Below are 53,172 nucleotides of genomic sequence, written 5' to 3'. Positions count from 1 at the left end.
GGTATCGAGCTCGACGCCTTCACCGCCGGGATCATCGCGCTGACAAATCTGGCCGCCTGCTTCATCTGCGAGATCGTCGTCGCCGGCATCCGCTCGGTACCGACCGGCCAGGTCGAGGCGGCGCTGGCATCAGGCCTGTCGCGCTGGCAGCGCATGCGCCAGGTGGTGCTGCCGCAGGCGATGCGCATCGTGCTGCCGCCGCTGGTCGGGCAATATGTGCTGCTGATCAAGGATTCTTCCGTCGTCTCCGCCATCGGTCTCACCGACCTGACCCGCGTCGGCTGGCTGGTGGTGCAGCGTGTGCCGAACGGCCTCTTGGTCTTCTTCCTCGTCGGCGTCGGCTATTTCATCGTCTGCTATCCACTGATCATGCTCGCCCGCCGGCTCGAACGCCGTATGGGTGCGGCGCATGGCGAGGTACAGCTGTGACAGCGAACCCAAAGGGCCCAAAAGATATGACCAAAGCGGGAATGATCGACTTTCGCGGCGTCAACAAATGGTTCGGCTCGCTCAACGTTCTGAAGGACATTACGCTAAGCGTCGAGCCGCGCGAAGTGGTGGTCGTCTGCGGTCCGAGCGGCTCCGGCAAGAGCACCCTGATCCGCTGCGTCAACGGCCTGGAGGCGATCAAGGACGGCGACCTCGTCGTCGACGGCCAGCGCCTCGGCGACCCGGCCACCAACATGACGCAGTTGCGCACCGAGATCGGCTTCGTCTTCCAGTCGTTCAACCTCTACCCACACAAGACCGCGCTCGAGAACGTGACGCTGGCCCCCATCCATGTCCGCAAGATTCCCCGCGCGGAAGCCGAAAAGGCCGGCCGCGAGTTGCTGGCCAAAGTCGGGCTGGCCGACAAAGTTGATGCCTACCCGGCGCAGCTCTCCGGCGGCCAGCAGCAGCGCGTGGCGATCGCGCGCTGCCTCGGCATGCGGCCCAAGATCATGCTGTTCGACGAACCGACCTCCGCGCTCGACCCCGAGATGATTTCCGAAGTGCTCGACGTCATGGTGGCGGTCGCCGAGGAAGGCATGACCATGATGGTGGTGACGCACGAGATGGGCTTCGCCCGCAAGGTCGCCCAGCGCGTGGTGTTCATGGACGCCGGCGCCATCGTCGAAAGCGGCACGCCCGAGGAGTTCTTCTCCCACCCCAAGACCGACCGCAGCCGCGCTTTCCTGAGCAAGATTCTGCGGCACTAAGCGCACTGACACTCCGGTCAATCTACGCGTGTCCTTGGGTAGCGAACACACTTCGCCCGTCACAGATGTCGTTCAACGTCCATTCGTTTGATGCAGGATGCGGATAACATCCAGGGTCGTTTCGGATTGACGGAAGAAAACGAAATGCTGGCCGACTGGGTATTTGAAATAGCCCTCGCGCACATCGGTGCGGCGGCCGGTTTTAACGCCGCGGGCTAAGGCTTCGACAGCACCGATCAAATCGTGGTGATACCGATCCGCTTGTTCCAGCGACCAGTGCTTGAACGTGTAGAGCCAGATATCTTCCAAATCAGCTTCGGCGAGATGTGAGAGTCGATATTGGCGGCTCTCATTTGGCATGCTTGGCCCGCATCTTCCTCAGGAATGCAGTGCTATCGAAGGCAACGGGTGCGCCAGATTCCTCACCGGCAATGAGCGCGTTTTGCAAGGCACGGACCTTGGCCTCATGCTCTTCGAGCAACCGCAGGCCCGCACGCACGACGTCACTCGCCGAACCGTAACGGCCTGTCTGAACCTGCGTATCGATAAAGCCGGCGAAATGGTCGCCAAGGGAAACAGAGGTATTTCGGGGCATGAGCATCCATCCTAGGGTATGATGCCATCGTATACCAAAACTTGGTACATATCCATAGTTCTGACCCAGAAGGGTAAGATGCCAAGTCGTCCTGCCAGCGCGCATGTCATGATCTGGTCGCCTCTCCCGGACTGCCGCCCATCACAAACGCAGCCCGCCGGCCGCCACGCCGTCTGAGCAGTGCGATGGCGAGGAAAGCGATCACGCCGCTCGCCGCGACCACCACCAGCACCCACAGCGAATTGGCGACGGATGTCCGAGCCATCATGAAGGCGAGCGCGAACGGCGCGAAGGCCGAGGTGAACTGACGGGCAGCGCTCGCCCATCCGAGCCGCGCGCCATAGCCTTCGCGGCCGAAGAGTTCGAGCGGCAAGGTGCCGCCGATGATGCTGGTGAGGCCGGAACCGAGGCCGAACAGAAACACGAACACGAAGGCGCCGGGCAGCCAAGGCGTGGTCAGCAACAGCGCGCACAGCCCGGCTGTGAGCAGCGACGCTGCAATGACGGCAAGATGCGTCTGCTGAAGCCGCGCGCCAAACAGCATGTTGATCAGCCGGCTGGCGACCTGCGCCGGCCCGAACAGGGTCGAGACGAAGAGGCCGGCGGTGCCGAGCCCAAGGGCCGCTGTCAGCGGCACCATGTGGATGAGGATCGCCGACAGCACGAAACCCTCGGTGGCGAACCCCGCCAGCATGAGCAGGAATGCGGCCCGGCCACGCCGCGGATCGAGCGGCGCGCCCGCTTCCGGGGCCGGCCCGCGCTCTTGCGGCGCAGCCGTTGCGTGACGACGCGACAGGCGCATCAGCCAGGCGTGGATCGGCAGGCAGAGCCCGAGATTGAGCGCCGCGAACAAAAGATAGACCTCGCGCCATGTGAGCTGCGCATGCAGCGCCGAGGTCAGCGGCCAGAACAGGGTCGAGGCGAACCCGGCGATGAGCGTCAGGTGGGTGATGCTGCGTTGCGGCCGGGGAACCCCGATCTGCACGATCGCCACGAAGGCGGCGCTGTAGAGGACGAAGCTGGAGGCCAGTTCCATCGCCAGCAAGGCCAGAACGAAACTCACGCGGCCGGGCGAGAGGGCGCACAGCGCCAGTGCTATGGCCGCCGCGACCGAGCCGACGGTCATGATGCGGCCGGCGCCGAAGCGGTCGGCCCACCGCCCGGCCGTCGGCGCGAACAGGCTGCCGGCAAACAGCGAGGCGGACAGGGCGCCGAACACCCAGCCTTCCCTAAGGCCGAATTCGCGGGCCATTGCCGGCGCCAGGATCGAGAAGCTGTAATAGAGCGTGCCGTAGCCGACGATCTGGGTCAGCCCGAGCGCCCAGATCGCCTTGCGCAGGACAGATCGGTCAGGCATCGCTGGCTGCCATCGTCTCTCGCGCCTCGATGCCGGCCGGCGCGGTTGCACAGCCGCAGCCCGACGCGCCGTTTGCCTTGGCGTCCGCATCCCTGACGCAGCAGGCATCGACATTGGCGGGCGCGGGCCCGCCGCAGCAGCCGGCGCTTTTCGACACCGTCACGACGCCGGTGGCGCTGCACACGCCGGTTTCCGGCAGCACCAGCCGCACCTCGCGAGCTGCGGCATGGTCTCCGGCAATATCGGCGACCACCGAGCGGACCTGTTCGTAGCCGGTCGCCATCAGGAAGGTCGGGGCGCGGCCATAGGATTTCGAGCCGACGATGGTGAAGCCGGGCTCGGGATGGGCGAGTTCCCTGATGCCATGCGCGGGAACCGTGCCGCATGAGTGAAAATTCGGATCGATCAGCGGCGCCAACGCCGGCGGCGCCTCGACGGCGGGATCGAGCGCGATGCGGATTTCGCCAAGGAACGACAGATCGGGCCGGAAGCCGGTGGTGACGACGATGCGGTCGACGGCCAGGCTGAACGGCTTGCCGGCCAGGCTGGCGTCAGCGACGAGCTCCTCGCCCTGCGTTGCGATGCGGTTGACGGCGAAAGGCGCCAGCATGTTCAGCCGGCCGTCCGCCATGGCCTGCTTGGCGGCCAGCCCGAGCGCGCCGCGTTCCGGCAACTGGTCGTTCAGCCCGCCGCCGAGCAATCTCTCGACGCTGGCGTGGCGCAGCGCCCAGAAGATCTCGGTGCCGGGCGCTGCATCCCGCAGTTCCATCAGCGCCAGGGCGACGTTGATGGCTGAGTGCCCGCCGCCGATGACCAGGATGCGCTTGCCCGCATAATCTTTTCTCGCCTTGCCGATTACGTCGGGAATGCCATAGGCGATGCGCACTGAAGCCGCGCCTTCGCCGGGGACCGGCAGACCGTCGACGCCGATCGGGTTTGGCCGCCACCATGTTCCGGACGCGTCGATGACAGCGCGCGCGAAAACGCGGTGTTCGCCGCCGGCATCGCGATAGCGGATTACGAACGGAGCGTCCTTGCGGCCTTCATTGGCGACCTTGTCATGGCCCTGACGGGTGATCGCGGTGACCTCGGCGCCAAGCTTCAGATTGGCGGCGATCGCGGGAAGCCGGCCAAGCGGCGCCAGATAGTCGCGTACGATCTCGCCGCCGGTCGGCAGGCCTTGGCTGTCCGGCGCCGTCCAGCCGGAGCTGTCGAGCAGCGCCCGCGCCGCCGCATCGATGTTGTATTCCCACGGGGAAAACACCCGCACATGGCCCCATTCGAGCAGGGCGGCACCAACGCTTTCGCCGCGCTCCAGGATGAGCGGACGGATGCCGCGCTCGACCAGATGCGCTGCGGCGGCCAGCCCGACCGGGCCGGCACCGATCACCGCGACGGGAAGATCTGTCATCATGTCCATAGGTTCGATCCTTCCGGTATCTTCGAATTATAAGTCGAAAAAAATCAAGCCAGCGCTTTGGCAACCGCAGGCGTGCAGGCGGCATCGGCGCAGCACTCGTCGGCGAGATAGCCGATCAGCGCATTCATGCCGGGATAATTGGCGCGGCAGATCAGCGTCGTCGCCTGCCGCTCCTGCGTCACGAGACCGGTGTCGACCAGCCGCTTGAGGTGATGCGACAGCGTCGAGGACGGAATGTCGAGCTTGCCCTGCACACTGCCAACGGCAAGCCCGCCGTCGCCGGCGCGCACCAGGATGCGATAGAGCTGAAGCCGCGTCGGGTTGCCGAGCGCTTCGAGTTGGGCGGCTGCTTTTTCGAGTTTCATGGAAATAAGCTAAGCGACACTTTTCCCGTCGTCAAGCAAATTTCGAAAAATATGGAAATAGCGTCAGACCGCACGCTTGCCCGAGGCGTCGATGACCACCTCGCCGTCCTCCTTGGTGAACGCGCCGATCTCCGGGTTGGGCAGGATGTCCAGCACCTTTTCCGACGGCCGCGCCAACACGACGCCGAGCGGGCTGACCACGATCGGCCGGTTGATCAGGATCGGATGCGCCAGCATGAAATCGAGGATCTCGTCGTCGGACCATTTCAAGTCGGCAAGGCCGAGTTCGGCATAGGGCGTGTCCTTCTCGCGCAGCAGATCGCGCGGTGTCATCTCCATCGCCACGATCAGTTCGGCCAGCCTTTCGCGCGACGGCGGCGTCTTCAGATATTCGATCACCTCCGGCTCCTCGCCCGACTGCCGGATGATGGCCAGCGTGTTGCGCGACGTGCCGCAGGCCGGATTGTGATAGATGGTGATGTTCATTTCGAGGCCTTCATCTGTCTGATCGGTTTCGGTTCGGCAAGCAGCCAGCCCGCCAGGGCCAGGGCCAGCAGCGCTCCCAGCAATTCGGCGGCTATGAAACTCGGCAGGTCGATTGGGCGGATGCCAGAAAACGTGTCGGAAAAGGCACGGGCGATGGCGACAGCCGGATTGGCGAATGAGGTCGAGGCCGTGAACCAGTAGGCGGCCGTTATGTAGAGCCCCACCAGCCAGGGGATCGCGTCGGAGCGGAAGCGCAGGCCCGCCAGGATGGTGAAAACGAGACCGAATGCGGCGACTGCCTCCGCGAGCCATTGCCCGGTCCCGGTCCGCACCGTCGCGGAGGCCTGCAGGATCGGCAGTTCGAACATGGCGTGCGCCAAAAACGTCCCGGCGATCCCGCCCACGATTTGGGCTATGGCATAGGCGAGCGCCGCATTCGCCTCGATCTCCCGGCGCAACGCGAACACCAGCGTGACGGCTGGATTGAAATGCGCCCCCGAGATCGGCCCCAGTATCGTGATCAGCACGACGAGGATCGCCCCCGTCGGCAGCGTGTTGCCGAGCAGTGATACCGCGACGTCGTGCGTCAGCCGGGCAGCCATGATGCCGGAGCCGACCACGGTGGCGACCAGCAGCGCGGTTCCCAGCGCTTCCGCGACGATGCGGCGTGGCAAGTCATCCGCAACGAGGTTCGGCCGGCCTTCGGCAGGTTGCGGCCGATCGCGCGCAGGCGCTTGTGGATCGCTCATCGGCGGTTGCTCCCCTAGCAGTCACAGGTCACGGCATTGATTACGGGACGGCAGAGTTCCGGCGCGCCGTTGCAGCAATCTTCCATCAGATAGGCCAGAAGGTCGCGCAAGCCGGTCATGTCGGCGACGTAGCGGACGATCCGGCCGTTGCGTTCGGGACGGATCAGCCCGGCATGGGCGAGCACCTTCAGGTGCGCCGACATGGTGTTCTGGACCGTGTCCAGCCTTGCCGCGATCTCGCCCGCCGGAATACCTTGCGGACCGGCGCGCACGAGCAGCCGGAAGACATCCAGCCGCGTCTCCTGGCCAAGTGCGGCCAGCGCGTTCAAAGTGCCTTTCTTATCCATATATCCGAATCCTTGGATTTATAGATTTCCAGATATCGACTTCGCTGTGATCTGTAAAGCGTGTCCGCACGCCGTCAGGTGACCGCCAGCACCTTTCCTGTATCGTGCTGGCGCACGAAGTCCACGCGGGCACCGTCCCAGTGATAGCTGTAATGTCGGCCCTGCACCGGAATGGTGATGACGTCTGGCCAGAAGATGCCGATGCAGCCGCCGCCCGGCATGCGCACGCTGTTCCACACCAGCCCGTCGCTGCCTGCCGCCCGCAGCGCACGCCCTTCCGCCTGCGAGGCGGAATAGTCGTCCGGGTCGAGCACATCAGGCACCGCGTTAACGTCATCGAGGTCGCGGTCGACGCTGCCGATCAGCACGCGGAAATCCGCCGTCCAGCCCGGATCCTCATGGGTGGCGCGCATGAATTTCTGGTGGTGATGGATGGTCTCGGCCAGCGCCACGTCCTCGCTGTCACCGGCATAGTAGATGCCGTAGCTGCCATCCGAGAAGCGTCCGGGCCGCAGCGTCGAACAATGCACGAAGGGCGCCATCACGAAGCTGGCGCCGGGCCCGGAGACCCGCCTCGCGGCGGCCACCTTGCCGAGGTCGCCAATCTCGAACCTTATGCGCGGGTTGGTCTTCGCCTCGACCGAGGCCAGCGCCTCCCAGTCGCGCGGGTCTGCAATGTCCTCGAAGAGGTCTATCGGCGGATGGATGGAGCGGATGATGCGGAAGGTCTGGTGCCAGTCGACGCGGCGACGGACCGCAAGCCCACTCACCATGCACCACGCTCCGCATCGAGCCATTCGCGCATCGCGGCAAGATCGGAAATTTCGCCGCGCAGCATCAGGTCGAGGGCCGACTGGCCGCCGAAAGTGGCATTGGGCTTGCGGATCCAGGCATAGCCGCGTGCCGGGTCCGTGAACAAATAGCGCAGGCCCTTGTGGATGCCCATCAGGTGCGCCATGCGGGTGCGCAGGTCACGGTCGATCCTGCCGACGCCGCCTTCCTTCCAGCGTGCCCCAGTCTTCCAACGTGCCCAGGTCCGGGCCGATATGCCACCGAGCAGGATGCAGGCCTCCAGGTCGGTCAGATTCCAGGCCTTGAACAAATTGACTGTAGTGCGCGCCAGCGCACCCGCCTCTTCATCCGAGATGGCGCTGCCAACCGTGGCCGGTGTCGTGACAATGGACTGAAGCTGCATTTTTTGCTCACCCTGCTATTGGCAGATATATAGCACGTATTTGCCAATTGGCAAGGATGAGATCAGGGTCGTGGCGTGGCAAGGCTGCGGTTCCTCGCCCCACGGAGTGCAGCGCCGGCTTCCGACAAATGGGCAGTGCGCGGGCAGATCGCCGCGCCCTATCGTGCCTACTCGGCCGCCTCATACCCGGCGATGCCCTTGATCTCGAGGAAATCCTCAAGCCCGTATTCGGCATATTCGCGGCCATTGCCCGACTGCTTGTAGCCGCCGAACGGCAGGCCGGCGTCCCACTGGGGATAGTTGATGTAGACATTGCCGGTGCGCATGCGCGCCGCCACTTCGCGCGCCTTCTTCATGTCCTTGGCCTGGATGTAGGAGGCGAGACCGTAGACGGTGTCGTTGGCGGTCTCGATCACCTCGTCGACGCTGTCATAGGGCATGATCGCCAGCACCGGCCCAAAAATCTCCTCGCGGGCGATGCGCATGTCGTGGGTGACGTCGGCGAACACCGTCGGACGGACATAATAGCCGCGGTTGAGTTCGGCCGGACGGCCGGGGCCACCCGCCACCAGCGTCGCACCCCCGTCGATGCCGGCCTGGATCAGGTCCTGTATCTTGTCGAACTGGATCTGGCTCACCACCGGTCGAGCTTGGTGCCTGCTGCATCGGCGGGGCCGACGGTGAACTTTTCCGCTGCCACCTTGGCATAACCGGCAGCCTCATCGTGGCGGTCGCGCGGTACGAACATGCGCGTCGGCGCGTTGCAGGACTGGCCGCTGTTGCTGAAGCAGCCGGCGACGCCCTTGCTGACGGCGTTTGCAAGGTCGACATCCCCGAACAGGATATTGGCCGACTTGCCGCCAAGCTCCTGATGCACGCGCTTGACCGTGTCGGCTGCGGCCTTGGCCACCAGGATGCCGGCGCGGGTCGAACCGGTGAACGACATCATGTCGATGTCGGGATGGCTGGACAGCGCCTGACCAACGCCCGGGCCGTCGCCATTGACGAGGTTGAACACGCCCTTCGGCACGCCAGCCTCGTCCAGAATCTCGGCGAAGATGATGGCGTCGAGCGGCGCGATCTCGGATGGCTTCAGCACCATGGTGCAGCCGGCGGCGAGTGCGGGACCGACCTTGCAGGTGATCTGGTTGAGCGGCCAGTTCCACGGCGTGATCAGACCGACGACGCCGATCGGTTCCTTGATCACCAGATGGTTGCCCTTGACGTGTCGAAATTCGAACGTCTTCAGCACGTCCGCCATCTTCTGCAAATGCGCAAGGCCGATGCCGACCTGGCTGTCCAACGCCATCTGGCGCGGCGCACCCATTTCGCGCGACACTGCAACCGCCAGATCGCCGCTACGCTTCTTGTAGATCGCGATGATGCGGTTCAGGAGTTCTAGCCGCTCGCCGACCTCTGTAAATCCGAATGTGTTGAAAGCACGCCTGGCGGCGGCGACCGCCTTGTCGACATCGGCTTTGCAGCCGAGCGATATCTGCGCGAAGGCATCCTCGCTCGATGGATCGATGACGTCCAATGTGTTGGGCACAACAGGATCAACCCACGCACCATCGATATAGAACTGCAGATTGTGTGACACGATTTTCTCCTTGGCCGCATGGTCGCGCCGGGCGTAATATCTGGCTAGAGATAACGATGCACAAACGCCGCTGTCAAACGCAACCCGGAAGTGGTTGAGCCAGTGCGGCAGTGATTGAGCCAGGGGGCCAGTTCGGACCGTCCGCGTCACCCGGCCAGCCGCTTGCTCATATAAACCGTCACGCCGTTCATGAACGGCTCTTCGCGGTCGATCGTATAGCCATGCTTTTTGTAGAGCGATACGTTCGCCTCGAACGCGCCATTGGTCAGCAGGCGAAGCTCGAGGCGGCCCGCTTCGATCGCCTTTTGCTCGGCCCGCTCGAGCAGCAGCCGGCCGATCCCCCTGCCCTGCGCATCCGGTGCGACGCAGACATTCTCGATCCAGATATGATCGTCGGTCAGCATGGTTTCAATCATTCCCACGATCTGATCGCCCTCGACGGCGAGATCGAACGAATGCTCGGCAACGACCTTGTCGTAGTCGGCGCGCATCGGCAGCGGCTCGCGGCCGATCACCGGCACCCATTTGGCATAGGCGGCGCGCACGATGTCCCTGATCGCGGTGGCATCCGCCGGCTCGGCCGGCCGAAGCCGGATGGAAGAAACGATGGTCATGAAAGTGCTCCAGAATATGAAAACCCCGCCGACCTGTTTGAGGCGGGCGGGGCTGGAAACGAACGAACCGGGTCTATCGTGCCGGTCTTCGTCGTCGTGCAATCAGCTCGCCGCTCCGCATCGTGCAGGGACGGCGTCGCTTGTCGTTGGTGGGCGCAAAGACGAACATGGCGTCAAGCTGGAGCATGCAGCGGGGCGCTGTCAAGACGGCTGCTCAATCGGTAATGTCTCATGTCATGGAATCGCTGCAGGCCGCGCGGTAACGGCAATTGATCGATGGACAAACATGATCGGGACGCTGAACAAGGCGGTGCGGATGGCTGCCATCCTGAACCTGGCCTATTTCGGAATCGAGTTTGCCGTAGCCGTCTGGATCGGGTCGGTATCGCTGTTCGCCGACAGCATCGATTTTCTGGAGGATGCATCCATCAACCTCCTGATCATGGTCGCGCTGGGCTGGACCATCCGCAACAGAGCGCGGCTCGGAATGGCGCTGGCGGGAATACTTCTGATCCCGGCTTTGGCGACCTTGTGGACGGCCTGGGAGAAATTCAACATTCCAATCCCCCCAGCGCCCGTTCCGCTGACGCTTACCGCGGCTGGCGCGATCCTCGTCAACCTGTCGTGCGCGCTCATGCTCGCTCGCTATCGCCATCACAGCGGCAGCCTTACCCGTGCAGCCTTCCTGTCGGCGCGCAACGATGTCCTGGCGAATGTCGCAATCATTGCCGCCGGCCTGGTCACGGCATTTGTGTGGAACTCGGCTTGGCCCGATATCGTCATCGGCCTCGCAATTGCCGTCATGAATGCGGATGCCGCCCGCGAAGTCTTCACGGCCGCGAGACGCGAGCTCTCGGAAAGCCAAATTTCAAGCTGAGACGCTCCCGCCGATCCGGGGCGTAGAGCGCGCGCACGCTCGCTGCGACATCGGCCTCGACCTATGCTGTGCTCCATGCCTGGAAAAGCCCGTCGCATGAATCTGTTCGAACGCGATGCGCTTTAGGAGTCGGCTGACGGCTGACGGTCGCCCCTCTCGGCACCAACAGCGCAATCCATCTGGATTGAATCTGCCGTCGTTCTATCTTCTTGTTCGAGCATGAGCTTTTCCAAAGACGCAAGCACCGGAGCAATGCCGTGACCGACACCGACCTCGCCGACGCCTATCGAGGCTACATCGAGTGCCTCAACAATCAGGATTGGGCGCGGCTGCATCGCTTCGTCCATGACGAGGTCCACTACAATGGCGACCGCGTCGGGCTCTCGGGTTATCGCAAGATGCTGGAGCGGGATTTTTCCGAGATTCCGGACCTCTATTTCGACATCCAGCTGCTGATCTCGGATACGCCCTTCGTAGCCAGCCGGCTCCAATTCAACTGCACGCCGATCGGAACCTTCCTTGGCCTGCCCGTCAACGGCAGAAAGGTCTCTTTCAGCGAGAACGTCTTCTATGAATTTCTGGACGACAGGATCAGGCACGTCTGGTCGGTCATCGACAAGACGGCCATCGAAGCGCAGCTTTGACCAGGATCGGACCTCCCCGTCAGGCCAAGCCAGCCGGCCTCTTCAGCCCCACTTCGCGCTCGAGATGTCTCCAGGTGGCGTCCTCGAAAGCCTGCGGCCATTCGATGCCCCAGCGGGCGGCCAATTTGCGGGCACGCGGCACGAAGGCGTTGGCGCAGGCCAGATGCGCCGCGATGATTGACTGCCGTGTCGGCGCCACTGGAGGAATGGTCGCCAGCAGGCCGAGCTGCTCTTCGGACAGCCGGCGGCTCCATGCCAGCATGCCGCCCTTGTCCGCCCGCTCGACCTCTTCGCTCAACAGGTTGAACAGCATCATGCGCAGCAGCTCGACACCGGCGACGCTGAGCAGGTATTCCTGACGGCCGGCCGCGACGGAGAGCAGGCCGAAGACGCGGAAAAACTCGTTGATGAGATAGGCGACATATCCCTTGTTGGGGCCGGGCCACGCGATCGTAACCGGCAAACTGTCGTACAGGCCATCCCGGTCGATCAAAGGTTTCAGCGTATCCCTGCCTCGCTTCTTCAGGGCTTCCGCGTCGGTCGAGATGAGGTCGATGCGCTGCCATTGATCGGTAATGGCGTTGAACAGGCGCGTGTCCTTGCCCGTCTCGTTCCAGAACACGATCGGCGCGATCGCTTCGAGACGCTGCCGCCATGCCGCGTTGAACGCGGCCTGATCGTCGCGCGCGACGATGGCGATCAGGTCGATGTCGCTGTAGCGGTCGGCCTGCCCCTTGCCGAAGCTGCCGCCGACAAACAGCGCCATCACGCTCGGGTCGTTTTCGAGGGCGCGGCCGATCTTCCCGATGAACTCATCTTGCCACACGATGCGGTCTCCATCTCGCCGGTTCGAGACTATGTCGCATTGGCCAGACTTGGAAAGACGCCAGTCGTTCATAAAAATCGATCGTTCTAACGAGAATAATTCGTTGGAAAGATTGTTTCAGGAATGGCATTCCTCCGACATACCCGCCCGGAGCATTGCATTGTCTTCCTTTACCCACATCGCGAACGATATTCCGAAAAGCCTGATTTCCGCCGAACTCGCCCTGGGACGAAAATCCCTCGATTGGAACGGCGTCGTCCCCGGAATCGTCTTGGTCGCGATGATCACGGGCGTCGCCTTCTCGGCCCGCAATGTCTCCGGCTTCGCTTTGTTCAGCCCGATGATCCTCGCGGTGGTCGCCGGCATGGTCTATTCCAACGTGCTCGGCACGCCCGCCCACGCCAAGGCCGGCATCGCGTTTTCGCAGCGCCGGCTCTTGCGCTTCGCCATCGTGCTGCTCGGCTTCCAGCTGACGCTTGGCCAAGTGGTGTCGATCGGCGCCGGCGGCATCGGCATCGTCGCTGCCACGCTCGGCGCCACCTTCGTCTTCACCGCCACGCTCGGCCGGCTGATCGGCGTCGACGCCAAGCTGGCGCAGCTGATTGCCGCCGGCACCTCGATCTGCGGCGCCTCGGCCATCGTCGCCACCAACATCGTCACCGATGCGCGCGACGAGGACGTCACCTACGCCGTCGCCTCGATCACTTTGTTCGGCACCGTCGCCATGCTCGGCTTCCCGCTCATGGCGCCCATGCTCGGCCTCGACCAGCATGCTTTCGGCCTGTGGGCAGGCGCCTCCATCCATGAGGTGGCGCAAGTCATCGGCGCCGGCTTCCAGAACGGCACCCAGTCCGGCGAGATCGCCACCGTCGCCAAGCTGACCCGCGTCGCCATGCTGGCACCGATGGTCGTCGCGCTCGGCCTGATGGCCCGCCGCAAAAGCAGCGATCAGTCGGCAGCCCGGCCGCCCATGCCGTGGTTCGTCGCCGCCTTCGTCGCCGTCGTGGCGCTGAACAGTCTGGTCACGGTGCCGGCCGAGGTGAAATCGGCAATGGCGCTCGCCACCACCATCATGCTGACCATGGGGCTGGCCGCGATGGGCCTGCAGGCCGACATTTCGCAGTTGCGCTCACGCGGCCTGCGCCCGCTGGCGCTCGCCTTCTCGGCCTTCCTGTTCATCGGCTGCTTCAGCCTGCTGCTGGTGAAATTCGCGTAGAGCGACGCTTAATCGGCGAGTTTGGAAATCAAATCATATCGGTTACGGTCCGCGCATCAGCACGCGAGCCCGCAACCGACCCATGCCGTTAATTCCCCTGCCCTTCGTCGTCGCCTTGTTGCTGTTCATCCTGCTTTGGGTAGTCGCCAGGCGCGGGGATGAGTCAACACCGAACCTGCCGTTTCTCGGCCTGATCCTGCTCGCCGCGGTGCAATCGGTGTTCACCGGACTACGCTGGGGGTATGGCATAAGCGAAGTGGGCTATATCGCGCCCGTGTCCGCCGCGATCATGCCGTCGCTGCTCTATGCCGGCGTCTCGAAGCTCGTCCGCGCCAGCGACCGCCGATGGCTGGCCCTGCTGACGCTCCATGCAACGCCAGCCATCATCGTCTTCCTGCTGGTGAGTCTTTGGCGCGACGCGGTCGACGTGGCGCTGATATCGATCGATTTTATCTACGCCGCCGCCATTCTCTGGCTGCTCCGGTCCGGCGCCGACGACCTTCGCCTGGCGCCTTTCGATGGTGCGGTCCCGGCCTACCGCGCCATCATCGCCGCGGCGATGGTCCTTTGCCTGTCGGGTGTGGTCGATGTGCTGGTTTCCCTCGAAATGGCGTCCGGGCACGGCGCCCGAGCGGCGATGGTGATCGGCGTCGCTAATCTTTTCATGCTCGTCCTTGTTGGTGTGGCGGCGGCGGCGGCCAGCCAAAGTCGTGTCCCGCGCAACGCCGCCGAGCCCGCCGATGTCTCGTCCCCGCCCGATGCCGGCGAAGACGCCAAGACGATCGCCAGGGTCAACGAACTGATGCAGGAGAAAAAGCTCTATCGCGACGTCAATCTCAACCTCAACCGCCTTGCCCGGCGCGCCGGAATTCCGGCGCGGCAGATTTCGGCGACGATCAACCGGGCCACAGCCAGGAACGTCTCGCAATATGTCAACCAGTACCGCATCGCCGAGGCCTGCCGGCTGCTTACCGAGACCGATCAGTCCGTGACCGAGATCATGCTTGCGGTCGGATTCCAGACCAAGTCGAACTTCAACCGCGAGTTCCGCCGCGTGACGGACATCACCCCGCTCGCCTGGCGGGACCGGAACGCGCAATCGCCCTCGCTAGCGAGCGCTGTGGGCGGCTAGCGGCGCTATTTCCCACGGGATGGTACTCAATTGCGATAAAGCACGTCCTCGATCGCGATCGAGGACGCAGGCTTCGCTCCGATCCTGATATTCGGGGCATCGACACAGCAACCGAACAAAAGCGCCAACCGGCCCCGGAGCTGAAGACTCCGGGCTCTCCAGCCATGGCGAACGCGTTCGACAACGGAGACCTCAATGAAATTCTGGACCATGCTCTGCGCCATCATCGTCTCGACAATGCTGATGCAACATCCGGCCAACGCCGGCGACACTGTCGGCGTTCGTCAGTTGTCCGCCGCGTCCACGGAGCGCGGCATCGATCTTGATGTGACGGTCTGGTACCCGGCCCAACCTGGCGGCGAAACGGTTTCGCTCGGCGACAGCAATCTTTTCGTCGGCACGTCAGCCATGCGCGATGCGCCAATAACAGACGCAAAGTTTCCGCTCATCCTGCTGTCACACGGCGCAGGTCTGGCGGGAAACCCGCAAGCCATGAGCTGGATCGCGACGCCCTTGGCCAGGCAGGGATTCGTCGTCGCAGCTCCGACGCATCCGGGAAATACGGGGAAAAACAGATCCGCCGCCGAGACGATGAAGCTCTGGTTGCGGCCTGCCGATCTCACGGCAACCTTGACCGCAGTGGAAAAGGAAGCGTTTTTCAGGGATCACCTTGAACAAGGCAAAGTTGGCGCCCTTGGCCTTTCCATGGGCGGCAACACGGCTCTGGCGATAGCCGGCGCCCGCGTCGACCCGAAATTGCTCGCGGCCTATTGCGATACGGACCTGCTCAATGCTTCGCTTTGCGAGTGGGTCAGGCAAAGTGGAGTCGATCTCCATGCCATGGATTTGCAGCCGGCCGGCCGTGATAACCGGGATGGGCGCATTCGCTTCGCCATGGCGATCGACCCCGCTCCAACCGATATCTTCGACGTCAAAAGCTTTGCCGGCATCAGCATTCCGGTCGATATCGTCAATCTTGGCCGTCCGGGAAAGATCCCCGCTACCGCAGATGCCTCCGGAATCGCAAAAGCGATGTCAAAGGCGAGCTATGCGACGGTTGAGGATGCCAGCCATTACAGCATGTTCGCCGAATGCAAACCCGGCGCTCCCGGCATCATCGCATCCGAACAGATCGGCGACCCAGTGTGCGACGATGGCGAAGGACGATCGCGCAGCGAGATTCACGCGCAGCTGATCGATATGGCGGCCGCAGCTTTCACGCGCGCGCTGAAGACCGATCCGTAGATGCGCCTGACACAGGGCCGACGCACAACTGCCGGCCTGCCCACTCGGGTGCGGAGATGTCCGGCAGGGCAGAGGGGCGCCGCAGACTCCACGGCTGGTGCTCGATCTTGTACCGAGCCGCTCAGTCCTCGAACGAACTCGCCGCGGCATAGATCGCCGCCAGCGTCTCGATGCCCGCCTGGTCGGCCTTGTCGAAGCGGGCCGGCAGCGGGCTGTCGAGATCGAGCACGCCGAAGACGCCTTCATCGTCCTCGAGCAGCACGACCAGTTCCGAGCGCGAGTCGGCATCGCAGGCGATGTGGCCGGGGAAATCATGCACATCCTTGATCAGCATCGAGGTGCCGAGTTCGACCGCGGTTCCGCACACACCCTTGCCGACGGCGATGCGCACGCAAGCCGGCTTGCCCTGGAATGGCCCGAGCACCATTTCCTCGTCCGACTGCAGGAAATAGAAGCCGGCCCAGTTGAGGTCCGGCACCATCTGGAAGATCAGCGCGGCGGTGTTGGCGGCGTTCGCGATCGAATCGCGCTCGCCCTCGAGCAGCGCCTTCAATTGCTTGGCGAGGTCGCGGTAGAACGCGGCCTTGTCCGAGGTGTCGATGGCCTTGGCCGCAAACATGAACTTGCCTCCGTATCGATAGTCGCGGGCCCGTCTCGATCGCTTGCCAAAGGCCGGAAAGCTCCGCACCAAACGACCACCGGAGCAGTCTAGCGTGAATCCCGTTCCCTCCGAAAGCCGCAAGATCAGGATTGCGCCCGGCGCTGGGCTGAGCGGGAAGGCCGCCACGCGGGAACTTTTGCCGCCATGAACCTGTCTTGAAAATCATCACGGCCCCCGATCGGGGGCCGTGAATCCCGTCTCAAGCAGAATGGACAGGCCGGCTGACTTAGTAGCCGCCCATGCCGCCGCCGCCACCCGCAGGTGCGGCATCCTTGGCCGGGATGTCGGTGATCATCGCTTCGGCAGTGATCAAAAGCGCGGCGATCGACCCTGCATCCTGCAGCGCGGTGCGCACCACTTTCGCCGGATCGACGATGCCCGCCTTGATCATGTCGACATAGACCTCGTTCTGGGCGTCAAAACCCTGATTGTGGTCCTTGCTGTCGGAGAGCTTGCCGACGACGATCGAGCCCTCGACGCCGGAATTCTCGGCGATCTGGCGGATCGGCGCTTCGAGCGCCCGCAGCACGATCGAGATGCCAGCGGTGACATCGGCATTGGCGCCATTCAAGCCGGCCAGTGCCGACCTGGCACGCAGCAATGCCACGCCGCCGCCCGGCACGATGCCTTCTTCAACCGCCGCGCGGGTGGCATTCAGCGCATCGTCGATGCGGTCCTTCTTTTCCTTGACTTCCGATTCGGTGACACCGCCGACGCGGATGACGGCAACGCCGCCGGCGAGCTTGGCCAGCCGCTCCTGCAGCTTTTCCTTGTCGTAATCGGAGGTCGTCTCCTCGATCTGGCCCTTGATCTGGGCGACGCGCGCCTGGATGGTCGCCTTGGTGCCGGCGCCGTCGATAATCGTGGTGGTGTCCTTCTCGATCAGCACGCGCTTGGCGCGGCCGAGCATTTCGATGGTGACGTTTTCGAGCTTGATGCCGAGATCTTCGGAGATCATCTGGCCTGATGTCAGCACGGCGATGTCTTCCAGCATCGCCTTGCGGCGATCGCCGAAGCCCGGCGCCTTGACGGCCGCGACCTTGAGGCCGCCGCGCAATTTGTTGACGACCAGCGTGGCAAGAGCCTCGCCCTCGACGTCTTCGGAGATGATCAGCAGCGGCCTGCCGCTCTGCACCACCGCTTCGAGGATCGGCAGCATGGCCTGCAGATTGCCGAGCTTCTTCTCGTGGATGAGGATGTAGGGCTCTTCCAGCTCGACGCGCATCTTGTCGGCATTGGTGACGAAATAGGGACTGAGATAACCACGGTCGAACTGCATGCCCTCGACGACGTCGAGCTCGGTCTCCGCGGTCTTGGCTTCCTCGACGGTGATGACGCCGTCATTGCCGACCTTGTCCATCGCCTTGGCGATCATCTCGCCGACGCTGGCATCGCCATTGGCGGCGATGGTGCCGACCTGTGAGATCTCGGCCGACGACTTGACCTTCTTGGCCCGCGCCTGGATTTCCTTGACCACGGCGGAAACCGCCTGGTCGATGCCGCGCTTGAGGTCCATCGGGTTCATGCCGGCGGCGACCAGCTTGGCGCCTTCGCGCAGGATCGAGGCGGCCAGCACCGTTGCGGTGGTGGTGCCGTCACCGGCGAGGTCGTTGGTCTTCGAGGCCACTTCGCGCACCATTTGCGCACCCATGTTCTCGAACTTGTCGGCAAGCTCGATTTCCTTGGCGACGGTGACGCCGTCCTTGGTGATGCGCGGCGCGCCATAGGCCTTGTCGATGATGACGTTGCGGCCCTTGGGACCGAGCGTGACCTTCACAGCATTGTTGAGGATCTCGACGCCGCGCAGCATGCGGTCACGCGCATCGGTGGAGAATTTGATTTCCTTGGCAGACATGATTTTTATCCAGTTCGTTCGGAGAAAATGGGATCAGGCGGCCTTCTTGGCAGCCACGGTCTTGTCGGTGACGCCCGTCTCGCTCTTGTCGATGACGCCAGTCTCGCTCTTCTCGATGACGCCCATAATGTCGGCTTCCTTCATGATCAGAAGGTCCTCGCCGTCGATCTTGACCTCGGTGCCCGACCATTTGCCGAACAGGATGAAGTCGCCGGCCTTGACGTCGAGCGCAACAAGCACGCCATTTTCGTCGCGTGCGCCAGGCCCGACGGCGATGACTTCTCCTTCCTGCGGCTTTTCCTTGGCATTGTCGGGAATGATGATACCGCCCTTGGATTTGATATCGCCTTCGGCGCGACGAATGACGACGCGGTCGTGGAGTGGCCGAAATTTCATGGGAACTTTCTTTCTGGGGCCGGCACAGGCGGCCACGCCCCTCTTCTATAAACGCGTTGGCACTCGATAGATAGGAGTGCCAAAAATTATTCGCGACCGAAATTAAATAATCAAAAGTATTATTTCGGCAGCCGGTTTCGTGATATCGCCGATTGGTCAAATATTTCAAAAGATTGAATTTTGCCGATCGAGTGCCTATTTATCGGACAAGTTCACTTTCACGATTTCAGGCATAAGGGAGATTTTTACGATGGCCGAAGGCAATCAGACGATCATGGAAAAAGCTGAAGCCCGCTTTGTCGACAAGCAGAAGAAGACAGCGGAGAAAAACAAGGCAACCGCCGAATACATATCCGAAGCGAGGGCCCGGGAGATCAAGACGGCAAGGCTCAGGGAGTTGCGGCTGGCCAAGGAAGAGGCCGACCGCGTCGCCGAGGCCCTCAATCCGACGCCGAAAAAGAAGCGGGTGACCAAGAAAGCCTAAGCAATTCCGCAGCGGTTTTCCGACCGGAATTGCGCCAGAACAAGGGAGCAAGACATGAGTCTCACCTTCCCCAACCGCAGCCGCAGCTATGACGAAGCCGGCCGGCGTATCCGTTTCGTCGGACATGACGGCATGTTCCAGATCTCCTTCTCGGTCGCCGCCGACGCCATGGCCAAGATGCGGCCGGGAACTGCTGCCGATGAAGCCGGCTATCTCGCCACATTCGACACCGAGAGCAGCGCCATCCGCGAGGTGGCATCGAAGGCCTACGACCGCACCCACAAGAGCATGTATGTGCTGACGGCAGCCGATTTCGGTTGATCAGCCGAGGTCCATCTTCTCGACCATCGTGCCTTTTCAAAATGGTCGAGGCGGTGGGTTCTGATCCACCATTCGGCTTCCATCAAGAGTTCGGGGTCGTCGTTCCTGTTGGCGAAAAACGCATAGAACGACACGCCGACGCCGGACCCTTTTTCGGAAATCTTGCGGTCGCAGACCTCCAGTATCTTTTGCTTCAGACTGGCTCTCACGAGTATCCCTTGATTTGCTGTGCGCAGGCTTCTTGCGGCGGCGAAATGCTGTCCAGACGCAATGGCCGATGTGGGATCAGGATTTGCGCTCGGCCCGTTCGCGGCGTTTGACGTCGCGGACATTCATCTGCACGACCATATCCTCGGCCTCACGCGGGCCCATCCCGACCATCACCTTTTGCCGGACCACTGCAGGCTGGCCGGTGAAGACGTCGATAATGCTCCAGCTTTGTGGAAGCTCCATGCGCAGTGTGTAGCGGTTGGCCATCCCGTTCAGCCCTGCATCATGAAAAACACGGCGCCCAGGATCAGCACCGTCCAGGCGATGACCGACAGTTTCAGCACCATGCCGCCATGCGCGGCCAGAAACTCCCGCAGGCGCGACACGACACCTGTCGACCGGACCGGCGCCGCGGCGAAGGCGACAGGGGCCTTAAGGCCCAGTTTTCCAAAGACAGGCAGCAGCGACGGTTCACGCACGAAAATAACCTCGAATATCGGGAAGAGCGGAGCAAGGACGCTCACGCCCCTTCCATAGCACTCTTTTCGCGATCGCCCTGCATGCCAAATTGAAAATAGGCGCCACCGATTTGCACTGGTAAAAGACGTGACGGGCGACAGCTTCCGACGGCCGCCGCAACCGGAACATGCCCGGTTGGCGGCGCCCTTCATCATGCATATTCCAAACACGCAAGGAGCAGCGCGGGGTTCGTAAACGGATGGGGCGAATTCCAAACCTGAAGCCATTGCCTGTCCAGGCCATTTTTCCGCTTGAACGACCATCAGATCTGGCTTAGCCTTGGTTTGAGAAAAGGTTTTTCCAAACATTTCCGATCGGGCTTGGCCGTGTGCCGGGCCTCGCTCGGACCAGTAAGAGAAAACCTTTTCCCAGCTAAGGATTCTCTGCGCGATGGCATCGGACGATCTGCCTGTCCCGGTCTTTTCCAAGCCAGTCACCTTGCGTGACGTGGCGGCGCAGGCTGGCGTCAGCGTCGCCACCGCCTCGAAGGCGCTCAACGACCAGGGGCGGATGACCGCCGAGACGCGCGAACGCATCCGCGAGACGGCCCGCCGGCTCGGCTTCCGGCCCAACAGCCTGGCGCAGAGCCTGCTCAGGCGGCGCAGCTTCACCGTCGGCCTGCTTACCAACGATACCTATGGCCGCTTCTCGCTGCCGCTGATGTCGGGCATTTCGGACGCGCTGGTCGACAATGGCGTCTCGGTGTTCCTGTGCAATGTCGAGGAGGATCCGCGGCTGGGCCAGATGCATGTCGACGCCATGCTCGACAAGCGCGTCGACGGCATCATCGCCACTGGCAAGCGCATCGACCGCCATCTGCCCGTCGACCTCGGCAATCTGCGCGTCCCGGTGATCTATGCCTTCACGCAGCCCGATCCCGACGCGATCGCCTTCGTCTCGGACGACGCCGACGGCGCCAGGCTGGCGGTCGAGCATCTGTTCTGGCTGGGCTGGAAGCGCATCGCCCATGTCACAGGACCGGCGAGCTTTGCCGTGGTGCATGCGCGGGCGCAGGCTTACCGCGACGTGCTGATCGAAAACGGCCTGCCGGTCACCGAGCCGCTGCTCGGCTCCTGGTCAGAAGCCTGGGGCCATCAGGCGGTAGCGCAACTGTTCGACCGCAAAAGCGAAAGGCCGGACGCCGTCTTCTGCGGCAACGACCAGATCGCTCGCGGCGTCATCGATGCCTTGCGCGAGCGGGGCCTTGGCGTTCCCGGCGATGTCGGTGTCATCGGTTTCGACAATTGGGAGATCGTGGCCGAGGCGACGCGCCCACCGCTGACCTCAGTCGACATGAACCTGGTCGCACTTGGGCGCGAGGCGGGGCTGACATTGCTTTCGCTGGTCGGCGGTAAGCCCGCCGCACCGGGCATTCGAAAACTGCCGTGCCGGCTGGTGGTGCGGCAGTCATGCGGCCATCCGCTGGATGGCTGAAGACGAAGCGCCGCGTGATCGGCGCCAAGCCGCGAACCGCGGCCAACCCTGGAGGAGGAAAACATGAGGAACCTGATTGCCAAACTGGCCCTGGCCGCTGCCGTTCTGGGTAGCGGTCTCGGCACTGCCGCCGCCGAGACGGCCAATATCTGGGTGCGCGCCGACGGCTCGAATTTCATGCCGAGGATCGTCGACGCCTACAACAAGGCGCACACCAACCAGGTTAAGCTGGACATCATCCCCAATGCCGAGATCATCCCGAAATATGGCGCAGCGGCTGCCGGCGGCACTGCACCGGACGCGCTGTCGCTCGACCTGATCTACACGCCGTCCTTCGCCGCTGCCGGCCAGTTGGAGGATATCACCGACTGGGCCAAGTCCCTGCCCTATTTCGCCAGCCTGTCGCCGGCGCATGTGAAGACCGGCACCTACAAGGACCACATTTACGGCCTGCCCTTCTCCGCCGACGCCTCGGTGCTGATCTGGAACAAGAAACTGTTCAAGCAGGCCGGCCTCGACCCTGAAAAAGGCCCGGCGAACTGGGCCGAGATCGCGGCCGACGCCGAGAAGGTCAACGCGCTCGGCGGCAACATCAAGGGCTTCTACTTCTCCGGCAATTGCGGCGGCTGCAACATCTTCACCTTCACGCCGCTGATCTGGGCGTCGGGCGGCGACATCCTCTCGGAGGACGGCTCGAAGGCGACGCTCGACAGTCCTCAATTGCGCGGCGCCATCGATCTCTACCGCTCGATGGTCAAGAAGGACCTGGTACCGGCAGGCGCGCAGACCGACACCGGCGCCAACTTCTTTGCCGCCTTCGCTGCCGGCAATATCGGCATCTCGCCGTCCGGCGCCTTCGCCATCGGCGCGCTCAACACCCAGTATCCCGATATCGACTACGGCGTCACCTTCCTGCCGGGTAAGGATAGCGGCTGGTCGTCCTTTGCCGGCGGCGACAATTTCGTCGTCACCAAGGGCACCACCAAGCTGCCCGTGGTGAAGGAGTTCCTCGATTTCGCCTACTCGCTCGAGGGCCAGACGATCCTCGCCAAATACGGCAGCCTGCCGGTGCGCGGCGACATCGCCAAGGAAGCGCTGAAGGATCTCGATCCGCGTTACCAGATCGCCGCCGAAGCCATGGCCAAGGGCCGCACGCCCTATTCGGTGGTGTTCAACGACCTGATCAACTCCGCCAACGGGCCGTGGACACAGATGATCAACGAGGTCTTCTTCGGCGACGACGTCGACGGCGCCATCGCCAACGCGCAGGAGACGATGCAGTCGATCATCGACCAGGCGCCGCAGAAATAAGCGGCGTCTGCCGGCCGCCCGCTCGTCTCCCTGGGCGGGTGGCCGCCCCAGCTCCCCTTGAGGGGAGGATGACATCGCATCCGTCAATGCAGGCTATTCGACATGGAAGCTTTGAGACATCCGCTCGGCCTACCCAGCTTGGGTTCCTCGCCCCCACGTGAGTGGGGGAGAGGTGGCTCGGCGAAGCCGAGACGGAGAGGGGGACTGCGCCCTACGAAGGCCCCCTCTCCGGCCGCTTCGCGGCCACCTCTCCCCCGCCTCTGGCGGGGGCGAGGAACCCAAGCTGGAATTCCCTCCTCACAAGGGGAACGGAAAGCAAGAGCAGAACAGCCATGACCTCCATCACAGTAGCAACCACCGCACCACCACGCATCGGCAAGCGCACCGGTCGCCGGCAGTGGATCGGCCTGCTCTATGTCGCGCCGGCTGTCGCGCTGGTTGTCGTCTTCTTCCTGATACCGCTCGGCATGACGGCTTGGATGTCGCTGCACAACTGGCCGCTGATGGGCGAGCACAGCTTTATCGGCTTCGGCAACTATGTCGCCATCCTGCGCGATACCAGGTTCTGGAACGCGCTGCGCTTCACCGCCTACTACACCGTGATCGTCACCATCGCGATCTTCGTGGTGGCGTTTCCGCTGGCGCTGTTCGTCGAACGGCCGCGGCCGCTGACCAATCTCTACCGGACCATGTTCTTCATGCCGGCGGTTGTCGGATTCGCCTCGGCCAGCCTGCTTTGGTCGTGGCTTTTGAACGTCGATTCCGGCCTGTTCAGCCCGGCCGCCTATGACCTTGGCCTGATCGACAGGAAGTTCAACCTGCTGGCCACCTTCCAGCCGGCCTTCTGGTCGATCATCGCCATGGTCGTCTGGAAGGTCGCCGGCTTCACCATGATCATTCTGATGGCCGGCCTGCAATCGATCCCGCAGGACCTGCAGGAGGCCGCCGTCATCGACGGCGCCGGGCCGTTCGCCAGGTTCAGGGCGATCACCCTGCCGCTGATGCGCCGCACGCTGGCGCTGGCGCTGATCCTGTCGGTCGCCGGCTCGATCCTCGCCTTCGACCAGTTCTACATCATCCTGCGCGGTGGCCCGCGCAACCAGACGCTGACGGCGGTCTACTGGATCTTCAACCAGTCCTTCGTGTCGTTCAAGCTCGGCTATGGTGCAGCACTCTCGATGGTGCTGCTCGTCGTCCTGGTGGCGCTCAGCCTCGTCCAGTTGTGGCTGCTGCGCAAGCCAGAAGGGCTCGACTGATGGCGCAGGCCGCTTCCCGCAACCGCCGGCTCCTGGCCCGTATCGGCGAGCATTCGACCGGCATCATCGCCTCGGTGCTGTTTGCGGCACCGATCGTCTGGGCGGTGCTGTCAGCGTTCAAGCCGGCGGCTGAAGCGCGCCTGCCGCCGCTGCCGCCCTGGCCGACATCAGGCTTTTCGCTGGAGAACTATGCCACGCTCAACAGCTTCGGCGACGGGCTCTGGGTCTCGGCGCAGAACAGCATCTACGTTTCGGTGATGACCGTGCTGCTGTCGGTCGCCGTCAGTGTGCTGGCCGGCTACGGTTTTTCGCGGTTCCGGTTTCCGTTCAAGGACCTTTTCTTCATCCTCATCCTGTCGACTATCATGATCCCGTTCCAGTCGATCCTGACGCCGATCTTCCTGGTGCTGACCAAGCTTGGCCTACACAACACGCTGACCGGCCTGGTCGGCGTCTATGTGACGCTGCAGCTGCCGTTCTCGATCTTCATGATGCGCAACGCCTTCGACGCGGTGCCGCGCGAGATCGAGGAAGCCGCGCGCATGGACGGCGCCGGCAATCTCGCCATGCTTGTGAAGGTGATGCTGCCGCTGGTCTGGCCGGGCGTCGTCACCATCGCGCTGTTTGCCTTCCTCGGCGCCTGGAACGAATTCCTCGCCGCGCTGGTGCTGATGACCGACCAGTCCAAGTTCACGCTGCCGGTGATGATGACCGCGCTGCAGTCGGGCCGCTTCGGCGCCATCGACTGGGGTGCGGTGCAGGCGGGCGTCACCGTCATGATGGTGCCCTGCCTCATCCTGTTCCTGGTCCTGCAGCGCTTCTACATCCGCGGCCTGATGGCCGGGGCCATCAAATAGACAGACTGAATGGAGTGAGTACATGACAGCATCGCCATCCGCAAAAACCGGAAAACCAAAGCTCGCCTTCCGCCCGCTGCCGGTGCCGCAGGTCGACGTGCACGGCTTCTGGGGCGACCGCGCCGACGCGGTGGCCACGCGCACCGCCGATATCCTCTACGACCGCTGCGTGGAGGCCCGCATGCTGGAGCAGATCGACCCGGACCGGCCCTCGCCAGGCGTCGTCATCCCGTTCCACTCGCCCTCGCCCGACGAAGCCGACCGCCAGGGCGCGGAATTCACGGGGTCGACAGTGACCACGCAAATGTTCTGGGATTCCGATCTCGGCAAGACGATCGAGACGGCGGCCTATTCGCTCTACCGGCGCAAGAACCCCGAACTGGAGAAGAAGATCGATGCCGTCATCGACATGTACGGCAAGCTGCAGCAGGACGACGGCTATCTCTCAAGCTGGTACCAGCGCATCCAGCCTGGCAAGCGCTGGACCAATCTGCGCGACTGCCATGAGCTCTATTGCGCCGGCCACCTGATCGAGGGCGCGGTCGCCTATTACCAGGCGACGGGAAAACGCAAGCTGCTCGACATCATGTGCCGCTATGCCGACCATATCGCGTCGGTGCTCGGCCCCGAACCCGGTAAGAAGAAGGGCTATTGCGGCCACGAGGAGATCGAACTGGCTCTGGTCAAGCTGGCGCGGGTGACCGGCGAGCGGAAATACATGGAGCTGGCCAAATACTTCATCGACCAGCGCGGCCAGCAGCCGCATTATTTCGACGAGGAGGCGCGCGCCCGCGGCGCCGATCCGAAGGCCTATCATTTCAAGACCTATGAATACAGCCAATCGCACCGGCCGGTGCGCGAACAGGACAAGGTGGTCGGCCACGCTGTGCGGGCGATGTATCTCTATTCGGGCATGGCCGACATCGCCACCGAATATGGCGATGACAGCCTGCGGACAGCGCTCGACCTTCTGTGGGACGATCTCACCACCAAGAGCCTCTACATCACCGGCGGACTGGGGCCCTCGGCGCATAATGAAGGCTTCACCAGCGACTACGATCTGCCCAACGAGAGCGCCTATGCCGAGACCTGCGCCGCGGTCGGGCTGGTGTTCTGGGCCAGCCGCATGCTCGGCATGGGACCGAACGCGCGCTACGCCGACATGATGGAACGCGCCCTCTACAACGGCTCTATCTCGGGCCTGTCGCTCGACGGCGCGCTGTTCTTCTACGAGAATCCGCTCGAAAGCCGCGGCGCCCACAATCGCTGGAAATGGCACCGTTGCCCCTGCTGTCCGCCCAATATCGGGCGCATGGTCGCCTCGATCGGCAGCTATTTCTACAGCTTGGCCGACGATGCCTTTGCCGTGCATCTCTACGGCGACTCGACCGCCCGCTTCGACATATCAGGCGTACCGGTGAGCCTGACGCAGGCAAGCCGCTATCCCTGGGACAGCGCCGTCGAGATCACCATCGAGCCGCAGGTGTCGGTTGCGTTCACACTGCACCTGCGCATCCCGGCGTGGAGCACCGGCGCCGAGCTCAAGGTCAATGGTGAGGCGGTCAAGCTGGCGGATACCACCAGCGACGGCTACGCCGCGATCCGGCGGACATGGAAGAAGGGCGACCAGGTGCGGCTCGATCTCGAAATGCCGATCGAGCGGCTCTACGCCAACCCGCAGGTGCGCCAGGATGCCGGCCGCGTCGCGCTGTCGCGCGGTCCGCTGATCTACTGCGTCGAGGCGACCGACAATGACAGCCAGCTGCATCGCCTGACACTGCCGAGGGCGGCCGGCGTCGAAGCACAGCACCGGCCGGAGCTTCTCGGCGGCGTGGTGACGCTGTCGGCCGTCGCCCGATCGGACGAAGGTGATGGCTGGCAAAGCGGGCTCTACCGGCCCGAGCCGCCGGCTACCTCCGAGACGCGCCTGACCGCCATCCCCTATTTCGCCTGGGACAACCGCGAAGCCGGCGAAATGCTGGTGTGGCTCAGGGACGGGTGAACGATGTTTGGTGTATTGGCGGTCGCAACAGCCGCGGTTCCAGGCTTGTGGTCCACATAGCGCAGGCGCAGGCGCAGGAATGGCGCTTCGATGCATGTGTAGCTGAAATGGCCGATCGGAATTGTCGCCACGAAGCAGAGCCCGGACCAGAGGCACGCAACATAGAAATTGCTGATGGTCATGACATTCGTGTCTATGAACGCAGCCAACTGCATGATGAAGAACGGGTGCAGAAGATAGATCGAATAGCTGTAGGCCCCCGCCTTCTCCAGGATCTTGAAGGGCAGGCTTGTTCGCTTTCTCGAAAAGCTCGTGTCGTAGTAGGCGATACCGAATGAATAGGCTGCCGCTTCCAGAGTTGGCAGGATGATCCATATCCAATGGGGCGATGGATAACGTCCCAGTTGGTAAAATCCGCCGGCGGCATCGAACCACCAGAAGACGCCTGAAAATGCTATGAGAACGGCCAACGCCAACCAATGCCGGTTCTTCGCGTGGGCACGCAGGTGGAAGGCAAGTATGCCGGCCAGAAACTGATCCACATGTCCTATGATGGTAAAGGACGCTGCCGACTGCATCTCGCCGATTTGCACATACAAGACCGACCTCAGCACAATGGCTACCGCGATGAACAGCAAGGGCGCGAACACAAACCGCCTGGATGCCATCAGTAAAAACGGCAGCAGCAGATAGAAGTGAGCTTCCACCGTTATCGACCAGCCGCCGTTCGAAAGGGTGGGAAGAAGAACCCCCTCGCCAACCCCCGTGAAATACCCATCCAGGGACTGGCCGGCCAGGTACCTGCGGCAAGCCTCGATGCATATCACGGCCAGCAGAAGCGGAAACAGCCTGAGCGCCCTGTTGGCAAAGAAAGGCAGATAGTTGATCCGTTTTCCATCAAGTAGCTTGGCGAACAGGTAGCCGGAAAGCGCCATGAACAGTGAAACGCCGGTGTGCCCTTCATCCAGAAAGCTGAAGACAGGAAGAGCCGGCACGAAGCCATAAGGCACTGGGCCTTCGGGAGACTCATGAAGGAAATGCCAGGTGAAGACCAGAAAGGCCGCAAGGCCCCGAATATGATCCAGCGCTGGATAATGCTCTCCGGTGGAGGATCTCATAGCTGGCCCACGCGCACCGTGTCCTGCGCCGGTGTTCAAGTCATCGTTGGGACAGAAACTATTTTCAATTCATTAAATTTCTCGCTGCTGCAGCCTCCGAAATCAGAGCTTTGCTTTCGCAAGGTGCTTTGACCTTCAAGCATCCTTGGCCTGTACGCCTCGGATCTCCTCGGCCACCAGTTCCTGCAACCGCCACAGATTGCGGTCGCGGATGCCGCAGGTTTCGAGATGGCGGATCGTCTCGAACAGGTACTCGGCGCCCGACCCCCAATGTCCGACGGCTGTCGCCAGCGTCGCCGCGATCGCCTGCTTGTCGAGCTTGCCGGCATAGCGCGGATTGGCGGGATCGACGACGAAGCCGAGCGCGCGGCACAGGCCGCTTTCGGTCCTGACCTGCAGCCAGCGCGGCACGTTGACGGCGGGCAGGATGGTCATCTCGCGGCGCAGCAGCGCTTCGAGGTTGGCGACAATAGGCTCGGCGATCTCAAACACAATGCCCTGGCACTGGCCGCCACGATCGAGCGCCATCATCAGGCCGGGGCTCTCGACCGTGCCGCGGAAACGCTGCACAGTGAAGCAGAACGATCGATGCCAGCCCGTCGCCACCGCTCGTTCGCCACCCCTCACCTCGCCGGCGGGTTTCCACAGCAGCGAGCCATAGGCAAACAGTTTCAGCGGTCCGGCTGGAGCTGTGGCCAGCACCTCGTCGCGGATGCGCGCATAGTCCGCATCGGTCATATAAACCATGCCCGGTGTCGGCCCGGCATCCTCGACCGCGCGCATGGTGTGGGCAACCAGCGCCTCGGTCAGCGCCATCGGCCCCCTGCGCGGCGGTGCGGCAGAAATCGGCTTGTTCATTCTCGCGCCTCAGGCATGGCCGCCATGTTGCCCAAGGCAAGGAGATTCTCAAGGTCCATGTGACCGGCGCGAGTCCGGCCACTGATAATCCCCGAGGAACTCAGGTCGGTTGTCGGGCGGGCGCGAACGCGCTCGCCCGGCTGATCTATTCTAGTGTTTGGTGCTGCCGCCGCCGATGGGGATGCGCTTTGTCCTGCTCTGCGCCTTCTCGGACTTCGGCAAAGTGACGAACAGCACGCCGTTGCGGAAATCGGCTGCGACCTTGTCTTCTTCGACTTCGAAGCCGATGGGTATGCGACGTTCGAAGCGCCCGTAGAACCGCTCGGAGAACTGACGTTCCTTGTCGTCGGTTTCGGCGTGTTTTTCACCGCGCAACGTCAGGACGCCGTCATCGAGCAACACCTCGATGTCCTTATCCTCCATGCCGGGTATCTCGGCCGTCACACGGATCTCCTTGTCCGTTTCGGAGATTTCCACGCTGGGCCAGCCACCGCCGGCCGAAGAGAACATGGACGGAAGCCGTGCACCGAAGCCGCGAAACATGTCGTCGACAAGGCGGTTCATCTCGCGATGCAGGCTCATGAACGGGTCCTGGTCGCGGTCGCGAAAGAGGGTCGGAGCCTGGTTGGTGTCGCGGCTCCATGGCATTAGATCACGAATGGTCATTGCATTGCTCCTTTCTTGATCGTGGTTCGTTTACATGCTCTTTGCCATGCTCCGGGGACAATGCGCCGTCTGACCCAGACCCCATTTGCGCTTGCTGTTTCGCTCCCTTCTGATCCGATCCGCTCCACCTGGGAAACACCCTGGACCGGGTCTCGCGCCTTCATCGCCTCCGGCACTTGGTGCCGGGTTCGATGGTCGTAACGCCATCGGCCAACGCGGGCGCTGCCATGAGGCCGGCCCCCGCGTCGGCACCGGTATGATCGATTTGGGGTTCGTCGCGGTGGGGTCAAGACCCGACAATGCAATGTGATCGTTGAACTGCGGTGGTGACCGCCACGCCGGCGCGGCGTGGCGGTCACCAAGCGGCGGAGGCCGCCGGCCGGTGCGAAATCCGGACGCCGCCGGAACGAGATCAAGTCTGAGGCGTTTCAGTTGGTTGGAGGGCTTTATGAACGATGCGCCGGCAACGCCCATCGGCAGATCGCTTTCGCCAGGCGAACTGGTCACCGTGATGTCGCATTTCCACCGCGCGGAGATTGCGCGCATGGCCGGTTGGCGCGACCGCCTCGACCGTACGAGCAATTGGGCGATCACCGTTGTCGCCGCCATGCTGTCGGTGTCGCTGTCAACCGCCAGCGCCCATCACGGCGTGCTGCTTTTCGCCATGCTGCTGGTGCTCCTCCTGTTGTGGATCGAGGCGCGTCGCTACCGGTTCTTCGATGTCTATCGCGCCCGCGTGCGCCAGTTCGAGCGCCACTATTTCGCGCAGATCTTCTCGCCGCAGCCGGACTTCGCTTCCGACTGGCTGCTGATCGTTGGTGAAAGCTTGCGCGCGCCGAAATTCCTGGTCTCGCAAAGAGTGGCGCTCGCGCGGCGTTTGCGCCGCAACTACCTGCATATGATGCTGATCCTGTTCCTCGCCTGGATCCTCAAACTGTCGACGCCGAGCCTGATCGATCAAGCTGTGCCGGTCGGCTTCGTCAGCACATTGCGCGAGGCCGTCAGCGCCGCTGCCCTCGGTCCCATTCCGGGCGCGGTCATTGTCGCCGCGGTTGCGCTCCTCTACGCAGGCCTGTTGATAGCTGCCTTCCTGACGCCTGGCGATGACGGCGAACTCTCCTTCGGCGACGTTCATGTGTAGAACGAGCCGGTTGAAGAAAATCGTTTTCAAACAGTGGGATAAAGCCCCGACCTGATTCAGGTTCCAAACGGGCGTTGCGCTTCCGCTCGTCGCCCGACGCCATCTCTATCCGACTCTGCCGGTGATCGCAGGCGGCACGGCAAGGCGGCAAGACCACCTCCGTCTCGCATCGGCGCGAGGAAGCCATGCTGAAGGATATTGCCGATCTGGCCGTTCGCTATGGCGTGCAGGTCGACACCGCCATCCGCACCCGCGCCACGCCTGACAAGGCGATCGCCAGGGAAGTGGCAAAGGGTGCTGCCATGGTGGTCATGGGTGTCACGCAAAGGCCGGGCGAAGAGCTGTTCTTCGGCGATACCGCGACGGCGGTGCTTGACGCAGTCACCTGCCCGGTCGTGCTGCTGGCCAGCGAGCGTATCCGCTCCGCGGAGGCCAGGGCTGAGGTGGTTACCGAGATCGGCGCCTGATCTACCCTTTCGCATGAGACCGATTTTCGAGCCTAGAGGCCGAAGAACTGCTTGCCGATCATGTAGCCCAGCGCCGCCGCGACCAGCGGGAACAGGGCCGGTGCGGCCTTGCTGAACACGGAGACCTTGGCGTCCTTTGGCGGCATATAGCGTGCGTTGCCGAGATTCTTGGTCATGGCTTGCCCCAGATTCGAATGGATCATTAGCAAATGCTGATTAACAGCATGGCCGCCTTAACGGCTTGCAAAGAAATTAGATCGAATAGCCGACCATTGGCGGGGGCGCGAGGTTGAACAGCGCACGCCATTGGGGGCGCCAGCCGAACAGGTTGCGAGGCGCCTTAAAAAATTCGAGAGCCGATGTCGGACTGGCCACACCTCGTTCGTCCTTGGGGTACCGAATAGCAATCATGAAAGGATCCAGAAATGCCCGGCACCGTACGTTTGCATCGCGTTCTGACGACCAGCCCGGAGAAAGTCTATCGCGCCTTCGTTGAAGCGGACGCGCTGGCGAAGTGGCTTCCGCCGAACGGCTTCACCTGCGCTGTCCATCACCTCGAGGCAAAGGTCGGCGGCACGTTCAAGATGTCCTTCCGCAACTTCACGACCGGCGACGGCCATTCCTTCGGCGGCGAGTATCTCGAACTCGTTCCAGGCGAACGCCTGCTCTATACCGACAGGTTCGACGACCCCAATCTGTCCGGCGAGATCCAGGTGACCGTCGTCTTGAAAAAGGTGTCGGTCGGCACCGAGATCGACATCACCCAGACCGGCATTCCGGACGTCATTCCGGTCGAGGCCTGCTATCTTGGCTGGCAGGAGTCGCTCAGAAACCTGGCAAGGCTCGTCGAACCCGAGATCAATCAATAGGCTGGAGCGGCGCCAGCGGCGACCGCCTATCGAGGGTTGACCGAACGATGGTGCGCGGGAATCCTTCGCGGTCAAAGGGAGATGTTTCATGCGACGTTTGCTGCTCATGCTGTCCACTTTGGTCCTGGCCACATCGGCGGAGGCCAAAACCCTCTACTATGGCAGCAGAGCGGGCATGGAGGTCACCATCGTCAAGACATCCGGCATCGGATCCTCCCATGCCAGGATCGTGGCCAAGCATACAAGGCAGAATGCGATCGCCTTCTGCCGCGACTATGTTGGCAAGGTGACCGAGGCGTGCATTGCCAAGGAGTTGCAGACGCCCTTGCATCTTGAGATATCAGCCAACTGCAGGACCGGCAGATTCACCACCTTCTACGGCGCGAACATGCTGTTCCAGGGGCGCAATCCCGATGCGGATGCGGCGACGGATTGCCTGATATCAGACACCGACGAAAACGTGGTGCTGGATGGCTCTGGCGCTTCCGGATACGACTATACGCTGGACCAGTTCAAAGCCCTGTGCCCCAGCCGCGTGCGCTAACGACCGCATGTCCACATATCGAACGACACCTTGGAGATTGGAGAACATGGCCCTCAAGCGGATGGACAATGTAGGAATCGTTGTCGAAGACCTCGGAGTAACGATTGATTTCTTTCGCGAACTCGGCCTCGAACTCGAAGGTCGGGCCACGATCGAAGGAGAATGGGCCGGACGTGTCACTGGACTGGGCGATCAGCATGTCGAGATTGCCATGATGCGCACACCGGATGGCCACAGCCGGCTCGAACTCTCCCGCTTCCTCGCGCCGCCTGTCGTCGCGGATCACCGGAACGCCCCGGTCAACGCCCTGGGCTACCTCCGCGTCATGTTCACCGTGGACGACATCGATGACACGCTCGAAAGGCTCCGCACGCGCGGCGCGCAACTCGTAGGCGAAGTAGTCCGGTACAAGGACGTGTATCGGCTCTGCTACATCCGTGGGCCTGAAGGGCTTCTCATCGGACTAGCCCAGGAACTCAGCTGAGCGCACGAAGACGAATGGCGAAGAATGAATGCAGCGGAGGCCAAAAAGCATGACCCTGACCAACCGGGACATCGTCGAATTGACCGCGTGGCGGCGCCAGTTGCACCAGCAGCCGGAAATCTCGAATGAAGAGGAGAAGACGGCAAGAGAGGTCGTCGACTTCCTCGCCGATACGGGGCCGGACAAGGTGCTGACCGGATTGGGCGGCCACGGCGTCGCGGCCATATACGACAGCGGCAGGGCTGGACCGACGGTGCTGTTCCGCTCGGAACTCGATGCCTTGCCGATCGAAGAACTTTCGGGCGTACCGCATTCGTCGCGCGTGCCGGGCAAGTCGCATATGTGCGGCCATGACGGACACACCGCGATCCTGGCATCCCTCGGCCGCCAGTTGGGACGCGAAAGGCCTGCAAGCGGCCGCGTCGTGCTGATGTTCCAGCCGGCGGAAGAAACCGGCAATGGCGCGGCCGGCGTCGTCGCCGATCCCCGCTTCGGCGAGATCGCGCCGGATTTCGCTTTCTCGCTGCACAATCTGCCCGGCGTGCCGTTCGGCGAGGTGCGGCTCAAACCCGGCGTGGTCAACTGTGCCTCACGCGGCATGCGCATCGTGCTGGAGGGCAAGACCGCGCACTCGTCGATGCCCGAGACCGGCATCTCGCCGATGCTGGCGATCAGCCAGCTGATGCCGGCCCTGCCCGCGCTCGGGCGCGGAACCTTCGCTGATGACGACTTCTCCATGGTGACCGTCACCCATGCCGCGATGGGCGAAGCCGTGTTCGGCATCGCGCCTGGTCATGCCGAGGTCTGGGCGACGCTGCGCACCCGCCGCGACGAGCGCATGGCGGACCTGTGCGCCGCCGCCGAGGCGCTGGTCACCAGGATCGTCGGCGAGCATGGTCTTTCCGCCCGGCGGGACTATCACGAAATCTTCGTCGCCAGCGTCAATGCGCCGGACGCGGTGGAGCACCTGCAACGCGCGCTCAACGAAGAGGGCGTCGTGCATGGCGAAGAAGCCTTGCCGATGCGCGCTTCGGAAGATTTCGGTCTGTTCGGCCACAGCGCTTCGTCGGCGATGTTCTTCCTCGGTGCGGGCGAGCGTCACCCTGCGTTGCACAATCCGGACTATGATTTTCCCGACGACCTGATCCCGATCGGCTCAAGGATCTTCATGCGCACGGCACGCAATCTTCTGGGCTGACCTCTGCCAGATCAACTCTGACGCCGAAAAGGAACACACAATGCCAAGCACGCCAAAGAACACGATTTGCCTCTGGTTCGACAAGGACGCCGAGGCTGCGGCTCGCTTCTACGCAGAAACCTTTCCAGACACCAAGGTGGGTGCCGTTCACCGTGCGCCGAGCGACTATCCGTCCGGCAAGAAGGGCGATGTGCTGACGGTCGAATTCACCGTGGCCGGCATTCCTTGCATCGGATTGAACGGCGGCTCCGCGTTCAAACAGAGCGAGGCCTTCTCGTTCCAGATCGCCACCGACGATCAGCAGGAAACCGACCGCTACTGGAATGCCATTGTCGGCAATGGCGGCCAGGAGAGCGTGTGCGGTTGGTGCAAGGACAAATGGGGCGTGTCCTGGCAAATCACGCCACGCACACTGACCGAAGCGATGGCGGCCGGCGGCGAGGAAGCCAAGCGCGCATTTGATGCGATGATGGACATGAAGAAGATCGACGTCGCGGCGATCGATGCGGCGCGGCGCGGCTGACGCTCTTTCGCAGCTGAGTTGCTATCTGACCTTGATGACAACCTTGCCCTTGGCGCGTCCTGTTTCGACATAGGCCAGAGCCTCATTGGTCGCTTCGAACGGAAAGACCCGATCGACAACCGGACGGATCGCTCCGGATTCGATGAGCGACGTGATTTTGCTCAACTGATCGCCCTGCGCCCACATGAAAAGGAACGAGAACTTCACGCCGCGGCGTTTAGCTTTAGCCCGGATACCGCGGCTCAGAAGGCGCAGTACCAGTCGCAGCGCAACGTTCAGTCCCTTTTCCCGGGCGAATTCGGGATCCGGCGGACCGGAGATGGAGATCAACTTCCCACCCGGTTTCAGCACATTCAACGATTTTTCAAGCGTTTTGGCGTCCTGGCTGTTCAAGACGACGTCGTAGCCCGACAGGACCTTTTCGAAGTCATCTTTCCTGTAGTCGACGACGACATCGGCGCCGAGCCCCTTGACCAGATCGACACTTGCCGCGCTGGCGGTGGTGGCAACGGTTGCGCCGAGGTGCTTTGCCAATTGGATGGCGAACGTCCCCACGCCGCCAGAACCGGCCTGGATGAAGACCTTCTGTCCCTTCCCTAGGTTTGCCCTTTCAATGAGCGCCTGCCAGGCAGTCAGACCGACCAGCGGAATCGAGGCCGCCTCTTCCATACTGAGGTTCTCAGGCTTCAAGGCCACGTCGGCTTCATCCATGGCGATGTATTCGGCGAATGTCCCGATCCGGCCATCGCGCGGCCGCGCATAGACATCGTCGCCGGGTTTGAACTTGCGGACTTTCGATCCCACGCGGACAACTGTCCCGGCCACGTCATGGCCCAGGATGAAGGGCCGGCGATAGGGCAGGATAAGCTTGAACTCTCCGGTTTTGACCTTGGAATCGAGGACGTTCACCGCCGCGGCGTGGACCTCGACCAGGACATCGTTATCCCAGAACTCCGGCTCCGGCATCTCCACCAATCGCAGAGTGCCCTTCTTGCTATACTTGTCGACGACGAATGCCTTCATGACAGTGACTTTCTGAAAATGTTTGATGTTCCGGAACAAACCGCCCCCGGAAGAAAGGCATCAGGCATCGAGGAAGCCCAGGGCTTTCGGAACGAAATCAGCGTGGTTCTGGAAGACGCCGCCGTGCCCGGCATCCGTGTAGATCACCAATTGTGCCCCCGGGATCCGCCGGGCGAGGTCGAAGGTATTACTGCTCGGCACCATCTTGTCCTGGTCTCCGTTCGCCACCAACGTGGGAATGCGGATAGTGCCCAAATCTTGCGGCGCCTGCCGCCCATAGGCCTTGATCGCCTTGAGCTGCGCGCTGAACGCGGTCAGAGATACTGCTTTGTCACGGTTGGTCCTGCGCTCTTTCAGCCGTCCCAAAAATGCTGTCGCGGCGCGGTGCCCATTCAGCGTCGTTGTGAAAAAGAGATAGTATTTCGGATCCCGAAAAGTCAGTGCGCCCTTGATCATGTCCCTGATCGTCAACGGCATCACCTTGTCGATGCCTTCGCCACCGGCCGGCCCGGTTCCGGCCAGGATGAGTTTGCGCACAAGCCCGGGCTCGGTCAGCACAATCTCCTGCGCCACGAAGCCGCCGAGTGAAAAGCCGAAGAGATCGACTTCTTCGAGCCCCAACGCCCGGATGAAGGCGACCGCATCCCGTGCCATCTCGGCAACGCTTGACGGTGTTTTGCCGCCCGAAGCGCCGATGCCTCTGTTGTCGAAGACAATCACCGGACGGTTCGCGGCGAGGCCATCGACGATGCGTGGATCGAAATTGTCCAGTTGAGCAGCGAGATGGTTGAGCAGGATCACCGGTACGCCGGTGTTGGGGCCGAGTTCCCGGTAGACGAATGCTGTGCCGCCGACATCCACCGAGCGCGTCGGCGTGTCCTGGAACGATGCCCGTGAGGGCGACCGATTGAATCTAGGCGTCATGCTTGGCACCTCCGTCTTGTGGGGACTGGCCAATTGTGTCGTCGTTGCTAATCGCATGTGCGTGATATCCTCTATCTGACTGTTGTTCAGACCGGCAGGCGGAACTGCTTGCGCAGGCTCTTGTCGAATATCCCCGCGGGGGCAAAGCGGCGCAGGAGGCTGACCTGGCGCGCTGCTTTGCCGGCGGTATAGCGCCGTCGCGGATTGGCATCGGTCGCCGCCTTGACGACCACTTGGGCCACCACTTCCGGTCGATCGGCTACAGGCATCACATCGCGAAGGAGCGCTTCGAGCCCGGCTCGCGCTCGATCGTATTCCTTCAACAGCGAATCCGGCTCGATTCCGTTCTGGTCGAAGACGGTACGCACGTATGCAGGTTCGATGATCGAGACGCGGATATTGAAGGCACGAACCTCGTGGTCGAGCGATTCCGAATAGCCCTCGAGCGCGTGCTTGACCGCCGAATAATGCGCTGAATACGGCGCCGGCACGAGGCCCAGCACCGAGCCGATGTTGATGATGCGTCCTTCGCCGCGCCGCCGCATCGACGGCAATACCGCATTGGTCATGCGGATGACGCCGAACAGATTGACGTCGAACAGGGCCTGCACCTGTGCCACGGAGGATTCCTCGGCGCCTCCAAGCAGACCGACGCCGGCATTGTTGACCAGCAGGTCGATCCGGCCGGTCTGCGCGAGCACCGTTGAGACAAGTGCGGCGACGGCCTCACCGTCGGTCACGTCGCAAATCAGCATGGTTACCCCGTCCGGGCCGTTGGCCTTGCGGCGGCTCGTTCCGAAGACAGTGAACCCTGCCCGCACCAGCGCCTCGGCGCTGGCGCGGCCGATGCCCGAGGAGGCTCCGGTAACGATCGCGGTTTTTCCGGAATTCATTTTCATTTTCGTGCTCCAAACTCATGGGGGCTAGCTTTTCTGCGTCCTTTGAATTACACTCATAATATCAGATTACGCTCATAATGCAATAGCAGAAAGGAATGGCAGCCATGCGTTACGAAAAGGGCCGGAAAGACGCGTCACGCAGCCGGATCATGGAGGTCGCCGCCGACCGTTTTCGCGGTGACGGCATAGCCGCGTCCGGGCTGGCAACCATCATGAGCGACGCCGGGCTGACGAACGGCGCCTTCTATCCGCACTTTCAATCCAAGGCGGAGCTTGTCCGCGAAAGCATCGCGGCAGCCATGGAGCTTCAGGCGCAGCAGCTGGCGGAAGCATTGGCCTCGGGTGGTCCGGAGATGGCCATAGAGGCGTATCTGTCGGCCGAGCATCGGGACAACCCGGAAAAGGGCTGCGCGTCAGCCGCGCTGCTGCCGGAACTCGCGCGTCAGCCACTTGAAACGCGCGAAGTCTATACCGACCGCTTGCTGGCTTTGGCGCACCAATTGGCCGAGGCATTTCCGCAGGCCAAGGACCCGGAACGCGTGGCGCTTGCTGTCTTTGCGACGCTCATCGGTGCGCTTCAAATGGCCCGCGCTATGAAAGGAACGGAATTGTCCGATCGCATCCTCGCGGCAGGCAAAGATGCGGCGCGGACGCTGATCGAGCAGGGTTAAAGCGGCGAGCCATCCGTCACATTGGGCAAGAATTACGGCGACAGTGCACCATTTTCTTCCTTCTCGCCGCCCGCCTTGTTTTGACGGCTTTTCCCACTTGCTCGACGCAATGCGATCCAGAAATTCGCAGATGCCAAGTGCACGACCGGTCGGCCGGCTAAATATCGAGAGCGACCATCATGCCGCGGACTTCGGCCATTTCCAGCAACAGGTCTTGCAGTCTTTCGTCCAGCGCGGCATCGGTCAGCGTCAGAAGCTCTGCAATGCTCTCGCTCATCGATATGACGGCGGCACCTGTCTTCTCGGCGAGCAGCCGTCCGATGGCCGCTCGGATCAGGTCGTCCTGATCAGACATTGTTTCACCTCCCAACACCTACAACCTCCCCTTGTTCCCCATGCCTCACCGTCGCTTTGGACGACAGAGCGCCATTTCCCTTACGGTATGATTTTTTGATGCGATCTCGGTTGGCTTTGCTCACGCCAGCAGGTCATCTGAAAGCGGCCGATCGTCTTCGTCGGCCGCCAGTCGTTCAGCATCGACAATGACGGCAGCAGCGAGAAACCACCGAGATTCGACCGTTACCGGCAATTCCGTGAATGTGTCGAAAATCGAGAATGTGCCTGTTGGCTCTTCCAGGATTTCGAAACGCTCCATCCCAAACCTTCCCCTGCACAAAAGTAGCGACCAATGCCGATACTTCTAAAAGGTTCCGTCCGCGATATTTTTTTCGCGTCTTGGTTGTAGCGAATGCCGGCAAGCCGGTCACGCCGTACGGCCGCATCGCCAAAATCGTTACGCACCATTTTAAATCTTGACGCATGTCAATTTTTTCTGAAACATGCGGCAATGCTGGCATGGCATCGGCCGGCGCTCTGGGAGGAGCAATGCCTGACACCAAAAAGCGCCCGAACCGGGGCTGCGACCCGCACATCGCAGGGCGGGCAGCAACCTGTGGGCGGATCGTCGCGCCAAGCGCCGGGTCGCTTACGCGCCGTCGGGCATTGCAGTGGTGCAGCACATCGAACAATCAGGAGGAGGAAAAACCATGCGTGTGTTCAATTGCCTCAAACTCGGCACGAGCCTGCTTGGTGCAGGCATGCTTGCAACGGTCGTCTCAGCGCCCGCTCGCGCCGAGGACGCGGCAAAAGTCGCGGCCATCGTCAAAGGCCTCGACAACCCATTCTTCCAGACCATGCAGAAGGGCATCGAGGAGCAGGCAAAGGCGAATGGCGTCAATGTCACCGTCCAGGCCGCCGCCAATATGGGTGACGCCACCGGCCAGGCCGACCGCCTGACCGCCTTGGCCATGCAGGACTTCGATTGTTATCTGGTCAACCCGATCAGCGTCTCCAACCTCGTCCAGGCGCTGGTGCCGGTCGCGCAAAAGAAAAAGCCGATCGTCAACATCGACAGCACCATCGATCCCGAGCAGGCCAAGGCCGCCGGCTTTGCCGTCTCGACCTATATCGGCACCGACAATGTCGCCGCCGGCGCGCTGGCTGGCGAGGAAATGCTGAAGCTGGTGCCGAAGGGTGCCAAGGTCGCGCTGGTCGCCGGCATCGTCGGCGATGTCGGCTCCAACGCCCGCATCAAGGGTTTCAAGCAGGCCGTCGAAGGCAAGCTCGAAGTCGTGGTGATGGTCAGCGCCGACTGGGATCGCGAGAAGGCGCTGACCGCCGCCACCGACATCCTCGCAGCACACCCCGATCTCGCCGGGTTCTTCGCCGCCAACGATATCATGGCGCTGGGCGTCGAACGCGCCGTGCAGGCCTCGGGCAAGGACGTCAAGGTGATCGGCCTCGACGGCATCGTCGACGCGCTGAAATCGATCGCCGCCGGCGAACTCTCCGCCACCGTCGCGCAATACCCCTATGTCGTCGGGGCCATGGGCGTCGAAGCCTGTGCGGTAGCGGCCAAGGGCAAGGAACTGCCCGCCAACGTGCCCGCGCCGGTGCTGTTGATCAACAAGGACAACGCCGAAGCGTCGCTGACGAACTTTCCGCGCCCCGGCGGTGACTATCCCGATCCCTTCCGCGAGATGTTGAAGTGAGTACACCTGCAGACAACGCACCCGCCGCCCATTCGGCGGGTGCGGAGGAGAGCCGTCCCTCCCTGGCGGCTCTCCTCCTCGATCCCTCCTTCTGGGCCGACTGGGCATCCGTCGTCGGCCTGATCGGCCTCGTCATCGTCTTCGGCCTCGCCCAGCCGGTCTTTCTCAGCGTCGCCAATCTGCAGGCGCTGCTGCTGGCGGCGGCGATCCTGGTCGTGCTGTCGATCGGCCAGACCTTCGTCATCGCCACCTCAGGCATCGACCTGTCGCTGGCTGCCGCCGTCATGCTCGGCGCCATCATCCTCGGTCTCGTCAACGCCGGCGGCTATGGCATCTTCATTGCCTGCGTGCTTGCGGTTCTCGCTACCAGCGCCGTCGGCTTCCTCAACGGCCTGATCATCACCGCAGGCAAGATCCCGGACTTCGTGGTGACGCTCGGCACGCTGTCAGCCATCACCGGCCTCGGCCTCATACTGTCGGGCGGCGAACCGACCATGATCGGCTCGACCTTCCTGCTCAGGCTCGCCTCCGGCTCGTTCGGACCGTTCGGCTATCCGGTCTGGGTGGCGATCGCGGCCGTCGTCGTCGCGCATATCGCGCTCTATCACACACGCTTCGGGGTGCATCTGCTGGCGACCGGCGGTCAGGCCGAAAGTGCCGGCGCGCTCGGCATCCGCACCGATCGGGTCAAGGTCGCCGCCTACACGATTTCCGGCTTCTGCGCCGGCATCGCGGCAATTCTTCTGGTCGCCCGCATCGGCTCGGCCGAACCGCTGATCAATACCAGCCTGCTCTTGAATTCGGTGGCGGCGGTGGTGCTGGGCGGCGTCAGCCTGTTCGGCGGCCGCGCCAGCATTCTGGGCCCCGTGATCGGAGCGCTGATGCTGACCGCGCTGGTCAACGGCCTCACCTTGCTCAACGTGTCGGCCTTCTACCAACCGCTTGCCGTGGGCGCCATCGTGGTGCTGGCGGCGCTGATCATGCGGTATCAGAAATGAGCGCACCCCATCACATCCTCGCCACTGAGGCGATCATCGCCTGCGAAGGGCTGAGCAAGCATTTCGGCGGCATCCGCGCCTTCACCGACGTCGCCTTCCAGGCCCGTCGTGGCGAGGTCACCGCCGTCATCGGCGACAATGGCGCCGGCAAGTCGACGCTGATCCGCAGCCTGGTCGGCGTGCATCAGCCGGACGCCGGCAATCTGTTCTTCGACGGCCGGGCGAGGCCCTTTGCCAACCCCGACGAGGCGCGCAAGGCCGGCATCGAGACCGTGCATCAGAACCTGGCGCTGATCGACGAACTGACGGTCGCCCAGAACCTGTTCCTCAACCGCGAGATCGTGCGCCGCATCGGCCCCTTCGCGTTCCTCGACCGCAAGGCGATGAAGCGCGAGGCCCGCTCCATGCTGTCGCGCCTGTCGATCAACGTGCCGTCGATCAACCAGCGGGTGCGGCGCCTGTCGGGCGGCCAGCGGCAGGCGATCTCGATCTGCCGCGCCGTCGGCTCCGGCGCCAGGCTGGTGGTGATGGATGAACCGACGGCAGCCCTCGGCGTCCAGGAGACGGCCAATGTCGAGGCGCTGATCCGGCGCCTGCGCGAACAATCCGTCAGCGTCATCCTGGTCAGCCACAATTTCGATCAGGTCCGCCGTCTGTCCGACCAGATCTGGGTGATGCGAGCGGGAAAGATGGCGGCAACCGTGCGGGCTTCCGAAACCACCGGCAACGAGTTGGTCGCGCTGGTTACCGGCGCTGCATAGCCGTCCAGCCGAGAAACAAAGGCTAGCCGTCCTGGCCAGCCCAGACTTGAAATCAAAGGGAGTTTGCGAGTGGCACCAATTCGTGTCGGGCTTGTCGGGCTTGGAGAGGTCGCGCAGTCGATTCATCTGTCGGTGCTGAGCGATCAGCGCGACCGCTGGGTGATCGCGGGCGTGTACGACGTATCGCCAAGCCTGGTGTCGCTGTGCACGTCGCAACATCCGACGGCAAAAGCCTTCGAGACGGCAGAGGCACTGATCGCTTCGCCCGACATCGACGCGGTGTTCGTGCTGTCATCCGACGACACTCACAGCCGCTTCGTTCGGGCGGCCATGAAGGCCAACAAGCACATCCTGCTGGAGAAACCCGCTTGCCTGACGGTGCGCGAGATCGACGATCTGCTGGCGTTGACGCCGGGCTACGACAAGACCCTCTTCGTCGGCTACATGCGCCGCTACGCGCCGGCCTATCTGGCGGCCAGGGACGAGCTGCCCGTCTTCGCCGACATCACCCATGTCCGCATCTTCGACCTGATCTCGGAAGGCCGGCACTTTCTCAAGAAGAGCCAGAAAATCCTTTATCCCCAGGACATCGATCCTGCCCTGCTGGCGCGTGGCGCAAGCGAACGCGACGCGCTGATCCGCGAAGTGGTGGGCGCCGACGCGCCGGCCGATCTGGTGCGAGCCTATCGCGGGCTGACCGCGCTCTCCTCGCACCACATTTCGGCGATGCGCGGGCTGATCGGCGAGCCGGCGCGCGTGCTGGCCGCGCATCGCACCAATGGCGGCGCCAACACCAGCGTCACCTTCGACTACGGCCATTTCGCTTGCCTCTATGACGCCGTCGTCGACGATCTCGGCCTGTTCGACGCTATGATCGAGGTGCGCTCGAACACCCGGCGCGTGCGCATCATCTACGACACGCCCTATATCCGCAGCCTGCCGACCCGGCTGGAGGTCACCGATGCCGGCCCGCTCGGCCCAGTGACGAAAACCTTCGGGCCGCTCTATGGCGATGCTTTCTCAAAAGAACTCGAGATCTTCTACTGCCACATCACCGAAGGCACGAAGCCGCTGACCGACCTCGCCGATTCACGCCGCGACCTGGCGCTGATGGCCGAGATCATCGAGCGGATGAAGGATAGCGGCCAGCGTTGAGGCGTAGCCTACTGCCTACTGCCTTACTTCCCGCAGTGATGATCGTTGATCTTGTTCAACGCATTCGCGTCGGGTCCGACGCGATGGTAGGAACAGGCGCCAGCCGCCGTCGTGAACAGCTGCTGATCGTAGTAACGCGGGCCGCCGAACAGGATGTCGATGAGATCGCCTTCGGCGGGAACGTAGCGTTCGGAGTGGGCTCGGCGGTCGTAATGCCGGTCGCCAGCGAAGGCAGGGGCACAGAGGCTTGAGCTCGTTGCCACAGCGAGAGCTAGGATAGCAACGCATTTCGTGGTCATCGGCAGCACCCTCCTGGCCATTTCGGAATCGCACCTTACACCCAACATCGCCAGCCGGACAAAAGTTCCAGAGAAGACCGCGATAGGCTCTTGCCGAAGCTGACGGCCTCGCTCATCCATGGCGCGTGGAAATGTGGGACCAGTGATGATCAATGCCAGCCTCCATCTCGTCGAAGCGACGATCGGCCAATTGCGCCGCGCGCTCGATGACAGCACTGTCACCAGCGTCGAACTGGTCGGGGCGTATCTCAGGCGCATCGCGCATTTCGACCGGCATGGCATAGCTCTCAACGCCGTCCCGGTGCTCAATCCAGCGATGTTCGAGGAGGCGGCCGCCTCCGACCAGCGGCGACGCAACGGCGCCGTGCTCGGGCCGCTCGACGGCATCCCCTACACCGCCAAAGACAGCTACAAGGTATCCGGCCTGACGGTGGCCGCCGGCTCGCCGGCCTTCGAGCATCTCATTGCCAATGAGGATGCCTTCACCATCGCCCGGCTGCGCGCCGGCGGCGCCGTGCTGATCGGCCTGACCAACATGCCGCCGATGGCCAATGGCGGCATGCAACGCGGCGTCTATGGTCGCGCCGAGAGCCCCTACAATGCCGACTACCTGACCGCCGCCTTCGCGTCGGGCTCATCGAATGGCTCTGGCACGGCAACTGCCGCCAGCTTCTGCGCCTTCGGGCTTGGCGAGGAGACGTGGTCATCCGGCCGCGCGCCGGCCACCAACAACGCGCTGGTCGCCTACACGCCGTCGCGCGGCGTCATTTCGGTGCGCGGCAACTGGCCCCTGGTGCCGACCATGGATGTCGTGGTGCCGCACACGCGCAGCGTGCCCGACATGCTCGAACTGCTCGACGTGATCGTCGCCGACGATCCCGAGACGAGAGGCGATTTCTGGCGCGCGCAGCCCTGGGTTACCCTGCCGAAAAGTTCCGACGCGCGGCCGTCACGCTATACCGGTCTCGCACTGGCGGGATCGTTGAAAGGCATCCGGCTCGGCGTGCCCAGAATGTATATCGGCCGCGACAGCGACGCCGATGCGCCGATCGAAACCCGCGCCTCGGTGCTTACCCTGTGGGAACAGGCCGCGGCCGACCTGAGGCGGCTTGGCGCCGAAGTGGTGGAGGTCGATTTTCCCGTCGTTTCCAACTACGAGCGCGACCGCCCCGGCGCGCGCACCATGGTCGAGCGCGGGCTGGTACCAGAAGAGTTCGCCGACCGCGAACTCTGGGATCTCTGCATCTGGGGCTGGGACGACTTTTTGCGCGCCAACGCCGACCCGGCCCTGCCTAATCTCGCCTCGGTCGACGGCCCAAAAATCTTCCCGCAGCCGCCGGGCACACTACCCGACCGTTACGAAGGCGGCTTTGACCTGGCCGAGTATGTCGAGCGAGCGCGGGCCGGCGTCACGCCCTTCGCGGACATTCCGACGCTCGAAGAGGGCCTGAAGGGACTGGAGGCGACGAGGCGGATCGATTTCGAGGACTGGCTGGACGCGCTGGACATCGACGCCGTGGTGTTGCCCGCCGCCGCCGATGTCGGACCGGCCGATGCCGATGTCGACGAGGCATCCGCCGCGTTGGCCTGGCGCAACGGAACCTGGGTCGCCAACGGCAATCTGGTCTGGCGCCATTTCGGCATCCCGACCGTCACCGTGCCGATGGGAACCATGGCCGACATCGGCATGCCGGTCGGCCTGACCTTCGCCGGCAAGGCCTATGATGATCAAAGGCTGCTACGCATGGCCGGCGACTACGAACAGTCCGGTCAGCGCCGCACCCGCCCGCCGCGTACGCCAGAATTGGTCGACGATGTGTTTGCGGGCCGCCCCGACGCAGGGAGCAGCAAGGCGCCTTCACTCACAATAACGCTCGCCGCCGAGACGCGGCCTTCCGGCGATCAGGACGAGATCGTCGTCACGCTCGACCTGCCTAGTGACGTCCCTGAAACGGTCAGCGTGAAGGTACACGTCAATGGCGAGGCGGTCGCGCTGCGGCGAAGCGGGACACGCTTCAGCGGGCATGCCCTCGTCCCGGCCGCCGAGCATCGGCGGCTACACAGCGTCTGGCGCGGCTCGTATGGGTCGATCGTGACGGCCGTGGTGCTGTTGGAAGATGGGCGTAGCGCCGGCGCTTATGTGGTCACCGGCGGCATCGAATGAGCGGGGAAGAAACTCAGCATCCACGTCGAGTTCCTTCGCGCCCCCCTCTGTCCTGCCGGACATCTCCCCCACGGGTGGGGAGATTGGCAATTTCGATGCCGGCTCTCTCCCCGCTAGGTAGAAGATTGGCAAAGACCGCGGTGACGGCCAATCTCCCCCCTCGTGGGGGAGATGTCCGGCAGGACAGAGGGGGGGCGCCATAGAGCACCAGTTTTGCCGCCCTGCGCCGCGTCGCTTCGCTCCTTACTACGCCCTTGAGACTCATCGGCTCTCGGCAAAAGCAATATCCCGGCGAATGGCGTCCCGCTTATGCTGCGACAGACCGGCAAGCTGGCCTTCGTCGAGATAGCCTGCCCAAATAAGACCCGCGAAGACATACAGAAGCTGGGAATAGCGGTAGTCGAACATCCGGTCGATCTCGCGGCGCCGCTCACGCAAATAGTCTTCGACCTCCCACATGTCGGCGGCGGCTGTCGCGGCGTTGGCCTTGCTCTTGAATTCGGCCATCGTCCTTGCCAGCGCCACCTCAAGTGCCGCGTCGAAGGCGCGGCGCGCGATCTTCTTTTCGGATGACGACCAGCTTTCCCTGGAATCCATGATTTTCTCCGTCTTTCGATCATTCCATCGCAAAACGCCGCCAGACGGCCCCTCTCAATCCGTCCTTATCCACACGCCCTTGGTATTAAGATATTCATCGAGGTGCTCCGCCCCGCCTTCGCGTCCGTAGCCGCTCATCTTGTAGCCGCCGAAGGGCACGGCCGGGTCGATGGCGTGGTAGGTGTTGACCCAGACCGAGCCGGCGCGCAGGCGGTTGGCCAGCTGGTGCGCCTTGCCGAGGTCGCGGGTGAACACGCCGGCGCCCAACCCATAGGGCGTGTCATTGCCGCGCCGGACCACCTCGTGCAGCGTGTCGAACGGCAACGCTGAGATGACCGGGCCAAAGATCTCTTCGCGGGCGATGCGCATGTCATCGGTGACGCCGGAAAAGACGCTGGGCGTGATGAAGTTGCCCGCTCCAAGCGCACCTTCGGTAATCCGGTTGCCGCCGGTGACCAGCCGTGCGCCTTGCCTAGTGCCGTCCATGATGAAGCCGATGACGCGTTCGAGCTGCTTGACCGAAATCAGTGGCCCGATCTCGGTCTCGGGGTCGGCGCCGTCGCCGATCCTGAGTTTTGCCGCATAGGCCGAGACCCGCTCGACGAATTCATCATGGATCGGCCGCTCAACGAACAGCCGCGAGCCGGCGATGCAGATCTGGCCGGAATTGGCGAACACCGACATCGCCGCGATCGGCACGGCGCGCTCGAGATCGGCATCGGCGCAGACGATGACCGGCGACTTGCCGCCAAGCTCCAGCGAGACGCGCTTCATGTTGCCGGCCGAGGCGCGCAGGATGCCCTGGCCGGTCACTGTCGAGCCGGTGAAGACAATCTTGTCGACATCCAAATGGGCGGCGAGCGGCGCGCCGGCTTCGGCACCCGTGCCGGTGACGACGTTGACGACGCCGGGCGGCACGCCGGCCTCCATCATCAGCGCGCCGATCAGCAGCGGCGTCAGCGGCGCTTCCTCGGAAGGCTTCAGCACGATGGTGCAGCCGGTCGCCAGCGCCGGGCCGATCTTCCAGATCGATGCGGCGGTCGGCGCATTCCACGGAATGATCGCGCCGACGACGCCGACCGGTTCCTTGCGCGTGTAGGAGATGATCTCGCCCGGCAGCGAATTGCCGATCGTGTGGCCATGGATCGATGTCGCCATGCCGGCATAGAAGCGCAGCATGCCAAGCACGCGGTTCTTGTTGGCGAGCGTGCGCACGATGGGCATGCCCATATCCGTGGTGTCCGAACGCGCGATCTCCTCCCAATGGCGCTCCATCAGGTCGGCGATCTTGAGCAGCAGCACCTGGCGCTCATAGGGCTTGAACCGGCTCCACGGCCCGTCGAAGGCGCGCCGGGCAGCCGCAACCGCGAGGTCGATATCGCCGGAATCGGAGAGCGGCACGGTGCCGATCACCGCGCCCGTGGCGGGATTGCGCGTCTGGAAGGTCCGGCCGCTCAGTGCATCGCACCAGGCGCCATCGATCAGCATCTTGCGGTGCCGGCCGTCGATGGGCGTGTGCAGAGGCAAATCTGTCACCGAGACCGTCATGCTCATGTCCTCATTTCCGCTGATCTATCGGGCGGCCCAGATAAGACCCCGCTCGACGATCAAGGCCATTTCCGGGACCGCGAACTCGTCGGCATTGTGTCCCAGAGCGCTGTAAAAAACCTTTCCAGCTCCATAGCGACGTTTCCAGACGACCGGCATGACGACGCCACCTATTCCCGGGAAATGCGCGTCGGTGAAAATGGTCGTCGCGAGCACCTCGTTGCTCGGATCGACATGCATGTAGTACTGCTCCGACCGGTAGACGAAATCACCGATGCCTGATGTGATCGGGTCATCCGACCTGGTGATCGCGACCGTGTAGTCGATGATGTCGCCGGGATGCGCGACCCATTGGCCGCCGGTCATGAACTGATAGTCGGGCTCGTTGCGGAAACTGTCGCCCATCGTGCCATGAAAGCCACCGAGCCCGCTTCCCCCGCGAACGGCAAGCATCAGGTTCTGCAATTCGGCTTTCTCGATCGCCGACATCGTGATCACGGGTACGATGAGATCGAAGGAAGCAAGCGCCGGATCGGCGAACATCGCGGTGCCCTGGCCCAGCGTGACGTCGAACCCGTTCCGCTCAAGCAGCTTGCGAACGATCTTCGCGCTCTGCTCCGGTGTGTGGCCTTCCCAACCACCCCAGGCGATCAAAGCCTTCTTCGCCATGCTGCACCTCCCTGCAATGATCCGTCTTGATCGATCCGATGTCAGCGCCAGCCCAGCGCCGGCGCAACATGGGTCAGGATCGCCTCGATGACATGCGCGTTATAGGCGACGCCGAGCTGGTTGGGCACGGTGAGCAGCAGCGTGTCGGCCTCGGCGATCGCCTCATCCTGCGCCAATTCCTTGATCAGCACATCCGGCTCAGCGGCGTAGCTGCGCCCGAAGATCGCCCTGGTGTTCTCTTCGATGAAGCCGATCTGGTCGCGGCTCTCATCGCCGCGCCCGAAATAGGCGCGGTCGCGATCGTCGACCAGCGCGAAGATGCTGCGGCTGACCGAGACGCGCGGTTCGCGACTGTGACCGGCAGCCTTCCAGGCTTCGCGATAGATGCGGATCTGCTCCGCCTGCTGGATATGGAACGGCTTGCCGCTCTCGTCGAATTTGAGCGTCGAGCTCTGCAGGTTCATGCCGAGCTTCGCCGCCCATTCCGACGTGGCGTTGGTGGCCGCGCCCCACCAGATCCGCTCGCGCAGGCCCTCTGAGTGCGGCTCGAGGCGCAGCAAGCCAGGCGGATTGGGGAACATCGGCCGTGGATTGGGCTGGGCGAACCCCTCGCCGCGCAGCGTCTCGAGGAAGACCTCGGCGTGATGCCGCGCCATGTCGGCGTCGCTTTTGCCTTCCGGCGGCGCGTAGCCGAAATGGCGCCAGCCATCGATCACCTGCTCGGGCGAGCCGCGGCTGATGCCGAGCTGCAGGCGGCCGCCGGCGATGATGTCGGCAGCGCCCGCATCCTCGGCCATGTAAAGCGGATTTTCGTAGCGCATGTCGATGACGGCGGTGCCGATCTCGATGCGGCTGGTCTTGGCTCCGACTGCCGCCAGCAGCGGGAACGGCGAAGCGAGCTGGCGGGCGAAATGATGCACGCGGAAATACGCCCCGTCCGCGCCGAGCTGCTCGGCGGCGACGGCGAGGTCGATGGATTGCAAAAGCGCGTCCGAAGCCGAGCGCACTTGCGATTGCGACGAGGGCGTCCAGTGCCCGAACGAGAGGAAACCGATTTTCTTCATAGCCATGCGATATAAGGATGCGCGCCAGGCTTCAATGCAAAAGAGATTTTTCGACGCGCCCGATCAAGGCTCATGCATCGCTATTCTCGAAGGCGCCGATGCCTTGTGCGATCAGGTTGGTCGCCATGACCAGCGAGACGATAGCCGCGGAATTGAACACGACCACCCACCATTTGCCGCCGGTCAGGAAGCCGTAGCCATCGGCGACCGCCAGTCCCCAGTCGGCCGATGGCGGCTGGATGCCGAGGCCGAGAAAGCTCAGCGTCGCGATCGAAAAGAACGCGTAGCCCAGCCTTGTGACGAGCTCGATCAGGATCGTTTCCCTTATGTTGGGCAGGATTTCCAGGAACATGATGGCGAGCGGGCCTTCGCCGCCAAGCCGGGCAGCGCTGACATAGTCGCGCTCTTTCTGCTCGCGCACGGCGGCGCGAACGGTGCGCGCCACCAGCGGCGCATAGGCGATGCCGATCACCAGGATGACGGTGAGGTTCGATGGGCCGATCGCCACCAGCGTCATGGTGACGAGAACGATGAACGGAAACGCCATCAGCGTATCGAGCAGCCGCGCACCGATGGCATCGGTGAGGCCATCGAAATAGCCGAGCACCAGGCCGATGATGCTGCCGGCGGCAACGCCTGCCAGCGTCGCCAACGGCGCAACCAGCAGGATGTCGCGCGATCCAACCACGATGCGGGACAGCACGTCGCGCCCGAGCTGGTCGGTCCCGAACCAATGCGAGGCATCGGGCGGCGTCAGCGTCGCCAGAAAATCCTCGGCATAGGGATCGCAGGGAACGAAGCGATTACCGAACAGCGCGCAGGCGACCCAGAACAGCAGCAGCAGCGTTCCGATCACGACCGATGGGGGCAGTCCGGAGAAAGCACTGCCGATCCTGCGCACCGCTGGCAAACCAACTACAGCGCGCCGCAGCGCAGGAAATTCCGTCAGATCCGTCATGGAGCGGTCCGACGGCGCTGCCGCGGGTCGAGCAACGCCAGCACGAGGTCGCCCGCCGCCGCCGACAGCACGAAGATGGCCGCCATCACCAGCACGCCGGCCTCGAGCATCGGAAAATCGCGTGCCTTGGCCGCGTTCAGAACCAGATTGCCAAGCCCCTGGATGCCGAACAGCGCCTCGATCACCACCAGCCCGCCAAGCATGTATCCGGTCTGTGTCGCCAGCACCGCGATGGTCGGCGTCAGCGCATTGCGCAGCACATGCCGAAAGATAATTTCGCGCCGCTCGAGTCCCTTCAGGACGGCGGTGCGTGTGTAGTCGGCGGCGATCGCCTCGATCACCCCTGCCCGCGTCATCCGGGCGATGTAGCCGGCAAGATTGAGCACCAGCGGCAACGCCGGCAGGATCAGATAATAGCCATGCGTCCAGAAGCCGGCGCCATCGGGCGCAACGCCGGAGATCGGGAACCAGTTCAGCCACAGGCCGAAAACGATGAGCAGCATCAGGCCGGAAACGAAATCCGGCACAATGCCGAAGGAAACGCCCGCCATCACGATCAGCCGGTCGATCAGGCGGCCGGCATTGAGACCGGCAACGACGCCGGCACCAACGCCGAGCGGAATGAGAAAAATCAGAATAATGCCGGCAAGGGCCGCGGAGCGCTTGAGGCTTTCGAGCACGAACGGCGCCACCGGTCCGCGCATCGACAGCGAGGTGCCGAAGTCACCGGTCACGGCCTTACTGAACCAAAGCCAATACTGGACGAGAACCGGCTGGTCGGCGCCCAGCCGCTTGTTCAGTTCCGCCACCGCTTGCGCGTCGGCAAACGGGCCGAGCATCACGCGGCCGACATCGCCGGGCAGAACCTGCCCGGCAAAAAACACCAGGATGCTGACCAGCCACAGCGTGAGGACAAGTGTGCCCACACGCGCTGAGAGAATGCGGCCGGTCAGCATGTCGCGATCATGCCTGGACGAAGGAAACGCGGTCGAGCAGAAGATGCGAGATTGCGGTGAAGCGAACGCCCTCGACCTTCGAGCTGACAATCCGGCTGTATTGCGAGAAGTAGCTGATGATCGCCGGCGTCTCGTCGAGGAGCAAGGTCTGGATCTTGCCGGCAACGAGGCGCTGGGCATTGAGGTCGCGTGCCTTGGAGTAATCGAGCAACAGCGCATCATAGGCCGGGTTGTTGAAATGCGCCGCGTTCCAGGCTCCCGAACTCTTCAGCGTGGCGTTGAGGAAGATGTCGGGCGTGCCGCGATGGCCGTAGTCGGTGATGCCGAGCACCGAATCCAGCCAGGGCGAACTGCCGAAGGTCGCCGAGCCGTAATAGGCGTCTTGTGGCAAGACATTGAGCTTGACGTCGATGCCGGCTTTTTTGGCGAAGTTCTGGATGATCACCGCATAATCGGGAATGTCATAGGCGCGCTCGGTGGTCAGCGTCACCTCGAAGCCGTTGGGCACGCCCGCCTCGCCGAGCAGCCGCTTGGCCTCCGCAATGTCCTGCTTGCGCTGCGGCACCGACGGATCGGCAGATGGGAAGATCGGCGCGAACGGCGTGTCATTGCCGACGATGGCGCGGCCCTTGAGCAGGCCCTTGACCACCGCCTCACGGTCGATGGTGAGCGCCAGCGCGCGGCGGATGCGCTTGTCGGTGAACGGCGCCTGGTCGGTGCGCAGATGCACCTGGTCATGCGAGCTTGCCTGCACGCTCAGCAGCTTGAAATTGGGATTGCCCTCGATCGCCAGTTCCAGACGTGTCGTGCTCGGGATGACGTCGAGCTGGCCGGCCTGCAGCGCCAGCACCTGCGCCTGCTCGTCGTCGAAGAACTTGATCTCGACCCGGTCGGGCAGCGCCTTGTCGCCCCAGTAATCCTCATTGCGCACGAAGCTGGCGCCCTGCTTGGGACGGAAGGATTCGAGCTTGAACGGGCCGGTGCCGTTGAAAGTCTTCTCGAAATCGCCGGCATAGTCGGCCGGCAGGATGACGGCATTGTAGACGTCGGAAGAGACATAGAAGGGGAAGTTGCTGTTCGGACCGTCGAGGTCGAAGGCCACGGTTTCGTCGTCGACCAGCTTGGCGCCGCCCTTGGACAGGATGCCCTTGTAGGCCGACAAGGCAGACGAGCCGCTGGCCGGATCGACCAGCCGCTCGAAGCTCGCCACCACGTCTTTGGCGGTGACCGCGCGGCCGTCGTGGAATTTCACCCCTTGCCGCAATTTGAAGGTCCAGCGGCTGGCCGTCTCGTCGGCCTCCCAGGACAGAGCGAGCTTCGGCTGCAGACCGTCCTTTGGGTCGTCGAGGATCAGATATTCGCCGACCTGGCTGATCACCCCGATGCTGGCCGGA

At 63.1% G+C, this 53,172-nt stretch carries 63 protein-coding genes and 1 pseudogene (2 of these 64 cut by a window edge); 28 read left to right on the top strand and 36 right to left on the bottom strand.

What is annotated here, in order from left to right; genetic code table 11:
• A protein-coding gene (locus NKI38_RS09240) for an amino acid ABC transporter permease (RefSeq protein WP_352656625.1) crosses the window boundary here: on the top strand, positions 1-429 show its 3' portion. 246 nt of this gene lie to the left of the window's left edge; the window shows 429 of its 675 coding nt (coding positions 247-675); its start codon lies beyond the left edge, outside the window; its stop codon occupies positions 427-429.
• A 26-nt stretch (positions 430-455) separates the two neighbouring features.
• On the top strand, positions 456-1,199 hold the full coding sequence (locus NKI38_RS09235; protein ID WP_352656623.1) for an amino acid ABC transporter ATP-binding protein: 744 nt from the start codon (positions 456-458) through the stop codon (positions 1,197-1,199).
• A 72-nt stretch (positions 1,200-1,271) separates the two neighbouring features.
• Here the strand turns inward: NKI38_RS09235 and NKI38_RS09230 are convergent, their stop codons facing one another.
• From NKI38_RS09230 to NKI38_RS09175, 12 genes and pseudogenes are all read right to left on the bottom strand, one after another.
• Positions 1,272-1,559 (bottom strand): type II toxin-antitoxin system RelE/ParE family toxin, encoded by a 288-nt coding sequence (locus NKI38_RS09230; protein WP_352656621.1) that lies wholly within the window; start codon positions 1,557-1,559, stop codon positions 1,272-1,274.
• Positions 1,549-1,794 carry a type II toxin-antitoxin system ParD family antitoxin gene (locus NKI38_RS09225; RefSeq protein ID WP_352656619.1) on the bottom strand — a complete coding sequence of 82 codons (246 nt, stop codon included), beginning with the start codon at positions 1,792-1,794 and terminating at the stop codon, positions 1,549-1,551. The genes NKI38_RS09230 and NKI38_RS09225 overlap by 11 nt, the downstream gene beginning before the upstream one ends.
• A 106-nt stretch (positions 1,795-1,900) precedes the next feature.
• On the bottom strand, positions 1,901-3,151 hold the full coding sequence (arsK, locus tag NKI38_RS09220) for an arsenite efflux MFS transporter ArsK (protein ID WP_352656617.1): 1,251 nt from the start codon (positions 3,149-3,151) through the stop codon (positions 1,901-1,903).
• On the bottom strand, positions 3,144-4,571 hold the full coding sequence (locus NKI38_RS09215) for an NAD(P)-binding domain-containing protein (RefSeq protein WP_352656615.1): 1,428 nt from the start codon (positions 4,569-4,571) through the stop codon (positions 3,144-3,146). The genes arsK and NKI38_RS09215 overlap by 8 nt, the downstream gene beginning before the upstream one ends.
• A gap of 44 nt (positions 4,572-4,615) precedes the next feature.
• Positions 4,616-4,936 carry an ArsR/SmtB family transcription factor gene (locus tag NKI38_RS09210; protein WP_352656613.1) on the bottom strand — a complete coding sequence of 107 codons (321 nt, stop codon included), beginning with the start codon at positions 4,934-4,936 and terminating at the stop codon, positions 4,616-4,618.
• Positions 4,937-4,999: 63 nt separating this feature from the next.
• Positions 5,000-5,422 (bottom strand): arsenate reductase (glutaredoxin), encoded by a 423-nt coding sequence (arsC, locus tag NKI38_RS09205; protein ID WP_352656611.1) that lies wholly within the window; start codon positions 5,420-5,422, stop codon positions 5,000-5,002.
• On the bottom strand, positions 5,419-6,171 hold the full coding sequence (locus NKI38_RS09200) for an aquaporin (RefSeq protein ID WP_352628866.1): 753 nt from the start codon (positions 6,169-6,171) through the stop codon (positions 5,419-5,421). The genes arsC and NKI38_RS09200 overlap by 4 nt, the downstream gene beginning before the upstream one ends.
• 14 nt (positions 6,172-6,185) lie before the next feature.
• Positions 6,186-6,518, bottom strand: coding sequence for an ArsR/SmtB family transcription factor (locus NKI38_RS09195; protein ID WP_352608572.1), 333 nt, complete (start codon positions 6,516-6,518; stop codon positions 6,186-6,188).
• A gap of 74 nt (positions 6,519-6,592) precedes the next feature.
• Positions 6,593-7,291 carry an RES family NAD+ phosphorylase gene (locus tag NKI38_RS09190; protein ID WP_352608573.1) on the bottom strand — a complete coding sequence of 233 codons (699 nt, stop codon included), beginning with the start codon at positions 7,289-7,291 and terminating at the stop codon, positions 6,593-6,595.
• Positions 7,285-7,713 carry an antitoxin Xre/MbcA/ParS toxin-binding domain-containing protein gene (locus NKI38_RS09185; protein ID WP_352656608.1) on the bottom strand — a complete coding sequence of 143 codons (429 nt, stop codon included), beginning with the start codon at positions 7,711-7,713 and terminating at the stop codon, positions 7,285-7,287. The genes NKI38_RS09190 and NKI38_RS09185 overlap by 7 nt, the downstream gene beginning before the upstream one ends.
• 167 nt (positions 7,714-7,880) lie before the next feature.
• Positions 7,881-9,313 (bottom strand): annotated as a pseudogene (locus NKI38_RS09180) (aldehyde dehydrogenase family protein).
• 146 nt (positions 9,314-9,459) lie between these two features.
• A complete protein-coding gene (locus NKI38_RS09175) occupies positions 9,460-9,927 on the bottom strand; it encodes a GNAT family N-acetyltransferase (RefSeq protein ID WP_352656606.1) in 468 nt (155 codons plus the stop codon).
• A gap of 286 nt (positions 9,928-10,213) precedes the next feature.
• Between NKI38_RS09175 and NKI38_RS09170 the strand changes: the two genes are divergently transcribed.
• Both NKI38_RS09170 and NKI38_RS09165 read left to right on the top strand, forming a co-directional pair.
• The gene (locus NKI38_RS09170; RefSeq protein WP_352656729.1) at positions 10,214-10,804 is read left to right on the top strand and encodes a cation efflux transmembrane domain-containing protein; all 591 of its coding nucleotides are present in this window, start codon (positions 10,214-10,216) and stop codon (positions 10,802-10,804) included.
• A gap of 257 nt (positions 10,805-11,061) precedes the next feature.
• The gene (locus tag NKI38_RS09165) at positions 11,062-11,448 is read left to right on the top strand and encodes an ester cyclase (RefSeq protein ID WP_352656604.1); all 387 of its coding nucleotides are present in this window, start codon (positions 11,062-11,064) and stop codon (positions 11,446-11,448) included.
• Between the two features lie 19 nt (positions 11,449-11,467).
• Here NKI38_RS09165 and NKI38_RS09160 read toward each other — a convergent pair whose 3' ends face one another.
• Entirely contained in the window at positions 11,468-12,274 is an 807-nt protein-coding gene (locus NKI38_RS09160; protein WP_352656602.1) for an aminoglycoside 6-adenylyltransferase, read from the bottom strand.
• A 160-nt stretch (positions 12,275-12,434) separates the two neighbouring features.
• Here NKI38_RS09160 and NKI38_RS09155 point away from each other — a divergent pair, with 160 nt between their 5' ends.
• The 3 genes from NKI38_RS09155 (at position 12,435) to NKI38_RS09145 (ending at position 15,867) form a co-directional block, all read left to right on the top strand.
• Entirely contained in the window at positions 12,435-13,490 is a 1,056-nt protein-coding gene (locus NKI38_RS09155) for a YeiH family protein (protein WP_352656600.1), read from the top strand.
• 82 nt (positions 13,491-13,572) lie between these two features.
• Positions 13,573-14,622, top strand: a complete 1,050-nt coding sequence (locus NKI38_RS09150; protein ID WP_352656598.1) for a helix-turn-helix domain-containing protein — start codon at positions 13,573-13,575, stop codon at positions 14,620-14,622.
• Between the two features lie 195 nt (positions 14,623-14,817).
• Positions 14,818-15,867, top strand: a complete 1,050-nt coding sequence (locus tag NKI38_RS09145; protein ID WP_352656596.1) for an alpha/beta hydrolase family protein — start codon at positions 14,818-14,820, stop codon at positions 15,865-15,867.
• Between the two features lie 121 nt (positions 15,868-15,988).
• Here the strand turns inward: NKI38_RS09145 and msrC are convergent, their stop codons facing one another.
• The 3 genes from msrC to NKI38_RS09130 all read right to left on the bottom strand — a co-directional run bounded on the left by msrC (position 15,989) and on the right by NKI38_RS09130 (position 18,779).
• Positions 15,989-16,486, bottom strand: a complete 498-nt coding sequence (gene msrC / locus NKI38_RS09140; RefSeq protein WP_352656594.1) for a free L-methionine (R)-S-oxide reductase MsrC — start codon at positions 16,484-16,486, stop codon at positions 15,989-15,991.
• 268 nt (positions 16,487-16,754) lie between these two features.
• Positions 16,755-18,383 carry a chaperonin GroEL gene (groL, locus tag NKI38_RS09135; protein WP_352656593.1) on the bottom strand — a complete coding sequence of 543 codons (1,629 nt, stop codon included), beginning with the start codon at positions 18,381-18,383 and terminating at the stop codon, positions 16,755-16,757.
• A gap of 33 nt (positions 18,384-18,416) precedes the next feature.
• Positions 18,417-18,779 carry a co-chaperone GroES gene (locus NKI38_RS09130; RefSeq protein WP_352656592.1) on the bottom strand — a complete coding sequence of 121 codons (363 nt, stop codon included), beginning with the start codon at positions 18,777-18,779 and terminating at the stop codon, positions 18,417-18,419.
• A gap of 250 nt (positions 18,780-19,029) precedes the next feature.
• Between NKI38_RS09130 and NKI38_RS09125 the strand changes: the two genes are divergently transcribed.
• Positions 19,030-19,263, top strand: coding sequence for a hypothetical protein (locus NKI38_RS09125; protein ID WP_352656590.1), 234 nt, complete (start codon positions 19,030-19,032; stop codon positions 19,261-19,263).
• A 54-nt stretch (positions 19,264-19,317) separates the two neighbouring features.
• Complete coding sequence (locus NKI38_RS09120) at positions 19,318-19,584, top strand: DUF1488 family protein (protein WP_352628899.1); 267 nt, start codon at positions 19,318-19,320, stop codon at positions 19,582-19,584.
• Here NKI38_RS09120 and NKI38_RS09115 read toward each other — a convergent pair.
• From NKI38_RS09115 to NKI38_RS09105, 3 genes are all read right to left on the bottom strand, one after another.
• A complete protein-coding gene (locus NKI38_RS09115) occupies positions 19,530-19,793 on the bottom strand; it encodes a DUF6500 family protein (RefSeq protein WP_502899275.1) in 264 nt (87 codons plus the stop codon). The two genes, NKI38_RS09120 and NKI38_RS09115, sit on opposite strands and share 55 nt — an antisense overlap.
• Positions 19,794-19,869: 76 nt before the next feature.
• Positions 19,870-20,061, bottom strand: a complete 192-nt coding sequence (locus tag NKI38_RS09110) for a hypothetical protein (RefSeq protein ID WP_352656588.1) — start codon at positions 20,059-20,061, stop codon at positions 19,870-19,872.
• A gap of 5 nt (positions 20,062-20,066) precedes the next feature.
• Positions 20,067-20,318: a hypothetical protein gene (locus NKI38_RS09105; RefSeq protein ID WP_352656586.1), complete on the bottom strand. Its 252-nt coding sequence runs from the start codon at positions 20,316-20,318 to the stop codon at positions 20,067-20,069.
• A 385-nt stretch (positions 20,319-20,703) separates the two neighbouring features.
• Between NKI38_RS09105 and NKI38_RS09100 the strand changes: the two genes are divergently transcribed.
• The 5 genes from NKI38_RS09100 (at position 20,704) to NKI38_RS09080 (ending at position 27,173) form a co-directional block, all read left to right on the top strand.
• Positions 20,704-21,747 carry a LacI family DNA-binding transcriptional regulator gene (locus tag NKI38_RS09100; RefSeq protein ID WP_352656584.1) on the top strand — a complete coding sequence of 348 codons (1,044 nt, stop codon included), beginning with the start codon at positions 20,704-20,706 and terminating at the stop codon, positions 21,745-21,747.
• Positions 21,748-21,810: 63 nt separating this feature from the next.
• Positions 21,811-23,058, top strand: coding sequence for an ABC transporter substrate-binding protein (locus NKI38_RS09095; protein ID WP_352656583.1), 1,248 nt, complete (start codon positions 21,811-21,813; stop codon positions 23,056-23,058).
• A 332-nt stretch (positions 23,059-23,390) separates the two neighbouring features.
• Entirely contained in the window at positions 23,391-24,314 is a 924-nt protein-coding gene (locus NKI38_RS09090) for a carbohydrate ABC transporter permease (RefSeq protein ID WP_352656581.1), read from the top strand.
• On the top strand, positions 24,314-25,171 hold the full coding sequence (locus NKI38_RS09085) for a carbohydrate ABC transporter permease (RefSeq protein ID WP_352656579.1): 858 nt from the start codon (positions 24,314-24,316) through the stop codon (positions 25,169-25,171). Before NKI38_RS09090 ends, NKI38_RS09085 begins: the two co-directional genes overlap by 1 nt.
• Before the next feature lie 22 nt (positions 25,172-25,193).
• Complete coding sequence (locus tag NKI38_RS09080; RefSeq protein WP_352656577.1) at positions 25,194-27,173, top strand: glycoside hydrolase family 127 protein; 1,980 nt, start codon at positions 25,194-25,196, stop codon at positions 27,171-27,173.
• Here NKI38_RS09080 and NKI38_RS09075 read toward each other — a convergent pair.
• Positions 27,113-28,291 (bottom strand): acyltransferase family protein, encoded by a 1,179-nt coding sequence (locus NKI38_RS09075; RefSeq protein WP_352656575.1) that lies wholly within the window; start codon positions 28,289-28,291, stop codon positions 27,113-27,115. The two genes, NKI38_RS09080 and NKI38_RS09075, sit on opposite strands and share 61 nt — an antisense overlap.
• Between NKI38_RS09075 and NKI38_RS09070 the strand changes: the two genes are divergently transcribed.
• Positions 28,202-28,423 carry a hypothetical protein gene (locus tag NKI38_RS09070; RefSeq protein WP_352656733.1) on the top strand — a complete coding sequence of 74 codons (222 nt, stop codon included), beginning with the start codon at positions 28,202-28,204 and terminating at the stop codon, positions 28,421-28,423. The genes NKI38_RS09075 and NKI38_RS09070 overlap by 90 nt on opposite strands.
• Before the next feature lie 3 nt (positions 28,424-28,426).
• On the opposite strand, the gene NKI38_RS09065 is transcribed toward NKI38_RS09070, so the two are convergent.
• Together NKI38_RS09065 and NKI38_RS09060 are read right to left on the bottom strand one after the other, a co-directional pair.
• Entirely contained in the window at positions 28,427-29,149 is a 723-nt protein-coding gene (locus tag NKI38_RS09065; RefSeq protein ID WP_352656574.1) for a gamma-glutamylcyclotransferase, read from the bottom strand.
• 150 nt (positions 29,150-29,299) lie between these two features.
• A complete protein-coding gene (locus NKI38_RS09060; RefSeq protein WP_352656573.1) occupies positions 29,300-29,815 on the bottom strand; it encodes an Hsp20/alpha crystallin family protein in 516 nt (171 codons plus the stop codon).
• Positions 29,816-30,263: 448 nt separating this feature from the next.
• On the opposite strand from NKI38_RS09060, the gene NKI38_RS09055 reads away from it, so the two are divergent.
• Entirely contained in the window at positions 30,264-30,956 is a 693-nt protein-coding gene (locus NKI38_RS09055; RefSeq protein ID WP_352656571.1) for a DUF2270 domain-containing protein, read from the top strand.
• Positions 30,957-31,141: 185 nt separating this feature from the next.
• Positions 31,142-31,423 carry a universal stress protein gene (locus tag NKI38_RS09050; RefSeq protein ID WP_352656569.1) on the top strand — a complete coding sequence of 94 codons (282 nt, stop codon included), beginning with the start codon at positions 31,142-31,144 and terminating at the stop codon, positions 31,421-31,423.
• 32 nt (positions 31,424-31,455) lie between these two features.
• Here the strand turns inward: NKI38_RS09050 and NKI38_RS09045 are convergent, their stop codons facing one another.
• Positions 31,456-31,599 (bottom strand): hypothetical protein, encoded by a 144-nt coding sequence (locus tag NKI38_RS09045; protein WP_352656567.1) that lies wholly within the window; start codon positions 31,597-31,599, stop codon positions 31,456-31,458.
• Positions 31,600-31,848: 249 nt separating this feature from the next.
• Between NKI38_RS09045 and NKI38_RS09040 the strand changes: the two genes are divergently transcribed.
• From NKI38_RS09040 to NKI38_RS09020, 5 genes are all read left to right on the top strand, one after another.
• Positions 31,849-32,292, top strand: coding sequence for an SRPBCC family protein (locus NKI38_RS09040; RefSeq protein ID WP_352656565.1), 444 nt, complete (start codon positions 31,849-31,851; stop codon positions 32,290-32,292).
• Between the two features lie 88 nt (positions 32,293-32,380).
• Positions 32,381-32,836, top strand: a complete 456-nt coding sequence (locus NKI38_RS09035; protein WP_352656563.1) for a hypothetical protein — start codon at positions 32,381-32,383, stop codon at positions 32,834-32,836.
• A gap of 46 nt (positions 32,837-32,882) precedes the next feature.
• A complete protein-coding gene (locus NKI38_RS09030) occupies positions 32,883-33,320 on the top strand; it encodes a VOC family protein (protein WP_352656561.1) in 438 nt (145 codons plus the stop codon).
• Positions 33,321-33,369: 49 nt separating this feature from the next.
• Complete coding sequence (locus tag NKI38_RS09025) at positions 33,370-34,518, top strand: amidohydrolase (protein ID WP_352656559.1); 1,149 nt, start codon at positions 33,370-33,372, stop codon at positions 34,516-34,518.
• Positions 34,519-34,558: 40 nt separating this feature from the next.
• Entirely contained in the window at positions 34,559-35,041 is a 483-nt protein-coding gene (locus NKI38_RS09020) for a VOC family protein (RefSeq protein WP_352656558.1), read from the top strand.
• A 21-nt stretch (positions 35,042-35,062) separates the two neighbouring features.
• On the opposite strand, the gene NKI38_RS09015 is transcribed toward NKI38_RS09020, so the two are convergent.
• The 3 genes from NKI38_RS09015 to NKI38_RS09005 all read right to left on the bottom strand — a co-directional run bounded on the left by NKI38_RS09015 (position 35,063) and on the right by NKI38_RS09005 (position 37,887).
• Positions 35,063-36,064, bottom strand: a complete 1,002-nt coding sequence (locus NKI38_RS09015) for an NADP-dependent oxidoreductase (RefSeq protein WP_352656556.1) — start codon at positions 36,062-36,064, stop codon at positions 35,063-35,065.
• Positions 36,065-36,124: 60 nt separating this feature from the next.
• Positions 36,125-36,988: an alpha/beta fold hydrolase gene (locus NKI38_RS09010; RefSeq protein ID WP_352656555.1), complete on the bottom strand. Its 864-nt coding sequence runs from the start codon at positions 36,986-36,988 to the stop codon at positions 36,125-36,127.
• 86 nt (positions 36,989-37,074) lie between these two features.
• Entirely contained in the window at positions 37,075-37,887 is an 813-nt protein-coding gene (locus NKI38_RS09005; protein WP_352656554.1) for an oxidoreductase, read from the bottom strand.
• Positions 37,888-37,991: 104 nt separating this feature from the next.
• Between NKI38_RS09005 and NKI38_RS09000 the strand changes: the two genes are divergently transcribed.
• Positions 37,992-38,558, top strand: coding sequence for a TetR/AcrR family transcriptional regulator (locus tag NKI38_RS09000; RefSeq protein WP_352656553.1), 567 nt, complete (start codon positions 37,992-37,994; stop codon positions 38,556-38,558).
• A 157-nt stretch (positions 38,559-38,715) separates the two neighbouring features.
• On the opposite strand, the gene NKI38_RS08995 is transcribed toward NKI38_RS09000, so the two are convergent.
• On the bottom strand, positions 38,716-38,913 hold the full coding sequence (locus tag NKI38_RS08995) for a hypothetical protein (RefSeq protein WP_352628940.1): 198 nt from the start codon (positions 38,911-38,913) through the stop codon (positions 38,716-38,718).
• 120 nt (positions 38,914-39,033) lie between these two features.
• Positions 39,034-39,213: a hypothetical protein gene (locus NKI38_RS08990; RefSeq protein WP_352656551.1), complete on the bottom strand. Its 180-nt coding sequence runs from the start codon at positions 39,211-39,213 to the stop codon at positions 39,034-39,036.
• 391 nt (positions 39,214-39,604) lie between these two features.
• Between NKI38_RS08990 and NKI38_RS08985 the strand changes: the two genes are divergently transcribed.
• From NKI38_RS08985 to NKI38_RS08970, 4 genes are all read left to right on the top strand, one after another.
• Positions 39,605-40,609, top strand: coding sequence for a sugar ABC transporter substrate-binding protein (locus NKI38_RS08985; RefSeq protein ID WP_352656549.1), 1,005 nt, complete (start codon positions 39,605-39,607; stop codon positions 40,607-40,609).
• Positions 40,606-41,607, top strand: a complete 1,002-nt coding sequence (locus NKI38_RS08980) for an ABC transporter permease (RefSeq protein WP_352656547.1) — start codon at positions 40,606-40,608, stop codon at positions 41,605-41,607. Before NKI38_RS08985 ends, NKI38_RS08980 begins: the two co-directional genes overlap by 4 nt.
• Positions 41,604-42,368 carry an ATP-binding cassette domain-containing protein gene (locus NKI38_RS08975; protein WP_352628948.1) on the top strand — a complete coding sequence of 255 codons (765 nt, stop codon included), beginning with the start codon at positions 41,604-41,606 and terminating at the stop codon, positions 42,366-42,368. Before NKI38_RS08980 ends, NKI38_RS08975 begins: the two co-directional genes overlap by 4 nt.
• 69 nt (positions 42,369-42,437) lie before the next feature.
• Positions 42,438-43,523, top strand: coding sequence for a Gfo/Idh/MocA family protein (locus tag NKI38_RS08970; RefSeq protein ID WP_352656545.1), 1,086 nt, complete (start codon positions 42,438-42,440; stop codon positions 43,521-43,523).
• Positions 43,524-43,546: 23 nt separating this feature from the next.
• Here the strand turns inward: NKI38_RS08970 and NKI38_RS08965 are convergent, their stop codons facing one another.
• Positions 43,547-43,822, bottom strand: coding sequence for a hypothetical protein (locus NKI38_RS08965; RefSeq protein ID WP_352656543.1), 276 nt, complete (start codon positions 43,820-43,822; stop codon positions 43,547-43,549).
• Between the two features lie 145 nt (positions 43,823-43,967).
• Here NKI38_RS08965 and NKI38_RS08960 point away from each other — a divergent pair, with 145 nt between their 5' ends.
• Entirely contained in the window at positions 43,968-45,986 is a 2,019-nt protein-coding gene (locus tag NKI38_RS08960; RefSeq protein ID WP_352656542.1) for an amidase, read from the top strand.
• Between the two features lie 261 nt (positions 45,987-46,247).
• Here the strand turns inward: NKI38_RS08960 and frp are convergent, their stop codons facing one another.
• From frp to NKI38_RS08925, 7 genes are all read right to left on the bottom strand, one after another.
• Positions 46,248-46,583, bottom strand: coding sequence for a fluorescence recovery protein (frp, locus tag NKI38_RS08955; RefSeq protein ID WP_352656540.1), 336 nt, complete (start codon positions 46,581-46,583; stop codon positions 46,248-46,250).
• A 54-nt stretch (positions 46,584-46,637) separates the two neighbouring features.
• Complete coding sequence (locus NKI38_RS08950) at positions 46,638-48,131, bottom strand: aldehyde dehydrogenase family protein (protein ID WP_502899280.1); 1,494 nt, start codon at positions 48,129-48,131, stop codon at positions 46,638-46,640.
• Between the two features lie 24 nt (positions 48,132-48,155).
• Entirely contained in the window at positions 48,156-48,800 is a 645-nt protein-coding gene (locus NKI38_RS08945) for a ThuA domain-containing protein (protein WP_352656538.1), read from the bottom strand.
• A gap of 41 nt (positions 48,801-48,841) precedes the next feature.
• A complete protein-coding gene (locus tag NKI38_RS08940) occupies positions 48,842-49,864 on the bottom strand; it encodes an LLM class flavin-dependent oxidoreductase (protein WP_352656725.1) in 1,023 nt (340 codons plus the stop codon).
• Positions 49,865-49,934: 70 nt separating this feature from the next.
• On the bottom strand, positions 49,935-50,822 hold the full coding sequence (locus tag NKI38_RS08935; RefSeq protein WP_352656536.1) for an ABC transporter permease: 888 nt from the start codon (positions 50,820-50,822) through the stop codon (positions 49,935-49,937).
• Complete coding sequence (locus NKI38_RS08930; protein ID WP_352656534.1) at positions 50,819-51,778, bottom strand: ABC transporter permease; 960 nt, start codon at positions 51,776-51,778, stop codon at positions 50,819-50,821. The genes NKI38_RS08935 and NKI38_RS08930 overlap by 4 nt, the downstream gene beginning before the upstream one ends.
• Before the next feature lie 7 nt (positions 51,779-51,785).
• Positions 51,786-53,172, bottom strand: the 3' portion of a protein-coding gene (locus NKI38_RS08925) for an ABC transporter substrate-binding protein (protein ID WP_352656533.1). 251 nt of this gene lie beyond the right edge of the window; 1,387 of the gene's 1,638 nt are visible here — the last part of the coding sequence; the start codon falls outside the window, past its right edge; the stop codon is at positions 51,786-51,788.

The organism is Mesorhizobium sp. M0621, assembly GCF_040320745.1.
Taxonomy (GTDB): Bacteria; Pseudomonadota; Alphaproteobacteria; order Rhizobiales; family Rhizobiaceae; genus Mesorhizobium.
Note: the sequence above shows the minus strand (reverse complement) of the source record. Positions and strands in the feature narration are given on the sequence as shown.

What these genes read in the sequence shown, in the direction of transcription:
- NKI38_RS08945 (WP_352656538.1), bottom strand. Translation starts at nt 48,800, where the DNA reads ATGGCGAAGAAGGCTTTGATCGCCTGGGGTGGTTGGGAAGGCCACACA.
- NKI38_RS09170 (WP_352656729.1), top strand. Translation starts at nt 10,214, where the DNA reads ATGATCGGGACGCTGAACAAGGCGGTGCGGATGGCTGCCATCCTGAAC.
- NKI38_RS09065 (WP_352656574.1), bottom strand. Translation starts at nt 29,149, where the DNA reads ATGAACAAGCCGATTTCTGCCGCACCGCCGCGCAGGGGGCCGATGGCG.
- NKI38_RS09080 (WP_352656577.1), top strand. Translation starts at nt 25,194, where the DNA reads ATGACAGCATCGCCATCCGCAAAAACCGGAAAACCAAAGCTCGCCTTC.
- NKI38_RS09070 (WP_352656733.1), top strand. Translation starts at nt 28,202, where the DNA reads ATGAAGGAAATGCCAGGTGAAGACCAGAAAGGCCGCAAGGCCCCGAAT.
- frp (WP_352656540.1), bottom strand. Translation starts at nt 46,583, where the DNA reads ATGGATTCCAGGGAAAGCTGGTCGTCATCCGAAAAGAAGATCGCGCGC.
- NKI38_RS09060 (WP_352656573.1), bottom strand. Translation starts at nt 29,815, where the DNA reads ATGACCATTCGTGATCTAATGCCATGGAGCCGCGACACCAACCAGGCT.
- NKI38_RS09015 (WP_352656556.1), bottom strand. Translation starts at nt 36,064, where the DNA reads ATGAAGGCATTCGTCGTCGACAAGTATAGCAAGAAGGGCACTCTGCGA.
- NKI38_RS09035 (WP_352656563.1), top strand. Translation starts at nt 32,381, where the DNA reads ATGCGACGTTTGCTGCTCATGCTGTCCACTTTGGTCCTGGCCACATCG.
- NKI38_RS08995 (WP_352628940.1), bottom strand. Translation starts at nt 38,913, where the DNA reads ATGTCTGATCAGGACGACCTGATCCGAGCGGCCATCGGACGGCTGCTC.
- NKI38_RS08935 (WP_352656536.1), bottom strand. Translation starts at nt 50,822, where the DNA reads ATGACGGATCTGACGGAATTTCCTGCGCTGCGGCGCGCTGTAGTTGGT.
- NKI38_RS08940 (WP_352656725.1), bottom strand. Translation starts at nt 49,864, where the DNA reads ATGAAGAAAATCGGTTTCCTCTCGTTCGGGCACTGGACGCCCTCGTCG.
- NKI38_RS09000 (WP_352656553.1), top strand. Translation starts at nt 37,992, where the DNA reads ATGCGTTACGAAAAGGGCCGGAAAGACGCGTCACGCAGCCGGATCATG.
- NKI38_RS09175 (WP_352656606.1), bottom strand. Translation starts at nt 9,927, where the DNA reads ATGACCATCGTTTCTTCCATCCGGCTTCGGCCGGCCGAGCCGGCGGAT.
- NKI38_RS08975 (WP_352628948.1), top strand. Translation starts at nt 41,604, where the DNA reads ATGAGCGCACCCCATCACATCCTCGCCACTGAGGCGATCATCGCCTGC.
- NKI38_RS09185 (WP_352656608.1), bottom strand. Translation starts at nt 7,713, where the DNA reads ATGCAGCTTCAGTCCATTGTCACGACACCGGCCACGGTTGGCAGCGCC.
- NKI38_RS08950 (WP_502899280.1), bottom strand. Translation starts at nt 48,131, where the DNA reads ATGACGGTCTCGGTGACAGATTTGCCTCTGCACACGCCCATCGACGGC.
- NKI38_RS09210 (WP_352656613.1), bottom strand. Translation starts at nt 4,936, where the DNA reads ATGAAACTCGAAAAAGCAGCCGCCCAACTCGAAGCGCTCGGCAACCCG.
- NKI38_RS09095 (WP_352656583.1), top strand. Translation starts at nt 21,811, where the DNA reads ATGAGGAACCTGATTGCCAAACTGGCCCTGGCCGCTGCCGTTCTGGGT.
- NKI38_RS08960 (WP_352656542.1), top strand. Translation starts at nt 43,968, where the DNA reads ATGATCAATGCCAGCCTCCATCTCGTCGAAGCGACGATCGGCCAATTG.
- NKI38_RS09235 (WP_352656623.1), top strand. Translation starts at nt 456, where the DNA reads ATGACCAAAGCGGGAATGATCGACTTTCGCGGCGTCAACAAATGGTTC.
- NKI38_RS09145 (WP_352656596.1), top strand. Translation starts at nt 14,818, where the DNA reads ATGAAATTCTGGACCATGCTCTGCGCCATCATCGTCTCGACAATGCTG.
- NKI38_RS09050 (WP_352656569.1), top strand. Translation starts at nt 31,142, where the DNA reads ATGCTGAAGGATATTGCCGATCTGGCCGTTCGCTATGGCGTGCAGGTC.
- groL (WP_352656593.1), bottom strand. Translation starts at nt 18,383, where the DNA reads ATGTCTGCCAAGGAAATCAAATTCTCCACCGATGCGCGTGACCGCATG.
- NKI38_RS08990 (WP_352656551.1), bottom strand. Translation starts at nt 39,213, where the DNA reads ATGGAGCGTTTCGAAATCCTGGAAGAGCCAACAGGCACATTCTCGATT.
- NKI38_RS09020 (WP_352656558.1), top strand. Translation starts at nt 34,559, where the DNA reads ATGCCAAGCACGCCAAAGAACACGATTTGCCTCTGGTTCGACAAGGAC.
- NKI38_RS09090 (WP_352656581.1), top strand. Translation starts at nt 23,391, where the DNA reads ATGACCTCCATCACAGTAGCAACCACCGCACCACCACGCATCGGCAAG.
- arsK (WP_352656617.1), bottom strand. Translation starts at nt 3,151, where the DNA reads ATGCCTGACCGATCTGTCCTGCGCAAGGCGATCTGGGCGCTCGGGCTG.
- NKI38_RS09150 (WP_352656598.1), top strand. Translation starts at nt 13,573, where the DNA reads ATGCCGTTAATTCCCCTGCCCTTCGTCGTCGCCTTGTTGCTGTTCATC.
- NKI38_RS09225 (WP_352656619.1), bottom strand. Translation starts at nt 1,794, where the DNA reads ATGCCCCGAAATACCTCTGTTTCCCTTGGCGACCATTTCGCCGGCTTT.
- NKI38_RS09040 (WP_352656565.1), top strand. Translation starts at nt 31,849, where the DNA reads ATGCCCGGCACCGTACGTTTGCATCGCGTTCTGACGACCAGCCCGGAG.
- NKI38_RS09195 (WP_352608572.1), bottom strand. Translation starts at nt 6,518, where the DNA reads ATGGATAAGAAAGGCACTTTGAACGCGCTGGCCGCACTTGGCCAGGAG.
- NKI38_RS09100 (WP_352656584.1), top strand. Translation starts at nt 20,704, where the DNA reads ATGGCATCGGACGATCTGCCTGTCCCGGTCTTTTCCAAGCCAGTCACC.
- NKI38_RS08985 (WP_352656549.1), top strand. Translation starts at nt 39,605, where the DNA reads ATGCGTGTGTTCAATTGCCTCAAACTCGGCACGAGCCTGCTTGGTGCA.
- NKI38_RS09190 (WP_352608573.1), bottom strand. Translation starts at nt 7,291, where the DNA reads ATGGTGAGTGGGCTTGCGGTCCGTCGCCGCGTCGACTGGCACCAGACC.
- NKI38_RS09110 (WP_352656588.1), bottom strand. Translation starts at nt 20,061, where the DNA reads ATGGCCAACCGCTACACACTGCGCATGGAGCTTCCACAAAGCTGGAGC.
- NKI38_RS09075 (WP_352656575.1), bottom strand. Translation starts at nt 28,291, where the DNA reads ATGAGATCCTCCACCGGAGAGCATTATCCAGCGCTGGATCATATTCGG.
- msrC (WP_352656594.1), bottom strand. Translation starts at nt 16,486, where the DNA reads ATGTTTGCGGCCAAGGCCATCGACACCTCGGACAAGGCCGCGTTCTAC.
- NKI38_RS09025 (WP_352656559.1), top strand. Translation starts at nt 33,370, where the DNA reads ATGACCCTGACCAACCGGGACATCGTCGAATTGACCGCGTGGCGGCGC.
- NKI38_RS09045 (WP_352656567.1), bottom strand. Translation starts at nt 31,599, where the DNA reads ATGACCAAGAATCTCGGCAACGCACGCTATATGCCGCCAAAGGACGCC.
- NKI38_RS09200 (WP_352628866.1), bottom strand. Translation starts at nt 6,171, where the DNA reads ATGAGCGATCCACAAGCGCCTGCGCGCGATCGGCCGCAACCTGCCGAA.
- NKI38_RS09085 (WP_352656579.1), top strand. Translation starts at nt 24,314, where the DNA reads ATGGCGCAGGCCGCTTCCCGCAACCGCCGGCTCCTGGCCCGTATCGGC.
- NKI38_RS09120 (WP_352628899.1), top strand. Translation starts at nt 19,318, where the DNA reads ATGAGTCTCACCTTCCCCAACCGCAGCCGCAGCTATGACGAAGCCGGC.
- NKI38_RS09005 (WP_352656554.1), bottom strand. Translation starts at nt 37,887, where the DNA reads ATGAAAATGAATTCCGGAAAAACCGCGATCGTTACCGGAGCCTCCTCG.
- NKI38_RS09055 (WP_352656571.1), top strand. Translation starts at nt 30,264, where the DNA reads ATGAACGATGCGCCGGCAACGCCCATCGGCAGATCGCTTTCGCCAGGC.
- NKI38_RS09215 (WP_352656615.1), bottom strand. Translation starts at nt 4,571, where the DNA reads ATGGACATGATGACAGATCTTCCCGTCGCGGTGATCGGTGCCGGCCCG.
- NKI38_RS08965 (WP_352656543.1), bottom strand. Translation starts at nt 43,822, where the DNA reads ATGACCACGAAATGCGTTGCTATCCTAGCTCTCGCTGTGGCAACGAGC.
- NKI38_RS09130 (WP_352656592.1), bottom strand. Translation starts at nt 18,779, where the DNA reads ATGAAATTTCGGCCACTCCACGACCGCGTCGTCATTCGTCGCGCCGAA.
- NKI38_RS08930 (WP_352656534.1), bottom strand. Translation starts at nt 51,778, where the DNA reads ATGCTGACCGGCCGCATTCTCTCAGCGCGTGTGGGCACACTTGTCCTC.
- NKI38_RS09125 (WP_352656590.1), top strand. Translation starts at nt 19,030, where the DNA reads ATGGCCGAAGGCAATCAGACGATCATGGAAAAAGCTGAAGCCCGCTTT.
- NKI38_RS09010 (WP_352656555.1), bottom strand. Translation starts at nt 36,988, where the DNA reads ATGACGCCTAGATTCAATCGGTCGCCCTCACGGGCATCGTTCCAGGAC.
- arsC (WP_352656611.1), bottom strand. Translation starts at nt 5,422, where the DNA reads ATGAACATCACCATCTATCACAATCCGGCCTGCGGCACGTCGCGCAAC.
- NKI38_RS09230 (WP_352656621.1), bottom strand. Translation starts at nt 1,559, where the DNA reads ATGCCAAATGAGAGCCGCCAATATCGACTCTCACATCTCGCCGAAGCT.
- NKI38_RS09030 (WP_352656561.1), top strand. Translation starts at nt 32,883, where the DNA reads ATGGCCCTCAAGCGGATGGACAATGTAGGAATCGTTGTCGAAGACCTC.